Here is a 57,671-nt window from a genome sequence, read left to right on the forward strand (position 1 = left end):
GAACAATCGGGCGCCGTCGTCCGCCGCGCGGTCGAGGCCATGGCCGGGATCGAACGCGCGTCGAGCGAAATCTCCGAGATCATCAGCGTCATCGACGGCATCGCCTTCCAGACCAACCTGCTGGCGCTGAACGCCGGGGTCGAGGCCGCGCGCGCGGGCGACGCGGGCAAGGGCTTCGCGGTCGTCGCATCGGAAGTCCGCGCGCTGGCGCAGCGTTCGGCCGACGCGGCCAAGGACGTGAAGTCGCGCATCCTCGCCAGCTCCGAACAGGTCGAGGCGGGGGTCAGCCTGGTCAGCGAGACCGGCAAGGCGCTGGAGCGGATCATCGGCCAGATCGCCGAGATCAGCACGCTGGTCGAGAATATCGCCGGATCGGCGGAGAAACAGGCCAACGGGCTGCAGGAGGTCAACATCGCCGTGTCCGCGATGGACGGCGTGACCCAGCAAAATGCCGCGATGGTCGAACAGGCGACCGCCGCCGCCCGCTCGCTGGCGGTCGAGGCCGACAGCCTGGCCCGCGAGATCGCACGCTTCCGGGTCAATGCCCATTCGGGCGAAGGCTTTGCCGCCCCGGCGCCCGCACCCCGGCCGCAGCCGCAACCCCAGCCGGTCCACCAGATGCAGGAACGCGCCGCCGCCGCCGGACGCCGCATCGTCCAGACGGCGCGCACGTCCGCCCCGTCCACCGGCAATGCCGCGCTGGCGGTCAACGAGGACGACTGGACCGAGTTCTGACCGGCGCGCGCCTGAATATGGCGCAACCCACGCTTTTTTAACGACCTCTGATCCATTCTGTCATCGAACCCCGCGTCTGGAGTCTTCCCGTGACCGCTCTGTCCCTCGCCCCCGTGCTCGACACCACCGCCGCAGCCCCGTTGCGCCAGGCGCTGCTCGATCTGATCGCATCGGGCGATGCCATCGCGCTCGACGGCGCACAGGTGACCCAGGCGGGGCAGGCCTGCCTCCAGGTGCTGGCCAGCGCGCAGGCGATGGCGGCCTCGATCCGGACCGACTTCGAACTCCAGAACCCCTCCGAAGCGCTGGCTTCGATGATCGCACTGGCGGGGCTCGACACCCTCGTCGCCGCTGCCTGAAAGGCCCGACTCGATGAATCTCGATGAGATCCAGCAGATCTTCTTCCAGGAATGCGAAGAAGGCCTCGGCGCGCTGGAAACCGCCTTTGCCGATCTGAAGCGCGGCCGTCACGACGACGAGACGATCAACACCGTCTTTCGCGCGGTCCACTCGATCAAGGGCGGCGCGGGCGCCTTTGGGCATGAACGGCTCCAGCATTTCTCGCACCATTACGAAACGGTGCTCGACCTGATCCGCAACGGCACCCTGCCGCTGGGCGAGTCGCTGATCGACCTGATCGTCGCCGCGTTCGACACGCTGGCCGACCATGTCGCCGCCGCGCGCGGCGAGGGCGGCGTGCCTGCCGACGAGGCGATGCTGGAACGGCTGGACGCCGCCGCGAAGGGCGAGATCGCCAGCAGCACGGCCGAACCGGTCGTCGAGCCGGCCGCCGCCCCCGAGTCGCCCGCCGCCGCCGCCGCGCTGGACGATTTCGACGCGCTGTTCGCGATGCTGGAGGAGCCCGTCGCCCCGGTCGAGGCGGCCGCCCCCGAGTGGATCGTCACCGTCTATCCCGGCCCGCGCGCCTTCGATCACGGGGCCGAGCCGATGCTCGCGCTGCGCGAACTGGCGCGCATGGGCGGCCGCACCCTGTCCGCCGACCTGTCCGAGCTGCCGCTGCTCGACGGAATGGATGCCGAGCGCGCCTATATCGGCGTCACCATGGCGCTGCCCGGCGCGATCGACGAGGACGACATCCGCGCGGTGTTCGACTTCGCCGATCCGCAATGCCGCCTGACCGTCACCCGCAGCGACGCCGTATCGGCCGAGCCCGAAGCGGTCGCCGAACCCGTGGCCGAGCCCGAACCGCTCCCCATCGCCCCGGTCGAGGCCGCCCCCGCAAAGCCGGTCGTGATCGAACCCGCCGCGCCGGTGGTGGTCGCCGCCCCCGCCGCCCCGCCGCCGCCCGAGGCCGCCCCCGTCGTGTCGGTGACCGAGGCCGCCAACAGCCCGCGCGTCGCCGCCGCCGCCGCGCAGACGATCCGCGTCGATCTCGACAAGCTGGACCGGCTGGTCAATCTGGTCGGCGAGCTGGTCATCACCCAGGCGATGCTGGCGCAGCGCCTGTCCGAGAACGACATGGGTTCGATCTCCGAGCTGTCCGATCTCGACCACCTGACACGCGAGCTTCAGGATTCGACCATGGCGATCCGCGCGCAGCCGATGAAGACGGTGTTCAGCCGCGTGCCGCGCATCATCCGCGAACTGGAGGTCGAAACCGGCAAGCGCGTCCGCCTGGAGGTAGAGGGCGAGATGACCGAGGTCGACAAGACCGTGGTCGAGCGCATCGGCGAGCCGCTGACCCATCTGATCCGCAACGCCGTCGACCATGGCCTGGAAACCCCGGCGGACCGCAAGGCGCTGGGCAAGGACAGCGAGGGCGTGGTCACGCTGTCGGCCGCGCACCAGTCGGGCCGGATCGTCATCACGGTGGCCGATGACGGGCGCGGCATCGACCGCGCGCGCGTCAAGGCCAAGGCGATCGAGCGCGGCATCATCGCCCCCGACGCGCAGCTTTCCGAGGAAGAGATCGACAATCTGATCTTCGCCCCCGGCTTTTCGACCGCCGCCGTCGTCTCCAATATTTCCGGGCGCGGCGTCGGCATGGACGTGGTGCGCAAGAACATCCAGGCGCTGGGCGGCCGCATCGGCATCCAGTCCGAACTGGGCAAGGGGTCGAGCTTCTCGCTCAGCCTGCCGCTGACGCTGGCGGTGCTGGACGGCATGATCGTCACGGTCGGCGATCAGACCTTCGTCATCCCGCTGACCCATATCGTCGAGAGCCTGCGTCCCGGTGTGGACGAGGTGCATTTCGTCGGCGGCCAGTCGCCGCTGCTCGACGTGCGCGGCACCTATGTCCCGGTCCACCGCGTCGGCGAACAGCTGGGCGTGGGCGGCGCGACGCGGCAGCCCGAGGATGCGGTGCTGATCGTGGTCGAAAGCGACCAGGGCCAGGCCGTGCTGATGGTCGATTCGATCCAGGACCAGCGCCAGGTCGTCGTGAAGAGCCTGGAGGCCAATTACCGCGCCATCCATGGCCTGGCGGGCGCCACCATCCTGGGCGACGGCCGGGTCGCGCTGATCCTCGACGTCGATGCGCTGATCGGCCGCTGGCGGCGCGACGGGCGCAGCTCGGGCGCCTTCATCGAAGACCTGGCCGCGTGAACGCCTTCGCCGCCCTTCCCGAACGCGAGATGGAGTTCGCCTTCTCGGCGGCCGACCATCGCGCGATCGCGGATCTGATCTATGCCGAATCGGGCATCCTGCTGCCCGATACCAAGGCCAAGCTGATCTATGGGCGGCTGGCGCGGCGGTTGCGCGCCTGCGGGCTGTCGACCTTTCCCGATTATCTGGCGCTGGTCGCCAGCGATGCCGGGGAACGCGCCCGCGCGGTCGATGCGCTGACCACCAACCACACCGCCTTCTTTCGCGAAAACCATCATTTCGAACATTTTCGGGAATCGCTCTGGCCGGGCTTCGCCGAACGGCTGGCCTCGGGCGGGCGCGTGCGCGTCTGGTCGGCCGCCTGTTCCAGCGGCGAGGAACCCTATTCGCTGATGATGACGATCCTGGGCACCGACACCCGCGCCGCCGACAAGCTGGCGCGGCAGGATTTCCGGGTGCTGGCGACCGACCTGTCGCCCAGCGTCATCGCGACCGCGCGCGCGGGCCGCTATCCGCTCGACACCACGCGCGCCATGCCCGCCGCGATGCGATCGGCCTGGTGCCGCCGGGTCGGCGAGATGGACGAATTGTCGCCCGCACTGCGCGAACCGATCGCGTTCCGCGAGCTCAACCTGCTCCGCAAATGGCCGATGCGGCGGCCATTCGATGTGATCTTCTGCCGCAACGTCATGATTTACTTCGACGAACCGACCAAGGCCCAACTGCTTGCCCGCTTTGCCGACCAGCTGGTCGACGGCGGCATCCTCTACATTGGTCACGCCGAACGCATCCCGCCGGAAGTAGCGGCGCGCTTTCACTGCATCGGTCGCACCGCTTTCCAGAAAGTATCCTGATGGCCGTACGTACATTGATTGTCGACGACTCCCCCACCATGCGCGCCTTGATCGCGGGGATGCTCAGCCGCGACCCCGATATCGAAGTGGTCGGCGCGGCCAACGGACCGCACCAGGCGCGCGAGATGATCAAGGCGCTGGACCCGGACGTCATCACGCTGGACGTCGAGATGCCCGACATGAACGGGCTCGACTTCCTCGAGCGGGTCATGCGGCTGCGTCCGATGCCGGTGGTCATGCTCTCGACGCTGACCCAGGCGGGCGCGGACACCACCATCCGCGCGCTGGAGCTGGGCGCGGTCGAATGCTGCGCCAAGCCCGCGACCAACTGCGTCGATCCGCGCATCGCCGAGAGCGTCAAGGCCGCCGCGAGCAGCCGCCGCATCCGCGTGCGCGACATGACGCCCGCCGCGCCGGTGCCGATGGCCGATTTCAAGCCGATCCCCGGCTCGCTGATCGCGATCGGCGCGTCGACCGGCGGGGTCGAGGCGCTGATCCAGGTGCTGAGCGGCTTTCCCGCCAACTGCCCGCCGACCGTCATCGTGCAGCATATGCCCGCGACCTTCACGACCAGCTTCGCCGCCCGGCTCGACCGGCTGTCCAAGCCGACCGTGGCCGAGGCGCGCCATGGCCAGCCGCTGCTGCCCGGCCATGTCTATCTCGCGCCCGGCGGCACCCATCACATGGAGGTCGGCGGCACCGAGGGCCAGTATCGCGCCCGCCTGATCCCCGACGATCCGACCAGCGGCCACCGCCCCTCGGTCGACCGCCTGTTCCACAGCGTCGCCAAGAATGTCGGCACCAAGGCGGTCGGCGCGATCCTGACCGGCATGGGCCGCGACGGCGCCGACGGCCTGCTCGCGATGCGCGGCAAGGGCTGCTTCACCGTCGGCCAGGACCGTGACAGCTGCGTCGTCTATGGCATGCCCGGCGTCGCGCAGGAGGTGGGTGCGGTGACCAAGCAATTGACGCTGACGCGTATCGCGCCCGCGCTGATCGACCGGTGCCGGGCGTGATCGTCGCCATGGCCCAGTCCTTTCCGCCGCCGCCGTCGTTCACCCGGCTGGCGCATCGCGACGGTCTTCGCCGGATCAACGTGATCCAGGGGGAAACCCGCGTCAGCCAGGACAAGGAGGTCGTGCTGACCACCGTGCTGGGCAGCTGCATCTCGGCCTGCCTGTACGATCCGGTTGCGGGAATCGGCGGTCTGAACCATTTTTTGCTCGCCGAACCGGGTGCCGCGGAAACCGATCCTAAATCCATGCAGCGCTATGGCGTCTATGCGATGGAAGTTCTGATCAACGCGATGATGGCGCTCGGCGCCCAGCGGCACAGCCTGAAGGCCCGGCTGTTCGGCGGGGCGATGATGCGCGACGGGTTCCGCGACATCGGCACCGCCAATGCGCAGTTCGCCCGCCGTTTCCTGGCGGACGAGCGGATCGCGCTGGTCGGCGAGGATGTCGGCGGGATCAGCGCGCGTCGCGTCGAGTTCCGCCCCGCGCTGGGCCTGGCCCGGTGCCGCCATGTGACGGATACGGCGGTTCCGGCACCGCGCGCCGCACGCCCCGCTCCACCACCCCCACCCGCCGCGACCGGCGACGTGGAATTCTTCTGATGACTCTCGATACCTCCATGAAAGGCCCATTCGTGTCCCAACTCATCATGACCGTGGACGATTCGCCCAGCATGAGAATGCTTCTGCGCGCCGCGCTCACCGATATGGGATATCGGGTGCTCGAGGCCGAGGACGGCGTTCATGCGCTCGACACGCTGGACGGAGTCACCGCCGACACCGCGCCCGATCTGGTCATCACCGACATCAACATGCCCCGCATGGACGGTTTCGGCCTGATCGAGGCGCTGCGCCGCCAGCCCGGCCACCGCAACCTGCCGATCCTGGTGCTGACCACCGAAAGCTCCGACGAGAAGAAGGCGCGCGCGCGCGAGGCGGGGGCGACCGGCTGGATCGTCAAGCCCTTCAACCCCGAAAAGCTCGCCGCGGCCATCCGCCGCGTGCTGCACTGATCCCCTGATCCCGAGGAACCCGACCATGTCGCGTCAGCTCATCACCTTCCAGCTCGGCGACCAGATACTGGGCGTCGACATCATGGCCATCCGCGAGATCCGCGCCTGGTCGCCCGCGACCCCGCTGCCAAACGTGCCCGCGCATGTGCGCGGCGTGGTGAACCTGCGCGGCGTGGTCCTGCCGGTCCTCGACCTGCGGCACCGGCTGGGCTGGGGCGTGACCGATCCGAGCGCCCGGCACGTCATCATCGTGGTGCGGATCGGCGAGCAGCTCCAGGGCCTGATCGTCGATGCGGTCAACGACATCGTGACCATCCCGCCCGAGGCGATGCAGCCCCTGCCCGACATGGGCGAGGCGACGGCGGCGCATTATCTGGAAGGGCTGGCCACGATCGAACAGCGGCTGATCCTGATCCTGGCGCTCGACCGCCTGTCCGATAGCGTTTCGTTAACCGCCGAAGCCGCATAAATCCCTGGTTTCTGTGTGATAGCGGCGGATCCGTTGGAAGGTATTGGGTAATGGCGGACGTTAAGGTTCTTGTCGTCGACGACTCGCTGACGATGCGGGTTCTGATCTCGGGCGCGCTGGAGCGGATCAAGGGCGTGACCGTGGTCGGTGCGGCCGACGGTGCGCAGGAAGCGCGCAAGATGGTCGACCAGTATCGACCCGAGGTGATGACCCTCGACGTCGAGATGCCGGGCATGAGCGGGCTGGACTATCTGGCCGAGATCATGACGGAACGGCCGATGCCGGTCATCATGTTCTCGACCCGGACCGCCGCGGGCGCCGCCGAATCGGTCGAGGCGCTGCGGCTGGGTGCGATCGACTGTTTCCCCAAGCCCAAGGTCGCGGTGCAGGCCGAGCTGGACGACATCATCGGCAAGCTGGGCAAGCGGATCAAGTCGGCGCGCAACGCCGATCTGAAGCGCGCCAAGGCGGGCAAGCTGGCCGCCGCGCGCAAGGCGCCCGCCGCCGACATGAACTGGAACGGCCGCCTGCTGGCGATCGGCGCGGATGCGGCGAACACCCAGGCGCTGTTCGACCTGTTCCAGACCTTCCCCGCCAACTGCCCGCCGACCCTGGTCGTGCAGCAGATGAGCCCCGGCCTGCTCGGTCCGATGATCGAGCAACTGCGCGAACAGATCGCGCCCAAGGTCGTCGAGGCGACCGACGGCATGAAGGTGGAACAGGGCACCATCTATTTCGCGCCGCAGGGCGAGACGCACATGGTCGTGGACAGCTGGCCCGAAGGCTCCATCCGCCTGCTCGCACGCGAGCCGGTGGCGGGCGAGCGTCCCTCCATCTCGCTGCTGTTCGCCTCGGTCGCCAAGGCGGCGGGGAGCAACAGCCTGGGCGTGCTGGTCGCGCTGGACGACGAGGACGGCGCGGCGGGCCTGCGCGCGATGATGGCGGGCGGGGCCTATGCCATCGGGCGCAACGGCACCGACTTCACCTTGTCCAAGGGCATGGCGTCGCAGCCGATCGCGGGCGACGCGATCGCCGCCAACATCCTCAAGCTCTGTAGCAAGTGACCATGGTCGCGCACGATCCCATGCCGGGAATGGAGCGCGAGCTGGCGCTGGCGCTGGCCGAGGAGCTGGTCGACCTGACCCGCTCCCTGGCCGAGCTGGCCTATGACCTGGGCAGCGACAGCGATACGCTGCGCCGCCACATGGTCAGCATCCAGTCGGTCGACCGGATCACCCAGACCCAGCTCGCCATCGCCGACATCCTGCGATCCGACGCGCCGGTGGCCGCGCGGATCGAGGGGGTCACGCTGGAAACGCTGGCGGATCGCCTGCGCGAACGGACCGCGCGCGCCGCCTGACCCCTTAGTCGACCCGCCGAGCGATCAGCGCGCGGCCATACGCTCGATCAGCGGGCGCATGGTGCCCAGCCATTGGCGCATCCCGGTGCGGGCCTGCTCGCTCAGACTCAACAGCGTCAGCCGACGATCGGTCGGATGCGGCGCATTCTCGAACATCCCCATCGACAACAGCATGTTGATCCAGCGGACCGCCGTGGTGCGCGGCACGCCCGAAGCGCGATAGCAGGCGCTGGTCTCCACCTGTCGCCCCTCCTCTTCCTCCAGAAAGACGAAGAGCAGCATGTCGAACGCCGGATCGGCGAACAGCGACGAATCGAAGAAGCGCCCGATCCCCTCGCGCGCGGAGCGGACCACCCGCCCGATCTCGACCGGCGTGATGCGCGCCTCCGCCTCGGAGCGGACCAGGGTTTCCACCGCCTCCAGCTCGGCACGGATCCGCCGCAGCCTGTCGTCGATCCCCTCGGACACAGGTTCCGCCCCGATATCGAAGCGGTCGCTCATGACCTGCATTCCCCAGCCCATTCCATCGATCCCCCAAACCGTCCTTGCGGCGCGTCGCGACATATTCCGGTTATGCCGCAGCGCCGCAATTCATGAACGGGAAGATGTCAGCTAATCTGTCCTAAGTTAATCAGAAACTTGTCCGCAAAGGCGCCAATTTGCTCCCGCTTCGGAGCGATCGGCACGGGAGAGTCCGTCGGAAACGCGCTGGAGGCGCGTCTGGGCGGTACCGGCCCGCTCCCCCGCCCGGCCTCCCACAGAATATCCTGGATGGGAGGCCGGGCGGGGAGCGGGCCGGTGCCGCTGAAACGTCAGAAGAACAGCTTGCGCACCGACAGGCGGACGGTGCGACCGAGCGGATCGAGATAGCCCGGCTGATAGCCGATCGGCACCGTGCCGGTCGAATCGGTCACTCGCTGGCGCTGGTTGAACAGATTGTCGACCGACAGGCTGACCCGCATGCCCCGGACCCAGGGATGCGCGCGGACCAGATCGAGCCGCTGGCCCAGATCGGCGAACAGGCGGAAATCGACCGTCGCCAGGCTGCCGAAGTCGAGCGCCTGCGGATTGGCCGCCGTGCCGCCATTGACCCGCGTCGCGCTGCGCCAGTTGCCCGAGAAACGCAGGCCCAGCCCGTTATTGTTATAGCCCGCCTGCGCCTCCAGCTGGTGGCGCGAGCTGCCGCCGCTCGACCCGACCGCGTCGCCGCGCAACAGGTCGAGGACGGGGCCGCCATCGGCGACGGTGACACGGTCGGCGAAGGTCCAGGTGTGATAGAGCGCGAATTGCACGCGGCCACCGCCACGACCGCCGCCAAAGCCGCCGCCGCCGCCGCGAAAACCGCCACCGCCGCCCGGCCCGCGATCCGGTCCGGCACCACCGGGGCCGCCGGGGCCGCCGGGACCACCGGGGCCGCCGCCCGGTCCACCGCCGGGCCCCTCGCCACGTGGACCGTCCGGTCCGCCGGGGCCACCGCGCGCGCCGGGGAAAGTCATCCCCGCAAAGGGATTGGGGCCGGTCCCGGCGCGGAACGCCTCCAGTTCCTTCTGGATCTTGGACTTGATCGGCCTGGAGAAGTTGATCCCCCAGCGCAGCTGCGACCGCTCGGTCCGCGCGAAGTTGATCGGGCGCGAATCGACGCGCAGCAGATTGCCCGCCGCATCGCGGGTGAACCGGTCGGGAAAGGCCGCCTCGATCGCGGCGGTGGGCGTCGGGAAGGACGCGATCGGATCGTCGGTCGAGATGCGGAAATAATTGGCGGTCAGGTTGATGTCGCGGTCGTTCCACGGCTTCACCGTCGCGCCCAGCTTCATGACATGGCGATTGTCCGCGACCAGCGCGGGGTTGCCGCCGCTGACCGACGTCACCGTCGCGGTCGTGCCGCTGACATAGTCGAACAGCCGGACATTGGGGGTGGTGATCGTCGGATTGCCCAGCTGCTGCGGGGTGGGCGCATCCTCCTGATCGGTCCAGGACGCGATGAAGCGCACCCCCTCCAGCGGCGACCAGTTCGCGCCGTAACCGACCGTGGTCAGCGTGCCGAAGTCCGACAGATGATCCGCCCCGCCATTGACGTTCAGCGACAGGTCGCCGATCGCGCTCAGGATGCCGCGATCGCGATTGGCGATGGGGAAGTCGAGATTGACCTGCCCGTTGACGATGTCGCGCGACACCTCGCCGGTCTGGACGGTGCCGAACCGGGTCGAGCGGCTGGAGAAATCATTGGTCTCGCCGCCCAGCTTGACGCTGGCCTGCACGTCGCCCGCAGGCAGTGCGAAGACCCGGCCGTTGAGCAGCGCGTCGATCTCGCCGGTCGAGGAGGTCGACCGCGCATAGTTGCGCGCCGCCAGCCCCAGCCCGTCGAGCGGCCCGAAGGGGTTGGCGGTCGGATCGCCCGCGTTCAACCGCGCCTGAAGCCCCGTCACGTCCAGCCCGGTGTCGGTGGCGACACGGCTTTCGGTCCGGTCATAGGCGCCGGTCAGCGACCAGCGCCACCGGCCCAGATCGCCGTTGAACACGGTGCCCAGATGCGCGGTCAGCCCGGTATTGTCCTGGACCAGCGGGCCATAGGCATCGCTCAACCGACTGATCGTCGCATTGGTCGACAGCGGGGAGTAGGGATTGCCCGCCGGCAGCGTCAGGCTGGCCGAGGGCAAGCCGTTCCAGCTGTTGCTCTGCGTCGTCTCCAGCTGTGCGTTGAACGAGGCCGCGACCTTGTCGAAGATGTTGCGCGCATAGACGATGTTCGCGCCGAACTGGCGCTGCGCCGATTGCAGCGTGCGATAGGGGGTGACGTCGGTGCTGTTGGTCGGGCTTGCCGCGAGTTGCGTCAGCGTCGGCGCGCCGCTCAGCCCGGTGGGAATGCCGACCACGCTGGGCGTCCGGCCGGTCAGCGCGACCAGCGCCGGATCGCTGCTGACCAGATTGCCGCCCAGCGCGGCGTTGCTGGCGGGGGCGGTGATATCGCGCTCGGCCTCGGTCAGCCGCGACGTTTCCTGATAATCGGCATGGATGCTCAGCCGCTTGTCGCGCCGGATGGCCAGCCAGTCGAGCCGCCCCTGCCCCTGTGCCGAGCCGCCCTCGGTCGGGGCCAGCGCGATCGCCTCGGTCGCCAGCGAGCGGAAGCGCGGGCGCAGGACGAAGTTCACGACCTTCTGGTCGGGGCGATAGCCGAATTTGAGCGATACTTCCTCGGGCAGGATGTCGACGCGCAGGATCGCCTCGGTCGGCAGGTCGCGAATCTCCTGGAAGCCCGCGATGCGCCGCCCGTTGAGCAGGATCACCGGCGACCCGCCGCGCCCGCTGGTCGTCTGCGGCGCGAGTTCGGTCAGCAGGTCGGCGACGCTCGACACGCCATAGCTGCGGATGTCGGCGGGGCTCAGCTGCTGGTCGGGCGGGATGTCGCCCGGCACGGTGCCCGGCGGACGGCGGCCGTTGACGACGACGTCGCCCTCGCCGCCTTCCTCCTCTTCGGCCTCGGCCTGCGGGGCCTGGGCGCCCGAGGTCCGGCCCTGGGGCTTCTCCGCCTGCGGAGCGGTGGCGGCCGGGGCGGCGGCCGCATTTCCGGTAACCGCATTTCCGGTAGCCGGGGCGGGTGTCGCGGCGGTCGGACCTTGCGGCGTCGCGGCCTCCTGCGCCTGTGCGATCGCCGGCATGGCACTCGCCAGCATCAAACCCGCCCAAAGCCGCATCGTTCGCCCTTTTCCCAAATCCTGTCGTTGGGCGTTAGGACGCAAATGTCGCACAAATGTGCCGCCCGCGACGACAAATGTCGCAGGGATGCGGAGCGGTGGTCATTCCTCCCCTCGCGGGGAGGAACGGGTCAGCCCGCGAACGCCTTTTCGATCACATAAGCGCCCGGCTGCGCGTTCGAGCCTTCGGGGAAGCCCATGGCCTCGAACCTGGCGCCCAGCGACTTGATCATCTCCATGCTGCCGCACATCATGATCCGGTCGGTCTCGGGATTGAAGCCGTGCGCGCTGGGGAGCCCGGCGAACAAGCGGCCATCGTCGATCAGCGCGTCGATGCGGCCGGTGGTGTGGAACGGCTCGCGCGTGACGGTCGGGACGTAATGGAACTTCTCCGCCGCGACCTCGCCCACCAGGGGATCCTCGGCCAGCTTGCCCGCCAGCTCGTCATGGAAGGCCAAGTCGCTGACCCGGCGGACCGAGTGGACGATCACCACCTCGTCGAACATGTCATAGATGTCCGGATCGCGCGCGACCGACAGGAAGGGGGCCAGCCCCGTGCCGGTCGACAGCATGAACAGCCGCTTGCCGGGCAGCAGCGCATCGGCGACCAGCGTGCCGGTGGGCTTGCGGCCCAGATAGATATGGTCGCCCGGCTGCACCTTTTGCAGCTTGCTGGTCAGGGGGCCGTCCTCGACCTTGATCGACAGGAAGTCGAGCTTCTCGTCATAGGAGGGGCTGGCGACCGAATAGGCGCGGAGCAGCGGCTTGCCGTTGTCGCCCTGCAACCCGATCATCACGAATTCGCCCGAGCGGAAGCGGAAGCTGTCGGGGCGCGAGATCGCGAAGGAGAAGAGATGCTCGTTCCAGTGATGGACGCTCTGAACCGTCTCGACGCTCAGCGCCGCGGTCGGGGTCAGTTCGGGCAGAACAGTATCGGTCGACAAACCACGCACTCCTTGGGGCCCGCCCCGCGCCGCCGGTCGATCGGCGGGCGGGCGAACAGTCAGTTTCGATGAATCGGATGCGCCCTTACCAAGAATAGCGCAGGCTGCCTACAAAGGTCCGCGATGCCCCGTAATAGCAGCCATTGTTGAAGAAACAGCTGGTGATGTGGCGCTTGTCGAACAGATTGGCGACATTGGCGGTCAGGCTCAGCCCCTCCATCGCCGGGCTGACCCGGCCCAGGTCATAGCCCAGCATCAAGTCGGCCAGCCAGTAATCGGGCGACTGGAAACGGCGGACGACCGTCTTCCCGGCCGCGACGGTGGTCGCCGTCCCGTCCGATTCCCCGACATAGCGCAGGCCCGCCCCGATGCTCAGCCCGCCCGGCGCGCCCGCGATACCCGCCTTGCCCAGATCATAGGACAGGAAGCTCGACGCGCTCCATTGCGGCACGCCGAGCGGCCGGGTGCCGGTGACACCGCTCAGCTGGTCGCCGGTGCCGACCACCCGCGTCCCCTGCGTCACGCGCGGATCGGTATAGGTCGCCGCCACCGTCACGTCGAAACCGGGGGCCAGCGTGCCGCGCCCGTCCAGCTCGATCCCGCGGATCGCGACCTCGCCGATCTGCACCTGCGAATTGGTCGGGATATTTCCGGTGCCCGCGTTCGGATCGGCGACGGGCACGTTGCGGCGACGCAGGTCGAAGGCCGACAGGGTGAACAGCGCGGTCGTGCCGCGTGGCTGGTATTTCAGCCCCGCCTCATATTGGCGGCCCGTGACGGGGGTGAAGTTCCGCCCGTCCCAGGTGCTGCCCGTCTGCGGCTCGAAACTCTCCGAATAGCTGGCGAAGGGGGCCAGCCCGAACCGGGTCTCGTACAGCGCGCCCAACCGGGTGGTGAAGGCGGTCTGGTTCAGGCGCGAGACCGCGTTGGTGTTCAGATTCTGCGTCGTCTGGTTGTAGCTGTCCCAGCGTCCGCTGGCGATCAGTTGCAGCCCGCCGATCGCGATCTGGTCCTGTAGATACAGGCCGACCTGATCGCGCTTGGTGTAATTGTGCGTCTGGGTGAGCGGGAAGCTGGGCAGCGGCACGCCGTAGACCGGGGCGAACAGGCTGAGGTTCGGGATGTTGAACACCGGGTTCGCGTTGGTGCCGGTGTAGAAGGCCTGATAATTCTCGCCGCGATTATGCTGCCAGTCGACGCCGCCCAGAATGGTGTGCCGGACCGGCCCCGTATCGAGCTTGCCGACCAGGTGATTGTCGACGGTGAAGGTCTGGAACGCCTCGTCCGATCCGCCGCCGCCGCGTTGCAGGGTGGAGAGGTCGCTGTTCGCATTGGCGCCGGTGCCGCGCGTCAGGAAGCCCGATCCATAGATTTGCCGATAATGCAGCCCGATCGCCAGATAGCGCGCGTTCGTCGTCCAGCTCAGCCGGTCGTTCAGGTCGTGGCGGAACAGGATCGTCGCCGATTTCTGCGTCCGGTCGAACGCCTCATAGGACGGCTCCGACGTGTTGAAATCGACCGGCAGCACCCCGAACGGATTGGGCAGCGCCGAGCCATAGACGGGCACGCCGCTATACGACCCCGATTCGGGATCGCGCTGATAGTTGAGGATCAGCGTAACGCTGGTCGCCTTGTCGGGCGCGAAGGTCAGCATCGGCCGCGCATAGTAACGGCGATTGGCGGTGGATCGGATGAAGCCGTCCGACTCTTCGGCCCCCGCGATCATCCGGAACAGCCAGCGATTGTCGGCGTCGAGCGGCTGGTTCACGTCGATGCTGGAGCGCAGCAGCGCGTAATTGCCCCCCGCCAGCTCGATCCGGCCGCCCGCCCCGGCATAGGGCAGCTTGCTGGTCAGGTTGATCAGCCCGCCCGGCGTGCCCGAGCCATAGGTAACGCCCGCCGGGCCCTTCACCACATCGACCGATTCGACCAGGTGGAAGTCGACCTGCGGAATGGCATAGACGCCGCCCAGCAGGCGCATCCCGTCCATGAACACGCCCGGCGAAAAGCCGCGCAGATAGAGCTGGTCGTAGCGGGTCGCGACATTGCCGCGCTGGTTGGGCGCGACCCCCGCGACATAGCCCAGCGCCTGGTTGATCGACAGCGCGTTGCGCCGGGTCAGTTCCCCCTGGTCGATAACCGTGATGCTCTGCGCCGTGGCAATCAGCGGAATGTCGGTCTTGGTGCCCGAGACCGCGCTCTTCTTCTCGCGCTGTCCCTCGACCACAATCTCCTCGTTGCGCAGCCGCTGGGGATCGTCGTCCCCCGGACTGGGCGCGGCGATGGCCGGTGTGGCCATGGCGGGCGTGGCGACGCCGACAAGGGCGCCCGTGGCGCAGGCCGCCAGCCATGCCGCACGAAATCCCCGCATGATATTTTCCTTAACCGCTATTGATAGTGACTCTCAAATGCTGCTAAAGCGATGACATCGAGATGACAAGGGGAAAGCGCGGGTGGCGTCACGCCAGGCCATGGACGGACAGGCTCCTTCGGGGTGGCGCGGTGGCGTCGCCATGGGCTGTCGCTGGCTGACCGCTGCGGTCGGCGGCTATGGATTCGCGGTGGCCGCCGCGATGCTGACCGCGCGCATCCTGCCGGTGTCGGACGCGCAATCGCGGGTCGAGGCGACCGGATGGCCGATGATCCTGTCCTTCCTGGTCTATGCGGGCATCGGGCTGTGGGCGCTGCACGAGATAAGGCTGGCGCGCGTTGCCGCGGTGGTCTGGGGCGGCGCGCTGGTCATGGCGGCGCTGCTCTGGTGGCTGGGGGTCCGCGCGTGAGCGAGGCGGCGGCCCCGGTGCAGCGCGGCTGGCGGCAGACCATGGCCTGGGCGCATGGCTGGCTGGGCCTGATCGCCGGGTGGATTCTGTTCACCATGTTCCTGACCGGGACCTCGGCCTATTTCCGCCCCGAAATCACCCAGTGGATGCAGCCCGAGATCCGCCCCGCCGTCGCGACCCCGGCACAGGCGGCGACCTCGGCGGTCCGCCATCTCGCGCGGGTCGGCGGCGACGACCTGCAATGGTATATCTATCTGCCCGACGCGCGGACGATCGCCACCCGCGTCTTCCGCATCCCCGCCAAGCCCGATCCCAAGGAACGCGGCACCGAGCTGGACCTCGATCCGGTCAGCGGCGCCCCCCTGACCGCACGCGAGACGCGCGGGGGCGAGCATTTCTATCGCTTCCACTTCCAGCTGCAATTGCCGTACCCCTGGGGCCGCTGGCTGGCGGGGCTGTGCGCGATGGCGATGCTGGGCGCGATCATCTCGGGCGTGATCACCCACAAGCGGATCTTCGCCGACTTCTTCACACTGCGCTGGAACAAGGGGCAGCGCAGCTGGCTCGACGCGCACAACGTCACCGCCGTGCTCGGCCTGCCCTATCACGCGATGATCACCTATACCGGGCTGATCACCCTGATCACCATGTACATGCCGTACCCGATCGTGATGAACTACGCCAAGCCCGCGCAGTTCGTCCAGACCGCCTATGGCCAGCCCGACGACGTGCCTGCCAGCGGCGTGCGCCGTCCGCTCGTCGCGATCGCGCCGCTGATCCAGGATGCCGAGCGCCGTCTGGGCGGCCCCGCCACCCGCGTCATCGTGACCAATCCGGGCGACGCCGCCGCGCGCGTGACGATCGCGCAGGCCAAGCATGGCGCGATCAGCGCGCAAACCCCGATCGTCGTCTATGAGGGCGCGACCGGCCGGTTCCTCAGCCGGAGCGGCGCGCCCGCCTCGGCGATCCAGACGGCGGGCGTCCTGCTGGGCCTGCACCTGGCGCAATTCGCCGGGCCCGCGCTGCGCTGGGCCTATTTCGTGATGGGGCTGACCGGCGCGGCGATGGTCGGCACCGGGCTGCTGCTCTGGACCGCCAAGCGGCGCAAGCCGGGCGCGGCGCCCTTTTTCGGGCTTCGGCTGGCCGAGCGGCTGAACATCGCGGTCATCGCCGCCTTCCCGTGCGGCATGGCGGCCTATCTCCTCGCCAACCGGCTGATCCCGGCGGGGATGGCGGGCCGCGCCGATATGGAAGTGTCGGCGATGTTCTGGACCTGGGGCCTGCTCGCGCTCGCCCAACTCGGCCTGCCCGCGCGGCGCGCCTGGACGATCCTGTTCGGTGTCGCGGGTCTGTTCTGGACCGCGATCCCGGTCGTCAACGCGCTGACCGACACACGCTGGCTGATCCCCTCGCTGCTCGACGGGGATCAGGTGTTCCTCGCCTTCGATCTCGCCTGTCTCGCCATCGGTGCCGGTTTCGCCGTCGCCGCGCGGGTCAGCGCGCGTCCCGCCGCCCGTACTCCCACACGGACCCGCCGCTTTTCGGAGCCTGCCCATGCTTGATACGATCGCCCTGTGCCTTGTCGGCTTCTGGTTGCTTGCCGCCGGTTCCCATCGCCATGCACGCGACGCCGGGACGCTGCACGATGCCCGGCTTCGCACCGGGTTGAAGCTGCTCGGCGCGACGGTGCTACTGCTCGCCTTGTGGGGCAGCGGCACGGCGATCACGGGCGAGCGGATCGTGCGGCTGGCGGGGGCGGCCTCGATCGCGGGCGTCGCGCTCAACCTGATCCTGTCGGTGCGCGCGCATGCGGCCTTCGCCCCCTTGCGCGCGGTCAACCGGCTTGTGGGTCGAACACCGACCAGCCGGTCCGCTGCACCAGCCGTTCGAGCGCCAGCGTACCAAGCTGCGAATTCCCGCGCGCGTTGAGCCCCGGCGACCATACGGCGATCGAGGCCCGGCCGGGCACGATCGCCAATATGCCGCCCCCCACCCCCGACTTGCCCGGCAGGCCGACGCGAAAGGCGAACTCGCCCGATCCGTCATAATGGCCGCAGCTCATCATCAGCGCGTTGATCCGCCGCGCCCGCTGCGGTGACACCACCGAGCGCCCCGTCCCCGGATGGAGGCCCCGCGCCATCAGATAGCGCCCGGCGAGCGCCAGCTGCCGACAGCTCATGGCGAGCGCGCAGAAATGGAAATAGACGCCCAGCACCCGGTCGACCGGATGATGCAGGTTGCCGAAGGCGCGCATGTAATGCGCCAGCGCCTGGTTGCGGTGCCCCGTCTCCATCTCGGCCTGGGCCACGGCGGCGTCGATGACGATGTCGTCCTCTCCGGTCAGCGCGCGGACGAAGCGCAACATCTCGCCGATCGCCTCGCGCGGTTCGTAACCGCCCAGCAGCACGTCGGCGACGACGATCGCGCCCGCATTGATGAACGGGTTGCGCGGGATGCCCTGTTCGGTTTCCAGCTGCACGATCGAGTTGAACGCGGTGCCCGACGGCTCACGCCCCACCCGCCGCCAGAGCTGATCGCCGACCGCGCCCAGCGCCAGGGTCAGCGCGAAGACCTTGGAGATGCTCTGGATCGAGAAGCTCTCCTCGGCATCGCCCGCCAGATGGCATTGGCCGTCGGCCTCGACGATGGCGATGCCGAACCGGCGCGGATCGATGCCCGCCAGCGCGGGGATGTAATCGGCCGGTTTGCCCCGGTCGGGGGCCTCCGCCATCTCGGCGGCGATGTCGGCGACGATGGCGGACAGGTCCATGGCGCCGTCGTGCCGTGCGCGCGACACTTTGTCGAGCGCCGCGAACCCGTCACAAACCGCCGCTAGGGAGCCGTCGCTTCCTCCCCAAGCCCGACGACGGACCGACAGCAACGCCATGCGCGACAGGGACACGCCCCCGCCCGCCCCCGGATTCTGGACCCTTGCCGGGGTCGAGGCATGGGAGCGATTCGCGATTCAGGGCGCCAAGTCGCTCCTCACCCTGTTCCTGCTGACCGACCTGCTGCGCCCCTCGGGGCCGCCGGTCCTCGGCCTGGCCGGGTTGCGCGCCGCGATCGAGGGGGTGACGGGGACGCGAGGCGACATCGCCTTCGCCTCGCAGCTTTACGGGCTGTACGGCGCGCTGACCTATCTGGTCCTGCCGCTGGGCGGATGGCTGGCGGATCGCAGCGGGCGGCGGCGGGTCGCGATGTTCGTCGGCGCTGGGCTGATGGCGGCGGGGCTGGTCGCGCTGACCGGACGGCCCTTCGCGCTGGTCGGGCTGGGCCTGCTGGTCGGTGGGATCGGGCTGCTCAAGGGCAATCTGGCGGCGGAGGTCGGCGCGCTGCGCGGGTCGGCGGGGGGCGAGCGGCTGTTCGCGGCCTATCTGGCATTCCTCAACGGCGGCGCGCTGCTGGGGCCGCTGCTGTGCGGCTGGCTGGCCGAGCGGTACGGGTTCGACACCGCCTTTGCCGCAATGGCGGCGAGCATGGCGGTGGCGGTGCTGCTGCTGCGCGCCGCCCCCCGCGTCACGGTCCCAGCGGCGGCGCGGGACGAGGGAGCGGCCATCGCATGGCGACAGGTGGTGCCCGCCATCGTCGCCGTCACCTTATGCTTCTGCGCCTATGAGCAGCTGACCAACATCGTGCTGGTCTGGGCCGAGGCGCGGGTCGCGCTGTCGGTCGGCGGGTTCGCCGTGCCGCCCGGCTGGCTGGCGGCGGCGGACGGACTGTTCACCATCGCGCTGGCGCTGGGGGCGTATCGGCTCTGGCCCTGGCTCGCGCGGCGGCGGTGCGAGCCCGCTGCGGGGACCAAGCTGGCGCTGGGCGGGGTGGCGATCGCGCTCGGCTATGGCCTGATCGCGCTGCTGTCGATGCGGGTCGGCGCGGTGGGGCTGGCGGGTCCGCTGGCGGCGATCCTGCTGCTCGGCATCGGCGTTGTGCTGTCCTGGCCCTCGGCGCTGGCGATCGTCACCGCCGCCGCGCCGCCCGGCCGGCGGGGCATGATGACCGGGCTGTTCTATCTCCACGGCTTCGTCGCGCATCTGGTCGTGGGGCAGCTGGGCACGCTCTATCCGGTGATGAGCGTGCCCCGTTTCTGGATGATCCATGTCGCGCTGGCGCTGGCGGGCGCGGTCGTCGCGCTCGCCATTCCGCGCGATCAGGCCACCACCACCTCCACCGCCGACAGCGCCTCGGCATAAGCGGGCGACAGCGGCACGTCGGTCACGAGCATGGCGACGCCGTCGAGCGCGGCAACCTGGACGGTGCCGTGGCGATCGAACTTGCTGGCATCGGCGGCGATCACCGTGCGGCGCGCGCGCGCGATCATCATCCGGCACACCGCCGCCTCGCCCGCATGATAATCGGCAAAGCCATGGTCGAGATTGACCGATTCCACCGACAGGATCGCCAGCGAGGGCGTGAACATCGCCAGATAGTCGCGCGCCGTCGCGTCGAAACAGGCGCGATATTCGTAATCCAGCTCGCCCCCGGCCAGCAGCACCCGGTTGTCGTTGCGCCCGCCCAGCTCGGCGGCGACCCCCACCGCATTGGTGATGACGGTCAGCCGCTGGTGATCGCGCAGCGCGCGGGCGACATAATGGCCGGTGGTGCTGGCATCGATATACAGGGTCTGGCCGTCCGCGACGATCTGCGCCACTGCGGCCGCGATCCGCTGCTTGGCCTCGGCATGGCGTTGCAGGCGGGTGGCGAACGAGCCCTCCGTCTCCACCTTGGCCAGCCGCACCGCGCCGTGCGCGCGCACGACCGCGCCCGATGCCTCCAGCACGCGCAGTTCGCGCCGGATCGTCTCCTCGGACACCGACAGCGCCGCCGCCAGATCGCCGATCCCGCGGAAATTCCCCTCTCCGAGTAGCGCCACGATCTCGGTCTGGCGGCGCTGGCGTTTCATCATGGCTGTTCGGGCTCCTGCTATCGGGGTCATGCTAGACGGCGAGGCGTTTCGGTCAATCGGCCGTCGCATCCGGCCAGAAACGCCACAGGCCGCACACAAAGACGCCGATGGCTTTGCGGGCCATCGGCGTGAGGTGCGCTCCGATACCCGCGGGGGGCGCGTATCGGATCGGGGAGAAGGATCGGGTCAGAAGGCGTAGGTCAGGTTCAGCATGTAGATGCGCCCCGTCTCGACATAGCCGCCCTTGCGGTCGTTCGAGAGATAGGCCTTCCGCTCGCTGGTCGTCGCCCAGTAGCTGTGCTCGTTGAACAGGTTCTGCACCGACATGCCGACCGTCAGGCCCGAAGGCAGGACATAATTGACGATCAGGTTGGAGATCGTGGTCGGCTGGATATAGGTGTCCGGGCGGCTGGAGCGCAGATCGTACAGGCGGTCGCCGGTGTAGTTATAGTTCCACTCCGCCGACAGGCCGCCATGGCTGTAGAACAGCGCGGCGTTGTACATGATCTTGGGCGCCTGGGTCATACGCTGGTCGCGCATCTGGCCGTTGACGAAGACGCGCGCATTGGCGCGCTGCACCGTGACATTGGCCTGGAGGCCCAGCCCGTCGAGCAGCCCCGGCAGCCCCTTCAGCGCATAGCGGCCGAACAGCTCGACGCCATAGATCTTGCCGGTGGCGTTGGTGGTCAGGCTCGACACCTCGACCCCGCCCTGCTGTTCCGACTGCGGGTTGCCCCAGATGTTATAGTCGCCGGTCGCGTTGGTGGTGCCGGTCGCGAACAGGACGTGGTTCAGCTGCTTGTAGAAGGGGCTGATCGAGAAGAAGTCGGTGCCCTGCCCCTTATATTCGACCGAGGCGTCGTAATTCCACGAGGTCTGGGCATTCAGATTGGGGTTGGGGATGAACACCCCCGTCACCTCGCCCAGATCGTTGCGGGTCACCTGCGTCGGCCCGAGCAGCAGGTCGAATGCGGGCCGCGAATAGCTCTTCCGGATCGAGGCGCGGATGACCATGTCGTCGTTCGGCCGGTAATTGGCGATGACGCTGGGCAGCCACATGTCATAGTTGCGGCTGGAGGTCGCGAACTTGCCGGTGTCGTTGCCCTGGTCCTGCCAATAGGTGCCCTTGAACCGGTTATATTCGTAGCGCAGGCCCGGCACGACCTGAAGGTCGCCGAACTGCATCGTCGCCATGGCATAGCCGCTCAGCCGGTTCTCGCGACCGTCGAGGCGGTTTTCCTTCAGCTTGACCGGATCGAGATTGGCGAGCTTGGGCGTCGAGAGCTGGCGGACCTGATCCTCGATATAGCCGGTGTCGATCAGGAAGATCGGCACCTGCGCTGCATTGTTCATGAACCCGCCGAGCATCCGGCCGGGCAGCGAGGTCAGCGCGGGGCCGGTCGCGGCGTAACGCGGCGAGGCCGAGCCATTGGCGAGCGGGAAGGTATATTGCAGCGCGCCGTCATCGCCCAGCGCATTGGCGTAACGCTTGGCATCCTCGACCTTGGCGCCCGCCGAGATGGACACCAGACCCTGGTCGGCATGATGCCAGGTCGTGTCGAACTGCCCCTCCAGGCGGCGTTCCCAGGTGTTCTCAAACTGCTGGGTGACGTACCATTGCTTCAGCTTGGTCAGGTCGCTCAGATAGGCGCGCGCCGCGTCGGTCAGCACGACCTGCGGAAAGGTACGCTGGCCGATCGAGGTGACCATGCGGTAATTGGCGACGCCCGTATTGTCGGCGGTGCCGATATAGGGACGGCCCGCAAAGCCCGACTGGATGCGCAAGGGATAATCCTGAGACCCGCGCGAATAGGCGCCGTGATAGTCGAAGGTGAAGTCGCCCGAACGGGTCTGACCGCCCAGCTTGGTCGTCACCAGCTCCTGGTTGCTGTGCTCAGTGCGGAAATAATGCGTCGCGGTCAGGCCGTAATCGGCGCGATAGCCGGCGGCGTCGTACGAGCCCTTGTTGGGGTTCGGGTTGATCTGGTCGGGGGCTAGGCTGGTCTGGCGCAGCGCGGTCTGGTCCATCCAGCTCTTGAGATTGTACCGGCCATAGGTGGAATGCAGGTACAGGTCGGTGTTCTCGCCCTTCCAGTCGAGGTTCAGCGTCCCGCCCATCCGCTCGATCCGGTTGCGGAACGACTGCCACTGGACACCGCGCGCGAACAGATTGTCCAGATTGTCGCGGATCATGCCGGGGATGTTGTTGTTATACTTCTCCCAGTCGTGCTGGACCGCGGTCGACTCGCCCAGCACATGCTTCAGGCCGTAATAGGCCGAGGCATAGATGCCGAAATTGCCGAAGCGTTGCGCGGTCTCGACCTGCGCGGTGCCGCCCCAGGGGTCCTCGCCGCGCGCGACGGCACGGCCCGCCACCTGGCCCTGAAGACGGATCTGGCTGCGATGGTTGGGCAGGTCGAAGGCGGTGATCGGCACCATGTCGATGATGCCCGCGATCGCGTCGCCATCATATTTGGCGGTCGGCGCCTTGTCGACGCGCACGGTCTGGAGCGAGAAGGGCGACAACAGGTTCATCGAGATGGCGCGGGTGCGCGCATCGGTCTGCGCCAGCCGCACGCCGTCGAGCGAATAGGCGTTGTACGAGGTGTCGAGACCGCGGATCGAGACGTACTGCGCCTCGCCGGTCGCCGCCGCGTTGCGCGACTGGTCCACCGACGAGCTGATGCCCGGCAGGCGGGTCAGCAGGTCGGCCAGATTCTGCTGCGGCTGAAGGCGCAGTTCCTCGCCCGAGACGACGGTCGCCAGCGACTGGCTGCGCAGCTGTTCATCCTGCGCGTCGACCACCGCCTGGCGATGCCCCTTGACGACGACGTCCTCGCCGACCTGCGGATCGGTGTCGGTGCCGGTCGGCGCATTGGCCGTGGCGATCGGATCGGTCGGATCGGCGGCCAGCGCCGGAGCGGCCAGCATCAGCGTGGCGGCGGTGCCGCACAATAGGCGCACGACATGCGCCCGCTTGAACGAAGCGGTCATGGTTTTCCCCCTGGGACATCGTGATGGCGACGCCCCCCGGGCGCCTTCGACGGCCCCGCTAGAGACGGGCTGTGACAGTCCGATGACTTATTGACCGAATTTTGATGAATTTGAAAAAATGGCCGTGGGATAGGCGCTTCGGTACGATCCGCCCGGCCAATGTCACAGTCCTGACCCGGAAACGGTTCAAAGCTCCAACATGACTCCTATCTCCGCCACCCTTCGCCGCCACCTGCGATCCGCGCTTTTCCTGATCACCGCCTCAGCACTGGCCGCGCCGGTCGCGGCGCAGGCACCGGGCACCACGGGCCTGACCCTGGACCGGGTGGTCCTGCTGATGCGCCACGGCGTCCGCGCGCCGCTGGATGGGGAAGTGCCGCACGGCACCCGCACCGCCAGCCCCTGGCCGCACTGGACGACGCCCGAAAGCCAGCTGACCCCGCGCGGGGCCGAGGCGCTGGCGACCGAGGCGCGCGCCGACCGCGCCGACTGGGCGGCACGCGGCCTGCTCCCCGCGACCGGCTGTCCCGCATCCGACAGCATCCGCATCTGGACCAACAGTTCGCCGCGCACCATCGCCAGCGGACGGGCCTATGCCCAGGGCCTCGCCCCCGGCTGTACGCTGACCATCGGCCATCGCCCCATGGGCGAGGCCGATCCGCTGTTCGAACCGCTGCGCGCCCGTGCCACCCGCTTCGACGCGACGGCGGCGGTGGCGGACATCAACCGCTTCACCGGCGGCATGGACGCGCTGGCCGCGCGGCATCGCGACGCGTTGCGCCTGCTCGATTCGGTGCTGGGCTGCGGCGATCCCAAAGGGTGCGATCCGGCGGGCGCGCCGCGCCTGACGCCGTCGGCGGACGGCAAGGGCATCGACCTGTCGGGGCCGATCCGCACCGCCTCGGGCACCGCGCAGGTGCTGCTGCTGCAATATGCCGAGGGGCTGTCGCCCTCGGTCGGCGGCGTGCCGGTCGATGGCGCGGTGCTCGCCCGGCTGGGTGCGGTCCATGCCGCGCTGTTCGACGTCTATTCGCGCTCGCCCTATATGGCGGCGCACCAGTCGGCCGCGTTCGGCCGCCACATGATCGACGCGCTGACCGCCCGCGACGGGCGCAAGGTCGACATGCTGGTCGGGCACGACACCAACGTCACCGCGCTGGCCGGGCTGCTCGGCTTCGACCTCGTCGCGCCGGGCTATGCGACCAACGATGCCGCGCCGGGCGGGGCGGTGATGATCGAGCGCTGGCATGATCGCCGGGGTCGGCGCTTCGTCACCCTGTCCTATCGCACCCAGTCGCCCGATCGGCTGCGCCACCAGTCGGCGGACGTGACCGTCACGCCCATCCGCGTGCCCGGCTGTCCCGCCGCCGCGCCCTGCCCGCTCGACCGCTTCGTCGCGCTGTTCGGCCGCCGTCTGGCGCCGCTGGCCCGGTAAGCCCGGCCGGGTGTCGTAATCCGGGACGGAACGGATGGCGGATTAAAGGCTTCGCTTACCCTTTGGGGCCTATAGCGGCGATCATGTCGCCCCCCGATTCCGTCCCGTCCCACGGATCGCCGAGCCCCGGCCTGATGCCGGTGGTGCGCGGCTGTCGTCCGCACCTGATCGCGGCGGCGGGGTTTTCGGGGTTGATCAACCTCCTCAATCTCGCGCCGTCGATCTTCATGCTCCAGGTCTATGACCGGGTGGTGCCGACGCGCGGCGTGCCGACGCTGCTCCTCCTGACGCTGATCCTGACGATCGCGCTGGGCGTCTATGCGATTCTGGATGCGGTGCGGATGCGGCTGCTGCTGCGCGCCAGCATCCGGCTGGAGCGGCGGCTGGCGCCCGCCATCCTGCTGCGCATCCTGGGGTCGCCAAGCGGTACCGCGATGGAGCGCGCCCAGGCGATGCGCGATTTCGACACGGTCCGCTCCACCCTGACCGGCGCGCCCGTCATCGCGCTGTTCGATGCACCCTGGGCGCCGATCTACATCCTGATCGCCTTCCTGCTGCACCCCTGGATCGGCGTGCTGACCCTGGTCAGCGCACTGTTGCTGGGCGCGATCGCCATCGCCAGCGAGCGGATGACCGAATCCAGCGTCGTCGCGCTGCGCGGCCGCACCGCGCTGGCGCAGCGTGAGCAGGACGCCTCGATCCTCGCCTCCGACGTGGCGCAGGCGCTGGGGATGCGCGACGCGCTCGTCACCCGCCACCTGCTGGAACGCGCCGATCTGGCGCGGCGGCAGGCATCGCTGTCGCGCCGATCGGGGCAGTTCCTGGCGGTCACCAAATTCCTGCGCCAGCTGCTGCAATCGCTGGCGCTGGCGCTGGGCGCCTGGCTGGCGGTGAAGCAGGAGATTTCGGGCGGCGCGATCTTCGCCGCCTCGCTCCTCTTGGGCCGCGCGCTTCAGCCGGTCGAGCAGATCCTCGGCGCGATCAAGCCGCTGACCGCCGCGCGCGAAGCGTGGCGCTCGCTCGACGGTTTCTGCCGCCGCCCCGGCCCCGAGCGCACCACCACCATCCTGCCCGCCCCCATCGGCCGGATCGAGGTGCGCGGGCTGGAGGTGCGGGCCCCCGGCGGCGACCGCGCCATCCTGTCGGACATCAGCTTTGCGGTGAATCCCGGCGAGGTCGTCGCGCTGGTCGGCCCCAGCGGCGCGGGCAAGTCGACGCTACTGCGCGTGCTGGCGGGCGCGCAGGCCCCCGATGGCGGCGAGGTGCGGATCGACGGCGCGTCGCTGGCCGACTGGAATCGCGAGCAGCTGGGCCGCCATCTCGGCTTCATGCCGCAGGCGCCGACGCTGTTCCCCGCCTCCGTCCACACCAATATCGCGCGCTTCCGCGGCGTCCTCGACGGCGAGAGCGAGGCGCTGGATGCCGAGGTTGTCGCCGCCGCGCAGGAGGCAGGCGCGCATGACGTGATCCTGGGCCTGCCGCACGGCTATGCCACGATGCTGGAACGCGGCGAGGCGGGGCTGTCCGCCGGACAGGGGCAGGCGGTGGCGCTGGCCCGCGCGCTGTTCGGGCGGCCGACCCTGTTGTTCCTCGACGAACCCAATGCGCATCTGGATAGCGAGGGCGAGGCGCGGCTGGCGCGCTGCATCCTGTCCTTGCGCGAACGCAAGGCGACGGTGATCGTGTCGACCCACCGCACCGGGCTGCTCCAGATCGTCGACAAGGTGCTGCTGCTGCGCGACGGCAAGGTGCAGCTGTTCGACGACCGCGCCAAGGTGATCCGGTCGCAGGCGCCGGGCCGTCCTGACGAAGGCTTCGTGCATGCCGGGAGCGGCCGATGACCCCCGCCCGCGCCCAGCTGGCCGAACGGCTGCACCTCGACGATTCGCCGCGCGCCGCGATCCGGCTGGGCGGCATCATCGCCTTCCTGTTCTTCGTCGTCGGGCTGGGCTGGGCGGCGGTCGCGCGGCTCGACGCGGCGGCGGCGGGCGAAGGACAGGTCACGGTGTCCGGCAATCGCCGCACCGTGCAGCATCGCGACGGCGGCATCGTCAAGGCGATGGCAGTCCGCGACGGCCAGCATGTGACGGCGGGGCAGATCCTGTTCCGGCTGGAGGGGGCAGAGGTCGCCGCCAGCGAACGTGCGCTCGCCGCCAGCGTCATCGACCTCCAGGCGCAAAAGGCGCGGCTCGAAGCGGAGATTGCGGGCCGCGCCGTCGTCTGGCCCGCCGAATTCGCCACGGCATCGGCCGAGGACCGCCCGCTGATCGCCCGCGCCGAGGCGCTCCAGCTGGCGCAGCTGCGCAGCCGCAACGCCGCGCTTGCCGCCGGCGACCAGGTGCTGCGCCAGCAGGCCGCCGAGGTCGGCCGCCAGACATCGGGCTATAATGCCCAGGCGCAGGCCACCGCTCGCCAGCGCGAGAGCCTGGCCCAGCAGCTGGAGAGTACGCGCAAGCTGGCCGATGAGGGCTATGTCTCGCGCAACACGGTCCGCTCGATCGAACGCTCGATGCAGCAGCTGGAGGGGGCCGATGCCGATTACAGCTCGCGCTCCGCCGCCGCGCGCGAACAGATCGGCCAGACCCGCGCGCAGATGGTGCAGACCCGCCGCCGCCAGGTGGAGGAAGCCGCCGCCAGCCTGCGCGACACCCAGTTCCAGCTGAACGAGATGCAGCCCAAATGGGCCTCCGCCCGCGAACAGTTGGCGCGTACCGAGATCCGCGCGCCGGTTTCGGGCCGGGTCGTCGGCCTGCGCGTCTTTACCGTGGGTGGGGTGATCCAGGCGGGGCAGCCGATCCTCGACATCGTGCCCGATGCCGCGCCGCTGATCGTGCGCGCCAATTTCGCACCCGGCGACATCGACGGCGTCGTCGCGGGGCGGCCCGCCGAGGTGAAGTTCCTGTCGCTCCACGACCGGGGGCTGCCGATCCTGACCGGCACGGTCCATTCGGTGTCGGCCGACGCGCTGCGCGACGAAGCCTCGGGCCGCAGCTATTTCTCCGCCGAGGTCGCGGTGCCGCGCGACCAGATCGCCCGCATCGCGGCGGTGCGCGGCGGCGATACCGGCATCCGCGCGGGCGTGCCGGTCGCGGTCACCGTACCGCTGCGCAGGCGGACCGCGCTGCAATATCTCCTCGATCCGCTGACCGAGGCCTTTGCGAAGTCCTTCCATGAACGCTGACGCGCTGCGCCGCCTCGCCTGCCTGCCGCTGATGCTGGCCGCCGCCCCGGCCGCCGCGCAGGAGCTGTACGATCCCGACACGCTCGACCGCGCGATCGCCGACGCCTATCGCACCAACCCCACGCTGGAGGCGGGACGGGCGCAGCTGCGCGTGCTCGACGAACAGATCATCCAGGCGGGATCGCCTTACCGCCTGAGCGTCGGGGTGAACGTCAATTTCCAGTATCGCCAGCAGGACCAGCGCAACCTGCTCGACCAGTTCGGCACGGTGCGGTCGCGGACCATGGGGGCGACCATCTCCGCCTCGCAGATCCTGCTGAACGGTGGCCGGACCGCCGCGCAGGTGTCCGCCGCCGAGGCGACCGTGCTGGCGGGGCGCGAGCGGCTGCGCGAGACCGAGAACGAGATATTGCTCGCGGTGGTCGACGCCTATGCCTCGGTCCTGCGCGACCAGGCGCTGGTGGCGATCCAGACCCGCTCGCTCGACAGCTATGGCCGACAGGTGGACCAGGCGGTCGCGCGCGAACGCGGCGGCGACCTGACCCGCACCGACATCGCGCAGGCGCGCGCGCAGCGCGAGATCATCCGCGCGCAGCTGGCCCAGGCCGAGGCCAATCTGCAATCCAGCCGCGCGCGCTTTGCCGCTTTGGTCGGGCGCAATCCCGGCCGCCTCGCGCCGCCGCCGCGCCTGCCGGGCAGCCCCGCTTCGCTCGACAGTGCCTTCCAGATCGCCGAGAAGGAAAGCCCCGCCATCTGGCAGGCGATCATGGCCGCGCGCGCGGGCGACGCCCGGATCGCCGCGCAGCGCGCCGAACGCGCGCCGATCGTCGCGCTGACCGGCGGCTATGGCTATGCCAGCCCCTATTCCTATCAGGTCCGCGACCTGGGCGGACAGGCGACCGGGGGCGTCAGCGTCACCATGCCGCTGCTGGCGGGCGGGCTGATCGGGTCGCGCATCCGCGCCGCCGTTGCCGAGCGCCAGCAACTGGGCTTCGAGGCGGAAAGCACCCGGCGACAGGCGCTCGCCAATGTCCAGGACAGCTGGAACCAGTCGGTCGCGGCACAGACCCAACAGGATTCGGGCCAGCTGGCCACCCAGGCGGCCGAGGCCGCGCTGACCGGCGTGCGGCGCGGGTTCCAGGAAGGCTTCCGGTCCAATTTCGAGGTGCTCGATTCGGAACAGCGGCTGCTCAACGCCCAGATCGTCGAGACCAATGCGCGCTATTCGGGCTATGTCGCGCAGGCGCGACTGCTGGCGACGCTGGGCCGGTTGCAGGCGGGAGTGATCGAGGCGGGGGTGCCGACCTATGACGCCTCGGCCCATATCCGACAGGTGAAGAAGCAGGTCTTCGGCCCCTTCGACCCGATCCTCGCCCCGATCGACCGCGCCGCGCGCCCCTCGGTGGCGGCCAGGCCCGCGCCCGTGCTGGCGGCGGCGACCGATCCGATGCTCCGCCCCGCCACGGCCATACCCCCGGCGGGACTGGGCCAGTCGCTGCCGGTTACGCCGATGCCGGTGCTTCCGGCCCCCTCCTTCGGCGACCTCAGCGACACGGTGGTGACCGGCGGGGCACCCGGCCCTCGCTGACGCGACCAATCAAGCCCCTCCCCTTCAGGGGAGGGGTTGGGGTGGGGCCTTTCCACCACGGGGCCACGCTCGCGGAAGCGCCCCACCCCCGTCCCCTCCCCTGAAGGGGAGGGGCTTATTTCCTCGCCGCGAGCTCCCCGTACAACTGCCGATAGGCCCCGATGATCGCCGGATGGTCGTAATCGCGCACCACCCGCTCGCGCATCGTCTCGCCCATCCGGGTGCGCAGGTCGGGATCGTCCATGATCCGGCGGATCGCCTGCGCGGTGGCGGCCGGGTTGACCAGCGGAGTGACGATGCCGCCATGGCCGCTATCCGCGCCGCCGCGCCCCTCGATCATCTCGCGGCAGCTGCCGACATCGGGCGCGACGACCGGGATGCCGCACGCGCCCCCCTCCAGGATGACCAGCGGCTGCGCTTCGGACAGGCTGGTCAGGACGAGCAGGTCGATCCGCATCATCCAGTCCTCGATACGGACCCGCCCCTCGAAACTCAGCGCCTCGCCCAGCCCCAGTTCGGCGACCAGCGCGGTGCATTCGGCGGCATATTCGGGGTCCTCGTCCTCGGGGCCCAGCACGACGAAGCGGATGTCGGGGCGCGCGGCGTGGACGATGGCGGCGGCACGGATATAGGTCTTCACGTCCTTGATCGGCACCACCCGGCCGAGCAGCGCGACGACGGGCCGGGCGGGATCGCGCCGGTCGGGCAGATGCGCGAAGCGGCGCACGTCGACGCCGTTGGGGATCGCCCGCACCCGCTCCGCCGCCGCTCCCAGCCGCCGCTGCACCGCGTTATTCTCGCCATAGAGCGCGACGATCGGGTCGCAGGCGGCGTAGCAAGCCTCGGCATAGCTGGTGAAGGCGCGCACCCACAGGTCGCGCAGGTCGCGCACGCTGCGCTCCAGCTCCAGCCCGGTGTCGATCTGGTCGCCGATCCACTCGGCCATCATCACCTCGATCTGCCGTTCGAGCAGATAGATGCCATGTTCGGTGATGAAGGCGGGCCGCCCCGTCGCCTGCGCCGCGCGCGCCGCGAGCAAGCCCGCAAAGCCGGTCGAGATGGTGTGATAGACCCGCGCGCGCGGCAAGGGCGCGATCAGCACCGCGAGCAGCCCGCCCAGCAGCGTGCGCATCGCCCAGAAATAATGGTGGAAGGACGCGCGCGGCAGGATCGCGCGGTAATGGCGCTGCAACCGCTGGAAGGTCGCGGGATGCGCCAATATGTCGCCGGGCACGAGCATCGGGTCCAGCCCGGCGAACAGGTCGAGCAGGGTGGCGATCGCCGCCCGCTCGCCGGTCGCGACAAAGGCCATCAGCGCCTCGGCGATCCGGGTCGCGACCCGGTTGGGGATGGGGCGCGGCGCGGCGGCGGCGGGGGCGAGGCCGATCTCGCGGACCATCACGACATTGGGCGGTGGGGCGATCCGGAACGGCAGCGCGGCGGGCCCCGCCTTGATCGCGGCCACGGCGAAGCGGATCTCGGGCAAATGGGTGATCAGGTCCTGAAGCCAGCCCGACACGCCGCCGATGACGTAGGGATAGGCGCCCTCGACGATCAGGCAGACATCGGCGTCTAGGTCGTCGGCCTCGCCCATGCGGGTCATCGCGCCGCCTCCATCCGCCACCACAGGGCATCGTCGTCCGATTCGCATGCCAGCGCGTGAAGCCGGTCGATCGCGGCATAGTCCTGCGCCGCCCATGCCGCCTCGATCGCAAGCGCGTCAGCCTCCGCACCCAGGCCATGCGCGCGCAGCAGCCTGGCCGCATCCGCGCACAGATGCTGGCGCTGGGTATCCGACAACAGGCGGTTGGCGCGACCATGCTCGGCCAGCAACCGGGCGAGCGTCACCGCTGCCTGGCTATCGCCCCCCGCCACCCGCGCCTCCAGCACGGCGCGCTGCTCGATCAGATTCTGGACGATCCGCGCCGAGGCGGCGGCGGCGAGCGCGCGGATGGTCTGGTCGGGATCGTTAAGCATCTGCGCGACCAGCGGCGACAGACCCGGCTCGAAGGCCCGGACCACCGTCTCCAGCGCGCGGCGACGTGCGGCAACCGGACCATGGCGCAGGACGCCGTGCAGCGAATCGAGCCGTTCGGGGGCGGGATGATAGACCCGCCCGTCGAGCAGCCGCGCCATTTCCAACGCCGCGCCGCGCCGCCGCGCGGGCACCGCACGCGCGCCGAACATGCGGTCGAGCCGGTCATGCCACGCGCTGCCCGTCGCCCAGCGCTCGCCCATCCGGCCCAGCCCCTGCCCCAGCATCAGCCCGACCGGCCCGCCCAGCCCCAATATCGCCGCCGCATAGCCGCCATGTGGATCGGACCGCAGCCAGACGGCATAGGTGACCAGGCTCAGCGCGGCATGCCCGAGCAGCGCGATCGTCACCGCCGCCCCGCCCGCCGGGACAAAGGCCATGACGAGGACGACCCACGCCAGGTCCAGAATGGCGAGCGCGGCGTAACGCCGGGTCACGCCGATCCGTCCATCAGCGGGGCCAGCCAGGCGCCGATCTCGGTCAGCTCGGCCATACGATGCGCGTTGAACGCCTCGATCGGGATGGTGTGGAACAGCAGCACGCCGATGGCGCCGCGTTCGCCCGTCAACGGCACCGCCGCAACGCCCAAACCGGCCAGCCGGGTGCGATCGGCGCGGCGCGCGACATGGCGGATGCGGTCGTCCCCGGCCAGCGCCTCCACCATGGCGGGGGACAGGCTGTCGGGGCGACCCGGGCTGTGCCCCTGCACCGCCGCGCCACGCAGCCAGACCAGCGCCCCGTCGCCGACGATCCGATAGACGGTGAAATCCTCGCTGCGCGCCGCCAGCGCGATCAGCTGCGCGATCGCCGCGCACCGCTCTGCCGCGTCCTTCGCCGCCAGCCGGGTGGCGACCGCGACGACATGGCCCATGGTGCGCGGGTCGGAGGCGACCCGGCGTTGCAGCGCGCGATTGGTGCGCGTCAGCCGCTCATGCGCGTCGGTCAGCCGCCCGATGTCGCGCGTCGCCTGCGCCGCGCGCCGCTCCGCCCGGCTATAGCGCCGCTTGCGGACCAGCGTCGCCTCACCCACCGCGACCGCGACGATCCCCCAGAGCAGGGGCGGCAGCGACAGGTGCAACAGCATGTCGAGATAGTCGCGCTCGGTCCCGTCGCCATGCGCCGCGACCAGCCAGAACGCCGAGGCCGTCGCCGCCGCGACGACCCCCGCCCCGGTGCCATAGACCAGCGCCATGACCAGCACCGGGATCCAATAGGGGCTGGGCCGCACATCGGCAAAGCCCGTCCCCCCGGTCAGCAGATGGTCGAGTAATACGAGCGCGCCGAATGCCAGCGCGATCTCGCCCAGGATGCGCAGCCCCCGTCGCCAGCCGGGTCGGCGGACAGGATCGCGCGCCTCTTCGGTCGTCGCCGCGCTCACCGGGGCCGTCCCAGGCTGCGCGTCAGGACGGCGCGGCCGAACAGCTGCTGCCCCGAAAAGCCCGGTCGGCTGATCGAGGTCAGCCCGCCCGACGCCTCCACCCGCCAGACCAGCCCGATCGGCGCGGCGAGCGCCAGGCTGGCATTGGGGCCATCGCCGCCGAAGCGGTCGACCGTCCAGCCCGCCAGCCCAGTCAGCTGCACCGCGCCCAGCGCCTCGCCCAGCATCGCCTGCACCGTGTGATTCTCGCGATCCGCCAGCGGGATCGCCATCGCACCGCCCGCGTCCAGCAGCGCGCGGCGGACATATTCGGCCTCCACCCGGTAACTGAGGCCGAGCAGCGGATAGCGGCGGCGGATCAGATACTCGAGCCCGGCGGCCAGCGTCACCGTGTCGCTCGCCGCGTGTTCACCGGCCAGGCCGTAGCGGTTGAGCCCCACCTCGCCCTGCGCCACCAGCCCCGAGCCGAGGCGATAGGTCGCCCCCAGCGCCGCGCGCGAGAGATAGCCGCCCGCCAGCACCTGCGCGGGGGTGGCATAGTCGGGCATGTGGCGGGTCAGGGTCAGCCGCCATTGCGCCTCGGCCGGGCCATAGGTGACCCGCGCGCCGCCGCCGGTCACACCGTCGTCGAGCGCGGCGGAGGCCAGAAGCTGCAACCGCGCCGCATCGCCCAGCGCGACCGCCAGGCTGGCATCCGCCACCGTCGCCGCCCGGTCCCGCCGCTCCTCGGGCGTATCGACCCGGCTTTGCAAGTGCCGCAGGCCGCCGCCCATCGCGACCGCATCGGCGACGGGGACATCGGCGCGCAGGCTGGCCTCGACCTGTCCCAGATCGCCGCCCTCGCGCGCGACCAGCCCCATGGCGGCGGTGCCGCCCCCCGCCGCGATGGTCCGCCGGGCGCTCCTGTCATCGGCAGCCAGGGCGCGATAGCCGCGCGCCGCGCCTGCCGTGTCGCCATCGATCGCGCGCGCATCGGCCAATAGGCGCGCGGCGCGGCCATCGTCGGGATCGCGGGCGAGCAGCGCCTGGGCCTGACGCCGCCCGCGCCCCGGATAGCCCGCCGCCAGATCGGCCTCGATCGCGGCATGGGCCAGCTCGCGCGCCGGGTCGGCGGGCGCGGCCTGGGTGTCGTCGCTGTCGGCGGCGACCAGCGCGAAGCCGACGATCAGCGCCGGGCCGACGACCCGCGCATCCATCCGCCATCCCGCCGCCGGGCGCAACACCAGCGTGACGTCGTTCCAGCGCAGATCGCCCAGCATGTCGCCCGCCGCCTCGCGAAAGTCCCGGATCGCCTGTTCGCTCGGCGGGCGGTCATAGCGGACGACCAGTTCGCCCCCGCTCCGCTCCAGCGACAGGGCGGCCCCGGCGGGCCAGACCAGATGCGGTTCGCCCGGCGCGACGATGCGGCGATCGACAAAGACCGTGTCGGGCACCACCAGCTGGGGCACGGGCGCGCCGCCGCTCGCCGCGAGGTCGTCCAGGGTCACGGCGTCAGCACCGCCCGCGCGCGCCCCGGCTGGCCCGAGGCGATCAGCAGCCGCGCCTGAAGCGCCGCCAGTTCGGTGTCGCGCGGCGCGGCACGGCGCAAATCCGTCACCAGCGCCAGCGCCTCGCCACGACGGCCCAGCCGGTCGAGCAGTTCGGCCCGCACCCGCCCGGCCGGGGCCTGCGCCAGCGCCCGTTCCAGCCAGGGCCGCGCCGCCGCCGCGCCGCCCAGCCGGGCCTGCGCGTCCGCCATCAGCCGCAGGGCCGACAGATCGCCCGGCGTCTCGGCCAGATGGTCGCGCAGCAGGTCGCGGGTGCGTGCCGCATCCCCCGCATTCCACGCCGCCCAGGCCAGATCGAGCCGGTCGCGCGGCCCCGCCATCCCGGCAGCGACCCGCCGCTCGGCAAGCACCCGTGCCTGGGTCGGCTCCAGCCCCCCGGCCCATGCCGAAACCCGCCGCAGCGTGGCCGGGTCGAGCGTCCGTCCGTCGAGCAGCGTCGCCATCGCCGCACGCGCCGCGCCGCGCTCCCCCGCCGCCTGCGCCAGACCCAGCCGCAGCATCGCAATATCGGTCCGCGCCGCCAGCGGATGCCGCTGGACAAAGGCCAGCGCGGCGGCGGGCGCGTCGCGCTCGGCATAGGCGGCCAGCCAGCGGCCCTGCTCGTCGGCCGGGCCGGACAGCGCCTGTTGGCGCAACCACTCACGATCCGCCGGGGCGGGGCGCGGTCCCATCAGATAGAGCAGCCGCTGCCCCTCGGGCGCGGCGGGCGACTGCCCGGCGGCGGCGCGGCGCAGCAGCGCGATCGCGTCGTCGCGCGCGCCCAGCGCCAGCAACCGCTCGGCCAGGTCGGGCAGGACGGCACCGGGCTGCGCCGCCCGCGCCAGCAGCATCCGGTGCAGCCCTGCCCGGTCGCCGGTGCGGGTCAGCCAGTCGGCACGCGCGCCTTCACGCTCGGCGGCGGGCAGGGCCGCGATGGCCCGCTCGGTGGCGGCGCGGTCGCCGATACGCTGGGCGACCCGCAACGCCAGCCAGGGATCGGCCGCGCGCCAATCGGCCGCCCCCGCCTGGTCGAGCTGCACGATCCAGTCGCCATGCCCCTGCGCCTCGGCGCGCTGGGCGAGATCATGCGCCAGCCGGACATCGGGCGGCGGGATCGCGCCCGAACGGACGGCGGCGACCAGCAGGTCGGGACGGTCTAGCGCATAGCCCGCCGCGACAATCGCAGGGGGCGCGACCCCGATGGGCCTGCGCACCGCCTCGGCCAGCAGCGCCTCCGCCTCGGCGCGGCGGCCGAGCCTGCGCAGCGTCTCGACCCGGAAGGCCCAGGTCGCAGGGGTCGCGCCATCGGGCCGTGCCGCCAGATAGGCGATGGCGACCGCCGGACGCCCGGCGGCGACCAGGTCATAGCCGACCTGCAGGCTGCTGGTCGCCACGCCCGCCGCGATCAGCGTCCGGGTCAGCCGCGCGAGCGTCGGGACATCGGCGGTCGGCAGCATGGCGGCCAGTTCGGGATGGGGCGGCGGTGCGGCGCGGCGTGCGGTCTGCTCCACCTCGCGCGCGCTGGGCATCAGGAACAGGCCGAGCGCCAGGACCGACACACCCGCCCCGACGGGCAGCGCGACCGCCATCCAGCGCTGCGACGACTGGCGCCTCATCCCGCCGGCTCCGCCACCAGATGGTCGAGCGCCAGCGTCGCGACATAGGGGCTGAAGCCCGCCGCCCGCTCCCGCGCATAGAGCGCCGCGACGGTGCGCGTGTCCGCCGGGTCCCAATAGTCCAGCGTGGTCAGAACCAGGTCGGGATGGCGCGCCTTGGCGGCGCGGAGCCGCGCGGCCTGCCAGGCCCAGTCGCTGTCCGACAGCATCTCGTACCGCTTGTCCGCGAAGCTCCAGCGCGAGGCCATGGATTCGCCCAGCAGATAGTCGATATGCGGCGCGACCTCGGGCAAGGCGGCATAGCCCCGGTTCAGCATCAGCCGGATCCCCGGAAAGCGCGCGCGCAGCGCCGCGACCAGCGCCGCGCCCGCCGCCACCATGCCCTTGCCGCCTATCGGGTCCGCCCGTTCCATCGCCTCGGCATTGTCGAGCGTATCCATGAAGATTCCGTCATAGCCGCGCGCCAGAATCGCCGGGACGACGGTATCGAGCAGCGCGGCACGCCAGGCGGGATGGCGCAGATCGGCATGCCGCGCCTCCGGCCAATGCGGGTTGGGCGCGCGCAGTGCCCCGGCACGGTCGAGCGCGGCGAAATAGGGGCGTGCCTTCTGCACCTCGCCCAGGCTGACATAGCCCAGCAACAGGCCGCCGGGGCCGCGCAGCCGGTCGATCGCGCGGGGGTGATCCGGCTCGAGCACCAGCAGGTCGAGCTGCCGGGCCAGCACCGGATCGGTCGCAGGCCCGTAATCGACGCCCCAGCGCCAGGGCACGCCGCCCTCGCCCCGACCGGCCTGCCGCCCGGCGACCGTCAGCCCCAGCGCGCCCGCCCCCAGCACGAGCATCGCGCGCCGACCCACCATCGCCGCCATTCCGTCCATCACGCCCACCGTCCCTCGCACCCGACCACGGCGGGGTTGTTACCGACGAACAGCAGATACACCAGGCGGATCGTGGCATCGGCGACCAGCGCGATTCCGACCGACGCCGCGACGATCGCCCCGGCCATATAGCCCCAGCCGAAAGCGGCATAGCCCGCATCCCATTGCAGCCAGACCGCCAGCGCGCTCGCCAGCGCGAAGCTGGTCCAGATCAGCACCACCCGCGCGAACAGGTCGTAATAGGACAGGACGATGGTCGCGCCGATCGCGACCAGATGGAACACCGCCCCCGCCGCGCTGTGGCGAAAGGCGAAGATGCCGCGCGGGTCCGCACCGATCAGTTCGAACAGCGGCACCGCCAGCACCCAGGCCAGCGCGGCGACCAGCGCCTGGATCAGCACCAGCAGGCGCAGGCCGTCGAACAGCGTCCCGATCAGCTCGGCCCGCGCCTCCTCGATCCGCGCCAGAGTCGAGGTGCCGGTGCACCGCGCCATCAGATTGCCGAACGCCTGGTCGAACCGCGTCTCGCTGACGATCAGCAACAGGGTCAGGCCGGGCACCAGCGTCAGCAGGCCCAGGAAGCTGCCTGCATCGTTGATCGGGTTCAGCCGCAACCGCCCCAGCATCGCGACGCTGGCCGGTCCGCCCCAGAGCAGCCATTTGTCGATCCACAGCGCCACTGCTCCCGCCAGCCCCGCCGCCGCGACGATCAGCGCCAGCCGCCACGCGATCAGCCCGCGCGAGGGCATGACCGGCGGCGCGGTGAAATAGCGGCGGAGGAGCAGCATGATCGCGCCCAGCGTCACCCCCGTGCCCCCGGTGACCCCGGCCAGCACGATCGTCCCGTTCGGCGCGGGCCAGGCGGCCAGCAGGAGCGCGACGACGCCGATCCCGATCAGATAGGCGACCGGCACCGCGCGATAATGGCGCAGCGCGGTCAGCATCGGCGCGGCGATCCAGATCTGGGTCAGCCAGGCGAGCAGCAGGCTGGCCAGCGCCGCCTGGCCGAGCGGCAGCCCGGCCAGCCCGCCAAAGACCAGCGCGCCCATGACCATCGCCGCCCCGCCCCCGGCCGCCAGCGCAACCAGCAGGATGCCCGGCACGCCCCCGGCATCGCGCGCGAACAGCCGGTCGGCGACCAGCCGCGTCGCCAGGATCGCGATCGGCCCGGCGGTCAGCGCCGACAGGCTGAAGCCATAGATCAGGACGGTGCGCACCATGCGCGCATCGGCCGCCCCGATCGCCTGCGGCGCCCAATGCTGGAGCAGCGCCACCGCGATCGCGGTGATCAGCCATGGCCCCGCGCTGATGACGGCACCGTGAAGCGCGGCGCCGGCGATACCGCCGACCCCGCCCTCGCGCGCCATCCTGGCCAGTTGGAAACCTATGCCCGCCATGATGGCGGCTTTAGTCTTCAATTATAAATAAAAGTCGTTCGCGGTCAGGCTGTGATGGCCAAGCAGCGCGATCGAGAAATCGGCCAGCGCGAGCGCGTCGGTATTGCCCTCGACGATGGTATATTCCTTGCCGTCGATCATCTGGTAGCTGAAGCGAAGCTGGGCCGCGCCGGTGAACCTGGCCCCCGGCGTGGTCAGCAGGGTGAAGGCCTGATCCCCCCTGGCGAACAGCGAGGTGTTGGCATCGATCGCCGACAGGTCGATCTTGTCCTCGCCCGAACGAAAATCGGTGATGACGTCGCGCTGTGACAAGGCCAGGCTGTCCATCATCGATTCGAAGCGGAACACGTCCTTGCCCGCACCGCCGGTCAGGACGTCCTTGCCCCAGCCGCCGATCAGCAGGTCGTCGCCATCGCCGCCGTTGAGCCTGTCATTGCCCAGCCCGCCGACCAGCTTGTCGTTCCCGCCCAGCCCGTTGAGCACGTCATTGCCCCAGCCGCCGTCCAGCACGTCCTGTTCGCCCGTGCCGTTGATCGTGTCGTTGAAGATCGTGCCCGTCCTGGTGATGCCCACCACGTCGGTAACGCCGACCGACAGCGTCTGGGTGTCGACCGCGCCCTTCGAATCGATCGCCAGCACGGTGACGTCATAGACATTGTCGTGGTTCGCATCGGTCGGATTCTCGTAATCCGGCGCGTTCACGAACTTCAGCACGCCGGTCGTCGCGTCGATGGTGAAGGCCGCGCCGTCGCCGCCCTGCGCGATGGCATAATGCACGCTGTCGCCCAGCGGGATGTCGGCATCGGTCGCGGTGATCGTCGCGACCGCGGTGCCGTTCTCGGCGATCGACAGCCTGGCCGTATCGGCGCCGCCGAACGCGGTGATGGTCGGGCCGCTATTGGCGACATGGCCGATGGTCACGTCATGCTGGCCGATCGACCCGATATCGAGGGTCAGGATCTCGCCGACCAGGCTGGTCACGGTCGCGCCATTGACCGTGGTCCAGTCGGTGCCCGGCGCCTTCAGGTCGATTACGACCTTGCCCTCGCCCTCGACCGAGAAGCTCAGGTCGTGCCCGTCGCCGCTCAGCGAGATCAGCGAGGCGCGCATCGGCAGGTCGGTGATGTGGGTCACATCGTCCGCCGCCTGGCCCATGGTGATGGTATAGGTGCCGCCCGACTTGGGCAGGAACACCTTGTCGGCGTCATAGGCGTACCAGCCCGCCACGCCCTTGATGACCTGCCCCGCCTTCTGCCCGTCGACGTCGAGCGCGAAGGTGCCCAGCCCCTCGGTCGAGGAGACGTTGGCGGTGATCGTGTCGCCCGACACGCTGGTCGTGATCGACGCCTTGTGGAAGGCCGAGATGCGGCTCGCCAGATCGGCCAGCGTCACGAACTCGACCCCGGCGGCGGCCGCCTTGGCGATGAAGTTGGTGAACATCGAGGTGACATAGGGGCTCGCCTGCGCGGCATCGCCGGTCCACATGGCGGGGCCGTAATCATGCCACGGCCACACGATGACGGGCGCATCGGCATGCGAGGTCAGCGAGGCCAGCTCCCTGGCCCACTCCGCCTCCGCCTCGGCGACCGTCTTCTTCTGGAATTCGATCAGCGAGAAGTCGAACATGGTGTTCGGCGCCAGATAGACCTTGCCATCCGCCGCATTGCCCGGCGTCTGATAGCCAAAGGCGTTGGGATAGCCCGCGCCCACGCCGGTATAGCCGCCCGACAGATAGGAGACATGCTTCATGATCTCCTGGCTGGTCGCGATCGTCTCGGGCGCGCCGGGCACCGCCGCGCCGCCCAGCGAGACCTGGCGGCCCAGATAGGCGCTCATCTGCTTTTCCAGCTCGGCGCGCTCGGCCCCGAACTCATAGGCGATCTGTTCGGCGGTCAGGACATTGGTGTCCTCGGGATGGGTATAGCTGTGCAGCCCGATCTCGTTGCCCGCCGCCATCATCCTGGCATAGATCGGCGCGGAGACCGACCAGTCGGTCGAACGCTGCTGCGCCGGGTCGTTGCCGATATTGACGTAATAGCTGCCGACGAAATTATAGAGCGACTTCCACTGGTCGAGGATGGGCAGCAGCTTGGTATAGATGCCGGCCGATCCGTCCTCGGGCTTCACCTCGTCCGAATATTGGCTTTGGTCCATGTCGACACGGGCCGCGAACAGCCCGGCGTCGCGGGTCATCTGGAGCCCGACCTTCAGCCCGCCGGTGCTGGCCGAGCCGTTCACCGAATAGCTGATCGCCTTTTGCAGCAGATTGTCGTCGGCCATCGCCGCTTCGGTCGAGAAGATGACGTTGCGGCCGCCGGTCCTGGTCGCGATGGCGGCGGCATAGTCCTGGCCGTTCACGGTCTGGGTCGCGATCGTCTCGCCGGTGCCGCTGACGCTGGTGAAGGCGTTCCAGCCGACGCCCTTATAGTCGCGGATCGTCTCGCCGGTGGCATAGCCGTCGAGGACGCTGTGGTTCGCGTCGGCCGCCTTGATCGTCACGTCGGCGGGCCAGCCGCCGGTCACGCGGGTCGCGTCGAACAACAGCTTCATCCGCGCATAGCTGTCACCCGCCAGCGCGCTTCCGTCCGCCGCATTGGTCATGAACTCGCCCGCCGCGATCAGGCCGATGCCGAACTGCCTGGTCGCCTGTTCCAGCGTGTGGGCGATGGCGTCCACCTTGTCCGCCTGGACGTTGCGGAAGGACGGGAAGACGATCGAGTCGTACTTGGCCAGCGTCGACAGGTTGGTCAGGTCGTCTTCGGTGATGATGTCGAAGGGGGTGCCCGCCTGCATCGCCTGGCTCTGCGCGGCCATGAACAGCTGCGAATAGGCGGTCTTGCTGAAATAGGCGTTGGCGGTCGTCTCGGACCAGACGATGGCGATGCGGTGCGAGGGGTCGGCGACGATGCCGGTGTCGTTGAAGACGGTGAAGGGCTTGGCCGAATAATTGCCGGGCAGGAAGACCTGGTCGTTCACGTCATAGAGCGTGTCGATCGCCTGCGGATCGCCGATCGCGGCCTTGGGCACGCGGAACTCGACCGTCTTGCGGTCCGCCGACCACGCCGCCTGCAACCCCGCCATCACCAGCGTCTCGCCCGCCCCGCCCTGATAGAGCGAGACGGTGCCGTCGGCGTTGAAGTTGACGTTATATTCGGCGCCGCCCGCAAAGCCGAACACCTGATATCCGGTCGCGGCGTTGCGATCGGTGTTCAGCCACGCGGTGGTGTTGGCCCCGATCGCCATCGGCGCGGTCATCGCGAATACGAAGTCGCTGCCGTCGCTCCTGGCATAGATGGAATAGCCCTCGCCCAGCCCGGTATCGATGCGGTCGGCCGCGTTCCAGTCGGACAGGTCGCCATCCACGTTGATCGGTGTCGTCGCCATGATTTCCCCGTTGTCCCCCGCGGCCCCATGACGCCCCGTCCGGCGGGCATGGTTCGCCTGTGTTAGTCCGGCTCGTACGCGCGGGGGACGCGCGGCGATATGACGGAGTCCGCATCGCCTTTGTCCCGCCTGTTCCACAGCGATACGGACGGGACGATCTTGCCAGCACAATTTTGCTCGATAGGGCAAAAGCCCGTCTGGTTTTTGGAAAGACTCGAATGAGCCTGCACCTGCTCCTCGTCGAGGACGATGTCGAATATGCGGACCATCTGGTCCGGGCGCTGCATGCGCTGGATCACCGGGTCGAGCATGTCGGCGACGGGCGACAGGCGCTCGCCGCGCTCGACCGCGAACAATATGACGCGGTGATCCTCGACCGGATGATGCCCCGGCTCGACGGGCTGTCGGTGGTGGAGACGATGCGCGCGCGCGGGATCACCGTGCCGGTCATCATGCTGACCGCCTTGTCGATGGCCTCGGACAAGGTCGAGGGGCTGGAGGCCGGCGCGGACGATTATGTCGTCAAGCCGGTCGATGCGCAGGAGCTGAACGCCCGGCTGGGCGCGGTGCTGCGCGGCCGTCGCTGGACGACGAGCGAAAGCGACACGATCCGCGCCGGGGACATCGTGGTCAGCCCGACCAGCTTTCGCGCCTGGCGCGGCGGACAGCCGGTGACGCTGGCCAATCTGGAGCTGAAGCTGCTGGCCGAACTGGCGCGCCATGCGGGCGAGGTGCTGACCCGCGCGATGCTGATCGAGCGGGTCTGGGGCTATGATTTCGAGCCGGAGACGAACATCGTCGACGTCTATATCCGCCGCCTGCGCATCAAGCTGACCGAACAGGGCGGCAGCGACCCGATCGAGACGGTGCGCGGGATCGGCTATTCGATGCGGCCATGATCGAACGCGCGATCCGGCGGCTGTCGCTGCGTGGGCTGACCATCGGCGTCCTGCTGCTGTTCCTGGTCGCGACGCTGGGCACCGGCGTGTCGATCTTCGCGGCCAGCCGGGTCGCGGTGGCGGAACTGGTCGACCGCCGGATCGACATCGCGGGCGATCTGGTGCTGGAGCGCGATCCGGGCGAAGGGGTGATCCCCACCCCCATATTGCTGGCGCGCATCGCCGCCCTGTCGCGGCAGCGGGATACGGGCGATATCGGCCTGTCGCTGATCGCCCCCGACGGCCATATGCTGGGCGGCAACATCACGCTCAGCCGCGCGCTGCCGATCGGGCGGTCCAACCTGCGCCAGCATGACGGCATCGCCGGGCTGTCGCATGGCCGCGCGCTGGTCCGCGATGCGGGCGACGGACGCCGCCTGGTCGTGGCGGTCGAGACCGAGCCGTTCGACAGCTATCGCGCGACGCGGACGCGCATCTATCTGGTCGGGTTCGGCTCGATCGTGCTGATCGTGCTGGGCGGGGGGCTGGCCTTTTCGCTGCTGGTCGGGCGGCGGATCCGCGATCTGCGCCGCACCGTCGATGCGATCATCGCAGGGAATGTCCGCCACCGCGTCCCGGTGACCGGATCGGCGGACGAGTTCGACCGGCAGGCCGACGCCTTCAACCGGATGCTCGACCGGATCGGCGAGCTGATGGAGGGGTTGCGCGGCGTGTCCAACGACATCGCCCACGACCTGCGCACCCCGTTGTCGCGGCTGCGCGCGCAACTGGCGGAGATGGTCGAGGACGCCGCCGACCCCGTCCAGGCCGGGCGGGCGACCGCCGCGCTGGCGCAATGCGACGCGCTGCTCGCCATGTTCGCCGCGCTGCTGCGCATCGCCGAGATCGAGGCGGGGCACCGCCAGGCGGGCTTCGCCGCGATCGACCTGGCCGCGCTGGTCGAGGATAGCGCGACGATGATGATCCCGGTCGCCGAAGAAGCCGGGCACAGGCTGACGGTCGAGATCGCCGCGCGCCCGGCGGGCTTCGTCGGCGACCGGCAGCTGCTGATCCAGGCGATGGTCAACCTGATCGGCAATGCGATCAAATATGGCGCACCCCATGGCACGATCCGCGTCCGGCTGGACCCCGGCCCGGTGCTGCGCATCGCCGATGACGGCCCCGGCATCCGCCCCGAGGACCGGGCGCTGGCGCTGCGGCGGTTCGGGCGGCTGGACGGTTCGCGGACGCAGGCGGGTCATGGCCTGGGCCTGCCGCTGGTCGATGCCATTGCGCGGCTGCATCGCGGGCGGCTGGAGTTGGGCGATGCGGAGCCTGGGCTGGTCGTGTCGATGTGGTTGCCCATCGGCTGAGGGGCCGCCTGGAAACTCGCGGGCCGACGCCGCTAGGGCGGATCGACATTCGAGATTGCCTCTTCTTCCCCTCTCCCCTGGACAGGGGAGAGGGTTAGCGAAGCTTGCCAGCCTGCTGGCTAGCGCAGCTTGGGTGAGGGGTTGAGCGAGCCCAAAGGCTCGCGCGCTCGCTTGGCGAGCGCCCACCCCTCACCCAGCTCCGACTAAGCCTTTGCTCTCGCAAAGGCCAAGTCTGCGCAACCCTCTCCCCTCTGCGAGGGGCGAGGGAAGGAAAGGTGTCGCTGAATGTCGATCGGCCTTGCCGTACTTCCAAAAAAAGGGCCGCCCCGAAGGACGGCCCCATAGTCGAGGGTAAGGGTATCGAACGGATCAGAAGCGAACCGTGCCCTCCAGGCCGATGGTGCGCGGCGGGTTGAAGTTGGCATAGTCGCCCAGCGTCGCCGCATTCGCGGCCGAACGGCGATAGATATAGGTGTTGTTGAGGAGGTTGCGGCTCCACAGCGACACGGTCATCTTGGTGCCGTTCTCGGTCAGCGGCAGATCGGCCAGCGCGATGCGGCCGTTCATGACGAAGCTCTTGTCGGTGCGCGTCGTCTCGTTCTGGAAGCTGTAGACCGGGTCGGCATAGTTGCCGTCCAGGTGGAAGCGGACCTTGGCCTCCGAACCCGCCAGCGGCACCTCGTAATCGACATAGGCCGAGGCGGCGTTGCGCGGCGTGAACACCACGAAGACTTGGGTCAGCGCATTGTTCAGGAACGGGTTCGGCGTCGCCGGTACCTTGGTGTAGGTGTACGCATAGGACGCGCCGAGCGTCATGCCCTCGACCGGGTTGGTGGTCAGGTCCGCCTCGATCCCGCGAATCTTGGAGGTGCCCGGCGCGTTGCGAGTCTCCTCGGTGTGCAGATTGTAGGTCGGGCTCGACGGGTTGGTGTCGACATTGTCGAAGTCGATCTGCGTGCCCGTGCGGTCCATGATGTAACCGGCCAGGTTCAGGCGGACGCGGTGCTGGAACAGGTCCATCTTCGACCCGATCTCATAGGACTTCACGGCTTCGGGACCGAAGGCGGTGAAGGTCTGCGAACGCGCATTCGCGCCGCCCGCGCGGTAGCCGGTCGAGTATTTGGCATAGAGATGGATCGTGTCGCTGGCGTCGAACGCCGCCGTCACCATCGGATCGAACCGGTTGTTGTCGAAGGTGAAGGGGAAGTTGGTCGACTTGCCCTGCACCAGATACAGCGTGCCGTTGCGCTTGTCGTGGGTGTAGCGACCGCCGACCGTCAGGTGGAACGCATCGAAGCCCGCCGGGGTATAGGTGCCCTGCGCGAAGGCGGCATAGCTATAGGCGCGCGCGAAGCTGCCACGCTGGAGGAAGAACGAACCCGGCGCCCAGCCCTGGTTGCCCGAGGTGATGGTGCCCAGCGCGGTCTGCGACAGGATGGTGTAGCCCGAGCCGTCGGCATTCCACTGGTTGGTCGACGGGGTCGCGGCGACTTCACGCGCATTCTCGGTGAAGTAATAGAGGCCCGCGACGTAATCGAACTGCGGCAGGCTGCCCACCGCCTGGAATTCCTGGCTGAACTGGTGCTGCTGCATGAACGACAGGCTGTAGCGGCTGAACTTGCCGTTCGGCAGGAAGACGGTGCGGTGCGCGCCGCCCGAATTGTCCCACTGATCGGTGTCGACGCCGCGCCATGCGGTGATCGAGCGCAGCTCCAGCCCCGGCATGACGTCATAGTTCAGCTTGGCCGAGAAGCCGTGCGTGCGGTCGGTGCTCAGCGCCTGCGGCACGCCGATATCGGCGGCCTTCATGCGGTTGTCGCCCGACACGACGACCAGCGGCGACAGCGGCGCGATGGTGCCCGAGGGTAGCTTGCCGCCATTGGCGTTGATCTGCGCGATCGTCGCGACCGGCAGGCCCTTGGGGTTGTAGTTGACCAGCTGGCTGTAGAAGGGCGTGTTCTGGTCCTTGGCCTGGTCATAGGACAGCTCGACCGAGAAGCCGTCGACCGGCTTCCACAGCGCGGCGGCATGACCGCCGACGCGGTTGAAATAGCCCCAGCCGGCGGCGCCGGGCAGCGGGTTGGTCACGAACGCGTTCTGGTGCTGGAGCACGCCGTCCAGCTTGATCGAGATGTTGTGCCACTCGGGCAGGTTCAGGTGCACCGCGCTGTTATAGGCGCCGTAATTGCCGATGCCGGCGGTCACCGCGCCGCCGAACTTGCCGGTCGGCTTGGCGGTGACGATCGACAGCGCGCCGCCCTCGGTGTTGCGGCCGAACAGCGTGCCCTGCGGCCCGCGCAGCACCTCGACGCGCTCGATGTCGAACAGCGCGGCGTTCAGGCCCTGCGAACGGCCCAGATACACGCCGTCGATATAGACGCCGACGCCGGTGTCGCGCGCGGTCTGGTTCTGGTCGAAGGGCACGATGCCACGGATGCCGACGGTCAGCGCCGACTGGCGCGCCTCGAAGGTGGCGACGCGGAGCGAAGGCACGGTGCCGTCGGCCAGGTCGAGCAGGCTCTGGACGTGACGGTCCTTCAGGACGGTCGGGTCGAGGACCGAGATCGCGATCGGCGTCTTCTGGAGGCTGGTCTCGCGCTTGGTGGCGGTGACCACGATTTCCTTCAGCTGGCCCGGCTCGTCCGCCGGATCAGCCGCCGCCGCGGGGGCGGGATCGGCGGGCTTGGCCGCGGGCGCCGGATCGGCGGGCTTGGTGTCGGCGGCAAAGGCGGGTGCGGCCGCCATCGCCAGGAACGCGGTGCCGCCCAGCAGCGTCGCGCGAATGAAATCGGTCTTCATGCTATCTTATCCCTATCCCCCGACCGACCTTCCGGTCGTCGCTGGCCGCGCGGATAGGGATGCTCCGCGAAGCTGGTGTTACCTTTTCATGACCAGCCCATACTTCCTCAATTCATTTTCGCTTCATCTGGACCGGGCCGTGACGGCGTGGGCGGGGCGGGCGGGGCCGCCGTTCCGCCATGGCGGACCAGTTCCATCTTCTGCGGCAGGGTGCCGATCTCGATCCCCCGAGCCCGGAGCGCCGCCAGCAGCGCGAAGAGCACCGCGCTGCGCGTGCCATAGGCCGCACGCGGACTGTCGACATGGGCGAAGCAGTTGAAATGGATGCGTCCGTCGACGATCGAATCGATAAAGGCCTTGGGCGCCGGGTCGGCCAGCACCGCCGCCTCGGCCGCGAAACAGTCGAGCACGATGGCGCGGACCGCATCCGCATCCTCCTCGATCGGGACCGAGAACTGGATCTGGATCCGCCCCAGCGGCCCGGCCAGCGTCTTGTTGAGCACCGACTTGGTGATCAGCTCGGAATTGGGGACGATCAGGGTGGAATGGTCGGCCAGCTCGATCTCGGTCGACCGCACGCTGATCCGCTTGACGTCGCCCTCGTCGGTGCCGACGCGGATCAGGTCGCCGATCTTGATCGGCCGCTCGGCGAGCAGGATCAGGCCCGAGACGAAATTCTGGGTGATCGCCTGAAGGCCGAAACCGATGCCGACCGACAGCGCGGACAGCAGCAGCGCGATCCGCTCCACCCCGATGCCCAGCGACGCCAGCGCCCAGATCACCGCCAGCGCGATGCCGATATAGCGCGCGACCAGGCTGACCGAATTGCGCCCCGATCCGTCGAGGTCGGTCGCGGGCAGGTAACGATGCTCCAGCCAACGCATGAAGACGCGCACCAGCCCCAGCCCGATGAACAGCACCGCCAGCCCGCGCAGGATCGCCCCCGGCGAGATCCAGACATTGCCGACCTTGATCCCGTCGGTGAACAGCGCCAGCTGGTCGAAGATCGCCCCCGGATCGCCGCTCGCCCCGAACGGCCGCAGCAGCACGCCCAGCGCGACCAGCACCAGCACCAGCCGCAGGATGCCTGACAGGGCCAGGCCGAACTGGTCGACCATGCTGCCGCGCACGCCCAGCGCACGGGTCAGGGTGACGCCGACCTTGCTGTCGCGCACGAACACGCTGGTGGCGATGTCGTCGGCGGCGACCAGCATCAGGTACAAGGCCGAGCCGAGCAGCACCGTCCAGCCGATCATCACCGCGACGAACCAGCTGAACCAGATATAGCCGATGGCCAGCGCCAGCCCGGCGACCGCCACCGCGATCCAGGCGAGCAGCGTGACGACGCTGAGCCCCGCGCTGACCCCGGCGCTGGTGCTGTCCTCGCGTTCGGCACGCGCGGCGCGCAGCCGTCCCAGCACCACCAGCGTCGCCGCGATCAGCATCAGGTGGAGCAGCGCCTCGACCGCCTGGGTCGCGATCACCGCGCTGCGGCTGCTGCCGATCGCGCCCTCGAACGACGCGACCATCGCGGTGGTGAAGGTCATCAGCGTCAGCAACCAGGACAGCGGACGCAGGCGGTTGGCGGTCTCGTCGTCGATCGGCGCGATCCGCCAGGACGGCTGGCTGCGCATCAGGATCGCCCCCGTCACCGCCGCGGTGAACCCCGCCACGCCCGAGGCGAAGACGAACCCGTCGAGCAGCCCGGTCCAGCGTTCCGGCAACAGCCCCGACCAGCGCAGCCCCTGCACGAACACGAATGCCGCCATCAGCGGGCACAGCGTCCCCACCGCGACCCGCCAGAAGGTGTTGGCCGAACGCCGCACCCGGCTGGGCGGGGCCTCCGCGATCAGCCGCCGCTGCGCCAGCCGGTGGGCGCCCAGCCGAACGGGGCCGAGCAGGATGACGGCGAGCGCGAAGCCCAGCATCGCATGCCAAGGGATGCCGCCGCGCCACTGGCGCGCAATCTGTTCATGCCCCTGTTGCAGGAACAGCGCGACCCGGCGCAGGTCGCGCGGCGTCTGGTCCAGCACGACCTTCCAGAAGCTGGGGCTGAGCGGCGACGGCACCTTGGAGGACAGTTTCTGGCTGAACTGTTCGGCCTTGCTGCGGTCGATCTCGTCGATCAGCTGCCCCGCCTCGACCCCGGCCAGCCGCCCGCGCTTGATCGCGGCATCCAGGGTCGAGCGCAGCGCGTTCAGGCTCTTGCGCTGGGCGCGCAGCTCGGGCGCCTCGACCTCGCCCGGCGTCACCGCGCCCAGCCCGGTGATCCGCGCATTGACCAGCGCCAGCTGCTCGGTCAACGCGTTCACCGCCTGGGTCGTCGCGTCCTGTGCGCCCTGCGCCTTGTCGCGCAGGTCCTGGCGGGCGTCGTCGTCGAGCTGCGCGTCGAGCCCCTGGTCGACCGCGCGGACATCCTGTTCGGCCTGGACGATGCGCGCCGTCGCCACCGTCATCGGGTCGCCCTGCGCGGCGACCGGCGCCGCCAGCGCCGGCATGGCGATCATCGTCAGCATCGCCGCGAGGATCGCGACGGGCCGGATGACGAGGCGAAGGGACAGCATCGGACGGGACATGGACAGGGCCAGCAGTTGCAGACGCGCCGGGTCATAGCTCCCCCTCCCCGCATTTGCCACTTGCTCCGAAATCGTGTGTACCGGGGAGCCCAGCCCGGCCGGGATCGTTCGGGACATTCAGGATTTTTTGGACGATGACCGATCTGGCCCCTCTCGACGGACATGCATGGCCACCGGCCTCGCCGCCGGGATCGATGTCGCGTGACGCGCATGTGCTGGCCGGGATCAACCGCATCCTTCAGGAAGCGCTGCGCGCCTCGACCGAGGAGGAACTGGGCCGCCTGTGCCTGGAGGTGGCCGAGGACCTGACCGGCGCGGCGTTCAGCTTCTTCGGCGAGCGTCGCACCTCGCACGACCGGCTGGACCATATCGCGATCAGCGAACGCGGCTGGCGCTCCTATACCGGCGACGATCCCGATTTCAGCCAGCGGCAACTGCCCAACGGCATGAAGATCCACGGCATTTTCGGACAGGTCATTCTTCAGGACCGCAGCCTGATCGTGAACGACCCGACCAGCCATCCGTCGCGGGTCGGCCTGCCCGACGGGCATCCGGCGCTGCACAATTTCCTGGGGGTGCCGCTGCGCCGCGACGGCGAGACCTTCGCGATGTTCGCGCTGGGCAACCACCCGACCGGCTTTACCGAGCGCGAGCGCGCCATCGCCGAGGAACTGGCCCCCGCCATCGTCCAGGCGCTGCTGCGCAAGCGGGCCGAGGTTGCCTCGCGCGCCAGCCAGCGGCGGCTGCTGACCCTGATCGGCGGGATTCCGCAACTGGTCTGGACCGCGACGCGCGACGGGCAATGGACCTGGGCCAGCCCGCAATGGGTCGCGATGACCGGTCTGTCGGTCGAGGAGAGCCTGGGCCATGGCTGGCTGGTCGCGGTCCATCCCGACGACCGCGAGGCGGCGCGGCGCTTCTGGGCCGAGGCCAGCGATCGCGGCGACCTGGCGATGGAGGGGCGGCTGCGCCAGGGACAGAGCGGGCGCTATCGCTGGTTCAAGACGCGCGCGACCCCGGTCCATGACGATCATGGCGCGGTCGTCGAATGGTTCGGCACCTCGACCGATATCGACGACCTGCGCCGCCTGCGCGAACGGCAGGAGACGCTGGTCGCCGAGTTGCAGCACCGGGTGCGCAACATCCTGACCATCGTCCGTTCGATCTTCACCCGCACGGTCGAGAGCGGCGGCCCGATCGACGAGATTTCGGACCATTTCCGCGGCCGCCTCGACTCGCTGGCGCGCACCCAGGTGGTGGCGACGCAGACGCGGTCGGGCCGGGTCGACCTGGAAAACCTGATCCGTGACGAGCTGCTGGGGGTGGGCGCGATCGAGGACGAGCGGCTCTCGATCGGGGGGCCGGACGTGGCGCTGGCCGCCGATACCGCCGAGTCGATCGGGCTCGCGATTCACGAATTGACGACCAACGCGCTGAAATACGGGGCGCTGCGCCATGCGGGCGGGCGGCTGTCAATTACATGGAAAATTGAACCCAAATCAGATTGTAAATGCGAACTGATTGTAAAATGGGATGAAACAGGTGTACCAGCGATGCCGGTCCCGCCTGTACGCCAGGGATTCGGGACCGAGCTGATCCGCGAGGCGCTGCCCTATGGGCTGGGCGCGCGGACCAGTCTGGAATTTCGCGGCGGCGGCGTCCTGTGTGTGATGTCGCTGCCTTTGCCGGGCGACGATGCCGGGCTATCGAACCGGAGCGCCGAGGGATGAGCCATTCGCCACTCGCCGAGAAACGGATCCTCGTGGTCGAGGACGAATATTTCATCGCCCGCGACCTGGAGCGGGCGTTGCGTGCGGCGGATGCAATCGTGATCGGCCCGGTCGCGACCCTCGAACAGGGGCTGGCGCTCGCCGAGAACGAGGCGCTCGACGCCGCCGTGCTCGACGTCAACCTGGCCGGATCGCGCGCCTTCGCCATCGCCGACCGGCTGTCGGCGCGCGACGTGCCCTGGGCCTTTCTCACCGGCTATGACGAATGGGCGCTCCCCGCCCCCTATCGGTCCGCGTCGATCGTCGCCAAGCCGTTCCACGCCGATCGCGTCATTCGCGCGATCGGGGCGCTGATACCCGACAAAGGATGCGCATGACTTCGACCTCCCTTCGCGCCGAAGCGATGATCCCGACCGCCGAAGACACGCTGTCGACGGCGGCGCTCCGCCGATTGTCGGCGCTCACCCCACTGGATGAAGCCGATCTGGCGCTGCTCCGCCGCGCTGCCGCCGATCCGACCAGCTATCCGGTCCGCCACACCTTCCTGACGATCGGGCGCCCGGTCGCCGAGCCGATGCTGCTGCTCCAGGGCTGGGCGGCGCGGGTTCGCATCCTGCCCGACGGGCGGCGGCAGTTCATGAGCTTCTATCTGCCCGGCGACGTGATCGGGCGCGCGCATCATCCCATGCCCCTCGCCTCGGCCACCGTCGTCGCGATCACCGAATGCGTGGTCTGCCCCGCCCCCGCCGCGCCGCCCGGATCGGGACTGGCCCAGGCCTATGCCATCGGCGAGGCGCTGGAGGAGGCCTATCTGCTCGGCCATGTCGTCCAGCTCGGCCGCCTGAACGCGCAGGAGCGGATCGGCGACTTCCTCCTCGAAATCTACGAACGGCTGTCGCTGGCGGGGCTGACCGTGGGCGGCAGTTTCGAGATGCCGCTGACCCAGGAGATGCTGGCCGATGCGCTCGGCCTGACCCCGGTCCATGTCAACCGCATGATCCAGCAGGCGCGGCGCGACGGCGAGCTGATGTGGAAATCGGGCCGCATCCTGCTGCGCGATCCCGACCGCACCGCGCGCACCATCGGCCGGATCTCGCCGCAGGTCAGCGGAGCCCCCCATCCCGCCCAGAAGCCGGCGCCATAGGGCGGATCGCCACTGCGCCGGACTGCGGCGAAATGACCGGGAAGTGATCGCTTGGTGATCCACTCACCGCGTTTCACCGGAATGTCATCAACCTTTCGTCAAGCTGACATGCACGCCTCCTAACGCCGCCGCCGAACCGGCAGCAAGGCCGATGGGGGAATCATATCATGCTTACGTTGCGCAGCCTGCTGAAGGCTTCGGCCTCGCTCATCCTCGTGACCGGCCCGCTGACCGCCGCCGCGCAGGAAACCGCCGCGACCACCGCCGCCGCGCCGCAGGCCGCGCAGGACGGCGATGCCGCCGGTCAGAATGACGAGATCGTCGTCAACGGCACCTATGCGCGCAGCCTGGCGGCGGGCATCGAGACCAAGCGCCGCGCCGCCTACGGCGTCGACTCGATCAGCTCGACCGATATCGGCAAGTTCCCGACCCAGAATGTCGCCGAGGCGCTTCAGCTGGTCCCCGGCGTCGCCATCACCCGCCCGCGCGGCGAGGGCCTGTATGTCAGCGTCCGTGGCCTGGGGCCGCAGTTCCAGAACACGCTGATGAACGGCCGCACCATCGCGCTCAACGACCTGATCGAGAATGGCGGCGCGGCCGGTCGCCAGTTCCGCTTCGAGATGCTGCCTGCCGAGTTCACCTCCAGCATCGACGTGGTGAAGACCCCGACCGCCGACATGAGCGAGGGCGCGCTGGGCGGCAATATCGACGTCAAGACCTTCCGCCCGCTGGAAGTCGGTAACAAGACGACCATCAACATGCGCGGCACCTATACCAGCCAGACCAAGGAGGTCCGCCCCAACGTCACCGTGCTGACCAGCGCGAAGAACAGCGACGGCACCTTCGGCATCCTGGCGGGCGCGCAATATTGGGCCAAGACGGTCCGCAACGACCGCTTCATGAATTTTGGCTGGCTGCTCAACCGCTATACCGATGCGGCGCGCGGCGGCGCCCCGGCGGGGCTCTATTCGCCGACCCGCACCCGCCCCACCGTCGAGATCGAGGATCGCAAGCGTATCTCAGGTATCGTCTCGGCGCAGTGGCAGCCCACGCCCGAGCTTCAGACGACGCTCGACGTCGTCGCGACGCGGCTCGACGTCGCCTATGACGAGTTCGGCCTCGACATCTATCCGGACGACGCCAACGTCACGATCGGCGGCCTGAAGCAGCCCTCGACCGTGCTCCAGCCCGGCTATACCGTCGTCGGCGACACGATCACCAAGGCGACCATCGCCAATGCCCGCTTCATGGCGTCGCGCGAATACAGCCTGAACCGCCACGACCTGATCACCATCGGGCTGAAGCAGGCTTGGAACCCCGATCGCTGGCACGTCACCGCCAACGTCAACTGGTCGGCCGCGCACAGCTATCACCCCGACTACAAGACCGGCACGGTGCGCAGCCGCGCCTATTTCATCGCGCCGCTGAGCTATGACGCCAGTGGCGGCTATCAGAACATGCCGACCTTCACCACGCCGGTCGACGTCACCAACCCCGCCAATTACAAGCTGTACCAGTTCAACATCGCGCCCAAGGACAGCAAGGACTGGGATTTCTATTCCCGCCTCGATGTCGGCCATGATTTCGACGGCTTCCTGTCGAAGCTGCAGGCGGGCGGCGAATATCACTGGCGCAAGCGCGACTATTTCCGCCGCGATTACCTGATCGACACCGCGACCAACCAGCCGCTGACCAGCCTGGGCGCGGGAGCGTATCAGCAGCTGCCGTACGGCGATTTCCTGTCGGGCGTGTCGGGCAATGCCTTCCGCAACTGGCTGGTGCCGGTGACCGACGCCTATGTCGGCAATTTCTTCACCCCCGCCATCCAGGGCCAGCCGCTGACCAATGGCGACCTGCGCTCGTCCTTCGTCGTCTCGGAAAAGATCGCCGCCGCCTATGTCCGCGCCGATTACCAGTTCGATGCGGGCGCGGTGCCCGTCACCGGCAATCTGGGCGTCCGCTATGTCCACACCGACCAGGTGGCGAGCGGCACGCTGACCAGCGGCAACACCGCCACGCCGGTCAGCTATCCCAAGACGTTCAACAACGTCCTGCCCAGCTTCAACCTGCGCGCCGACCTGACGCCGAAGCTGGTCGGTCGCCTGGCCGCCAGCCGGGTGCTGACCCGTCCCAACGTCACCGACACCGCGCCGCGCATCACCGTGTCGACCGACGCCGCCACCGCCAGCGGCGGCAACCCGCAGCTGGTGCCCTTCCTCGCGACCCAGTTCGACGGCTCGCTGGAATGGTATTTCGCACCGTCGGGAATGCTGTCGGGCGCGGTCTTCTACAAGGCGATGGACGATTACATCACCCAGTCGAATACCGAGATCAATATTCCGGGTCGCGGCACCGTCCGCCTGTCCAGCTCGGTCAATGGCGGCAATGCCAAGGTGTACGGCGCGGAAGCCGCGTACAGCCAGGTCTTCACCTTCCTGCCCCAGCCCTTCGACGGCTTCGGCGTGCAGGGCTCCTACACCCATACCGAGGTAAAGGCCGACTACACCGCCGGTTCGCGCACCATCAAGGACCAGTTGATCGGCCTGTCGAAGAACAGCTTCAACTTGGTCGGCTTCTACGACAAGGGGCCGCTGTCGGCGCGCCTCTCCTATGTCTGGCGCGACAAGTACCTGTCGAGCACGGGCAGCACGGTGCAGGCGCCTACCTATGTCGCGGCCTTCGGTTCGCTCGACGGCCAGCTCTCGGTGCGCGCCGCCGACAATCTGACGCTCAGCCTGGAGGGCATCAACATCGCGGGCGCGCATCAGGATACCTATAACGACAACAGCCTGCGCTTCGGCGAGATCAACTATTATGGCCGGACGATCCTGTTCGGCATTCGGGCGGAGTTCTGATGAAGCGCATCCTCACCCTGGCGGCGGTCCTCGCGACCGCCGCCGCCCCGGCGCCGCAGCGGCCGCTTCGGATGAACGACATCCAGGTCGTCGGATCGCACAACAGCTACAAGCAGCGGATCGCGCCCGCCGTCTTCGCCGAACTCGAACGCCGCGACCCCAAACTCGCCGCCGCGCTCGACTATGACCATCTGACGCTGGCGCAGCAGCTCGACCGGGGGGTGCGCCAGCTGGAGATCGACATTTTCGCCGATCCCGAAGGGGGTCGCTTCGCGCATCCGGCGGGCGAGAAACTGGCGCGTGCGGCGGGCGAGCGGACCGGCTTCGACATGCCTGCGATGATGAAGCCGGGCTTCAAGGTCTTCCATATTCCGGAAGTCGATTATCGCTCCTGCGGCACCTTCAAGCAGTGCATCGGCCAGATCGACGCCTGGTCGCGCGCGCATCCGCGTCACCTGCCGATCATGGTGACGATCAACGCCGCCGACCGGCCGATCAACAAGCCCGGCGTCACCGATCCCCTCCCGCTGACCGCGCCGCTGCTCGATGCGCTGGACGGCGAGATTCGCGACGTGCTCAAGCCGAACCGGATCATCACGCCGGACGATGTCCGTGGGAACGCGGCCACGCTGCGCGAGGCGGTGACTACCAGGGGCTGGCCGACGCTGGAGCAGGCACGCGGCAAGATCTATTTCGTGCTCGACACCCCCAGCGACGTGTCCGACCGCTATCGCGCCGGGCATCCCTCGCTGAAGGGGCGGGCGATCTTCGGCTGGTACGACACCGACCAGCCCGAGGCTTCGGTCGAGATCGTCGGCGATCCGCGCACCGACGGCGCGAAGATCCGCGAATGGGTGAAACAGGGCTTCATCGTCCGCACCCGTACCGATGCCGACACGGTCGAGGCGCGGTCGAACGATCATGGTCGCCAGCAGGCCGCGATCGACAGCGGCGCGCAGGCGGTGTCGACCGACTATTATCCCGGCGCGCCGATGCGGGGGTGGAGCAAGGGCTTCACCGTGACCCTGCCGGGCGGCGTGATGGAACGCTGCAACCCGGTGACGCAGCCGGCGGACTGCAAGCTGCCGAAGTAAAAATCCTCCCCGGCACGGGGAGGTGGCAGCGCAAAGCGCTGACGGAGGGGGGTTTGCCGCACGGGATGTCCCGTGTGGCGCGCCCCCTCCACCGGCTTCGCCGGTCCCCCTCCCCGTGCCGGGGAGGATAGATGGCCGGCCGCTGACGCCCTTTTCATCTCGGGGCAAGGCGGGGTTCAGCCATCATCCGCCACTTTACCCTCCGATGAAGCCTGCGCCGCGTCGGCGTGTGGCGGGAACGGAAGAAGCGGTGCATGACGCGAACCGCGAGCCTGTTGATGATAGCCCCGGTCCTGATGACCGCGATCCCGGCCCATGCCGCCGATCCGGCGCGCGACGCAGCCTGGGCCGAGCGGCTCGGCTGGGGTCCGTCGGCCGCGCCCGATACGGGCCCGGCGCCGGGCAGCGTCGCCTGGCTGCGGCACCAGCTGGACGACCGGCCCGCCCCCCTCCCCCCGGCGGTGCAGGCGCGGATCGACGCCATGCGTATCTCGAAGGAACCCGTCGCCGCGCTGGTCGTCGAGACCGACGCGCTACAACGCGACGCCAATCTGCTGACCGATCCCGACCGCAAAAAGGCCGCGCGCGAGGTCTATCAAAAGACGATGAATGCGCTGGCCGACGAGGCGCGGCAGCGTTTCGTGCTGCGCGCCCTCTATGCGCCCGACCCGTTGCGCGAGCGGATGACCTGGTTCTGGTTCAACCATTTCAACGTCCAGGCGGGCAAGCGCGATATTCGGGCGATGGTCGGCGATTATGAGGACACGATCCGCACCCATGCGCTGGGCCGGTTCCGCGACCTGCTGGAGGCGACGCTGCGCCATCCGGCGATGCTGCGCTATCTGGACAATGACCAGAATGCGCGTGGCAAGATCAACGAGAATTACGCGCGCGAGATCATGGAGTTGCACTCCATGGGCGTCGGCTCGGGCTATACCCAGGCCGATGTGCAGGAACTGGCGCGCATCCTGACCGGGGTCGGCGTTAACCAGAAACCCGATGCCCCCAGGCTGAAGCCCGAGCTCCAGCCGCTCTATCTCCGGGCCGGGCTGTTCGAGTTCAACCCGGCCCGCCACGATTTCGGGACCAAGCATTTCCTGGGCCATGAGATCAAAGGATCGGGCTTTGCCGAGGTGGAGCAGGCGCTCGACCTGATCGCCGACAGCCCGGCGACCGCGCATCACATCGCGCAGAAGATGGCGACCTATTTCACCGGCGACACGCCCCCGCCCGCTTTGGTCGAGCGGATGGCGGCGACCTTTCGCCGGACGCATGGCGACATTGCCGCCGTCCTGAAGACGATGATCCGGTCGCGCGAATTCGCGGCGTCGGCGGGCCGGGGGTTCAAGGATCCGGTCGACTATACGCTGTCGGCCGTCCGGCTGGCCTATGGCGACCGGGTGATCGCCAATCCCCAGCCGGTCGTCGGCTGGATCCGCCAGATGGGCGAAGGGCTGTACGATCATGAGACCCCCGACGGCTA

Annotated in this window: 43 protein-coding genes (2 of these 43 cut by a window edge); 26 read left to right on the top strand and 17 right to left on the bottom strand. The window is 69.3% G+C overall.

The window, feature by feature from the left end:
• From QE363_RS18625 to QE363_RS18670, 10 genes are all read left to right on the top strand, one after another.
• Positions 1-735: the 3' portion of a methyl-accepting chemotaxis protein gene (locus QE363_RS18625; RefSeq protein WP_309697686.1), read on the top strand. 726 nt of this gene lie to the left of the window's left edge; 735 of the gene's 1,461 nt are visible here — the last part of the coding sequence; its start codon lies off the left edge, out of view; it ends in the stop codon at positions 733-735.
• An 89-nt stretch (positions 736-824) separates the two neighbouring features.
• Entirely contained in the window at positions 825-1,094 is a 270-nt protein-coding gene (locus QE363_RS18630) for a lipid asymmetry maintenance protein MlaB (protein WP_307101010.1), read from the top strand.
• A gap of 13 nt (positions 1,095-1,107) precedes the next feature.
• Complete coding sequence (locus tag QE363_RS18635; protein ID WP_309697689.1) at positions 1,108-3,300, top strand: chemotaxis protein CheA; 2,193 nt, start codon at positions 1,108-1,110, stop codon at positions 3,298-3,300.
• The gene (locus QE363_RS18640) at positions 3,297-4,154 is read left to right on the top strand and encodes a CheR family methyltransferase (protein WP_309697691.1); all 858 of its coding nucleotides are present in this window, start codon (positions 3,297-3,299) and stop codon (positions 4,152-4,154) included. Before QE363_RS18635 ends, QE363_RS18640 begins: the two co-directional genes overlap by 4 nt.
• The gene (locus QE363_RS18645; protein ID WP_307101016.1) at positions 4,154-5,170 is read left to right on the top strand and encodes a chemotaxis response regulator protein-glutamate methylesterase; all 1,017 of its coding nucleotides are present in this window, start codon (positions 4,154-4,156) and stop codon (positions 5,168-5,170) included. Before QE363_RS18640 ends, QE363_RS18645 begins: the two co-directional genes overlap by 1 nt.
• 8 nt (positions 5,171-5,178) lie before the next feature.
• Entirely contained in the window at positions 5,179-5,769 is a 591-nt protein-coding gene (locus tag QE363_RS18650) for a chemotaxis protein CheD (RefSeq protein ID WP_309698244.1), read from the top strand.
• Between the two features lie 32 nt (positions 5,770-5,801).
• Positions 5,802-6,179: a response regulator gene (locus QE363_RS18655; protein ID WP_056436364.1), complete on the top strand. Its 378-nt coding sequence runs from the start codon at positions 5,802-5,804 to the stop codon at positions 6,177-6,179.
• 25 nt (positions 6,180-6,204) lie between these two features.
• On the top strand, positions 6,205-6,648 hold the full coding sequence (locus QE363_RS18660) for a chemotaxis protein CheW (RefSeq protein ID WP_307101021.1): 444 nt from the start codon (positions 6,205-6,207) through the stop codon (positions 6,646-6,648).
• A 50-nt stretch (positions 6,649-6,698) separates the two neighbouring features.
• Positions 6,699-7,712 carry a chemotaxis protein CheB gene (locus QE363_RS18665; RefSeq protein WP_307101024.1) on the top strand — a complete coding sequence of 338 codons (1,014 nt, stop codon included), beginning with the start codon at positions 6,699-6,701 and terminating at the stop codon, positions 7,710-7,712.
• A 2-nt stretch (positions 7,713-7,714) separates the two neighbouring features.
• Positions 7,715-8,008 (top strand): hypothetical protein, encoded by a 294-nt coding sequence (locus tag QE363_RS18670; protein ID WP_307104648.1) that lies wholly within the window; start codon positions 7,715-7,717, stop codon positions 8,006-8,008.
• A 24-nt stretch (positions 8,009-8,032) separates the two neighbouring features.
• Here QE363_RS18670 and QE363_RS18675 read toward each other — a convergent pair whose 3' ends face one another.
• From QE363_RS18675 to QE363_RS18690, 4 genes are all read right to left on the bottom strand, one after another.
• Positions 8,033-8,509, bottom strand: coding sequence for a hypothetical protein (locus QE363_RS18675; protein ID WP_309697695.1), 477 nt, complete (start codon positions 8,507-8,509; stop codon positions 8,033-8,035).
• Positions 8,510-8,820: 311 nt separating this feature from the next.
• The gene (locus tag QE363_RS18680) at positions 8,821-11,700 is read right to left on the bottom strand and encodes a TonB-dependent receptor (protein ID WP_309697697.1); all 2,880 of its coding nucleotides are present in this window, start codon (positions 11,698-11,700) and stop codon (positions 8,821-8,823) included.
• Between the two features lie 131 nt (positions 11,701-11,831).
• Positions 11,832-12,644 carry a ferredoxin--NADP reductase gene (locus QE363_RS18685; protein WP_309697699.1) on the bottom strand — a complete coding sequence of 271 codons (813 nt, stop codon included), beginning with the start codon at positions 12,642-12,644 and terminating at the stop codon, positions 11,832-11,834.
• A gap of 85 nt (positions 12,645-12,729) precedes the next feature.
• Positions 12,730-15,015: a TonB-dependent siderophore receptor gene (locus tag QE363_RS18690; RefSeq protein WP_309697701.1), complete on the bottom strand. Its 2,286-nt coding sequence runs from the start codon at positions 15,013-15,015 to the stop codon at positions 12,730-12,732.
• An 82-nt stretch (positions 15,016-15,097) separates the two neighbouring features.
• Here QE363_RS18690 and QE363_RS18695 point away from each other — a divergent pair, with 82 nt between their 5' ends.
• The 3 genes from QE363_RS18695 to QE363_RS18705 are packed head-to-tail and all read left to right on the top strand — an operon-like array spanning position 15,098 to position 17,353.
• A complete protein-coding gene (locus QE363_RS18695) occupies positions 15,098-15,424 on the top strand; it encodes a hypothetical protein (protein WP_309697706.1) in 327 nt (108 codons plus the stop codon).
• Positions 15,421-16,986 (top strand): PepSY-associated TM helix domain-containing protein, encoded by a 1,566-nt coding sequence (locus QE363_RS18700; protein WP_309697710.1) that lies wholly within the window; start codon positions 15,421-15,423, stop codon positions 16,984-16,986. The genes QE363_RS18695 and QE363_RS18700 overlap by 4 nt, the downstream gene beginning before the upstream one ends.
• Positions 16,979-17,353, top strand: coding sequence for a hypothetical protein (locus QE363_RS18705; protein ID WP_307101038.1), 375 nt, complete (start codon positions 16,979-16,981; stop codon positions 17,351-17,353). Before QE363_RS18700 ends, QE363_RS18705 begins: the two co-directional genes overlap by 8 nt.
• Here QE363_RS18705 and QE363_RS18710 read toward each other — a convergent pair.
• Complete coding sequence (locus QE363_RS18710) at positions 17,259-18,194, bottom strand: glutaminase (protein WP_307101040.1); 936 nt, start codon at positions 18,192-18,194, stop codon at positions 17,259-17,261. The two genes, QE363_RS18705 and QE363_RS18710, sit on opposite strands and share 95 nt — an antisense overlap.
• A 115-nt stretch (positions 18,195-18,309) precedes the next feature.
• On the opposite strand from QE363_RS18710, the gene QE363_RS18715 reads away from it, so the two are divergent.
• Complete coding sequence (locus QE363_RS18715) at positions 18,310-19,614, top strand: MFS transporter (protein ID WP_309697714.1); 1,305 nt, start codon at positions 18,310-18,312, stop codon at positions 19,612-19,614.
• Here QE363_RS18715 and QE363_RS18720 read toward each other — a convergent pair.
• Together QE363_RS18720 and QE363_RS18725 are read right to left on the bottom strand one after the other, a co-directional pair.
• Positions 19,572-20,327 (bottom strand): DeoR/GlpR family DNA-binding transcription regulator, encoded by a 756-nt coding sequence (locus QE363_RS18720; protein ID WP_307101044.1) that lies wholly within the window; start codon positions 20,325-20,327, stop codon positions 19,572-19,574. The genes QE363_RS18715 and QE363_RS18720 overlap by 43 nt on opposite strands.
• 186 nt (positions 20,328-20,513) lie before the next feature.
• Positions 20,514-23,321, bottom strand: coding sequence for a TonB-dependent receptor (locus QE363_RS18725; protein WP_309697717.1), 2,808 nt, complete (start codon positions 23,319-23,321; stop codon positions 20,514-20,516).
• A 199-nt stretch (positions 23,322-23,520) separates the two neighbouring features.
• Here QE363_RS18725 and QE363_RS18730 point away from each other — a divergent pair, with 199 nt between their 5' ends.
• The 4 genes from QE363_RS18730 (at position 23,521) to QE363_RS18745 (ending at position 29,525) form a co-directional block, all read left to right on the top strand.
• Positions 23,521-24,756, top strand: a complete 1,236-nt coding sequence (locus QE363_RS18730; protein ID WP_309697719.1) for a histidine-type phosphatase — start codon at positions 23,521-23,523, stop codon at positions 24,754-24,756.
• A 134-nt stretch (positions 24,757-24,890) separates the two neighbouring features.
• Positions 24,891-26,597 carry a type I secretion system permease/ATPase gene (locus QE363_RS18735; protein WP_405053226.1) on the top strand — a complete coding sequence of 569 codons (1,707 nt, stop codon included), beginning with the start codon at positions 24,891-24,893 and terminating at the stop codon, positions 26,595-26,597.
• Entirely contained in the window at positions 26,594-27,937 is a 1,344-nt protein-coding gene (locus tag QE363_RS18740; RefSeq protein WP_309697723.1) for an HlyD family type I secretion periplasmic adaptor subunit, read from the top strand. Before QE363_RS18735 ends, QE363_RS18740 begins: the two co-directional genes overlap by 4 nt.
• The gene (locus QE363_RS18745; protein WP_309697724.1) at positions 27,927-29,525 is read left to right on the top strand and encodes a TolC family outer membrane protein; all 1,599 of its coding nucleotides are present in this window, start codon (positions 27,927-27,929) and stop codon (positions 29,523-29,525) included. Before QE363_RS18740 ends, QE363_RS18745 begins: the two co-directional genes overlap by 11 nt.
• 115 nt (positions 29,526-29,640) lie before the next feature.
• On the opposite strand, the gene pelF is transcribed toward QE363_RS18745, so the two are convergent.
• From pelF to QE363_RS18785, 8 genes are read right to left on the bottom strand one after another with little or no spacing between them, the layout of a single operon-like run.
• Positions 29,641-31,128, bottom strand: coding sequence for a GT4 family glycosyltransferase PelF (gene pelF / locus QE363_RS18750; RefSeq protein WP_309697726.1), 1,488 nt, complete (start codon positions 31,126-31,128; stop codon positions 29,641-29,643).
• Positions 31,125-31,997 (bottom strand): hypothetical protein, encoded by an 873-nt coding sequence (locus QE363_RS18755; RefSeq protein WP_309697728.1) that lies wholly within the window; start codon positions 31,995-31,997, stop codon positions 31,125-31,127. Before QE363_RS18755 ends, pelF begins: the two co-directional genes overlap by 4 nt.
• Positions 31,994-32,938 (bottom strand): hypothetical protein, encoded by a 945-nt coding sequence (locus QE363_RS18760; RefSeq protein ID WP_309697730.1) that lies wholly within the window; start codon positions 32,936-32,938, stop codon positions 31,994-31,996. The genes QE363_RS18755 and QE363_RS18760 overlap by 4 nt, the downstream gene beginning before the upstream one ends.
• Complete coding sequence (locus tag QE363_RS18765) at positions 32,935-34,425, bottom strand: hypothetical protein (protein ID WP_309697732.1); 1,491 nt, start codon at positions 34,423-34,425, stop codon at positions 32,935-32,937. The genes QE363_RS18760 and QE363_RS18765 overlap by 4 nt, the downstream gene beginning before the upstream one ends.
• Positions 34,422-36,080: a hypothetical protein gene (locus QE363_RS18770; RefSeq protein WP_309697734.1), complete on the bottom strand. Its 1,659-nt coding sequence runs from the start codon at positions 36,078-36,080 to the stop codon at positions 34,422-34,424. Before QE363_RS18770 ends, QE363_RS18765 begins: the two co-directional genes overlap by 4 nt.
• On the bottom strand, positions 36,077-36,958 hold the full coding sequence (locus QE363_RS18775) for an endo alpha-1,4 polygalactosaminidase (protein ID WP_309698245.1): 882 nt from the start codon (positions 36,956-36,958) through the stop codon (positions 36,077-36,079). The genes QE363_RS18770 and QE363_RS18775 overlap by 4 nt, the downstream gene beginning before the upstream one ends.
• Positions 36,958-38,355 carry an exopolysaccharide Pel transporter PelG gene (pelG, locus tag QE363_RS18780; RefSeq protein ID WP_309697736.1) on the bottom strand — a complete coding sequence of 466 codons (1,398 nt, stop codon included), beginning with the start codon at positions 38,353-38,355 and terminating at the stop codon, positions 36,958-36,960. Before pelG ends, QE363_RS18775 begins: the two co-directional genes overlap by 1 nt.
• Before the next feature lie 21 nt (positions 38,356-38,376).
• Positions 38,377-41,739 carry a M10 family metallopeptidase C-terminal domain-containing protein gene (locus QE363_RS18785; RefSeq protein ID WP_309697738.1) on the bottom strand — a complete coding sequence of 1,121 codons (3,363 nt, stop codon included), beginning with the start codon at positions 41,737-41,739 and terminating at the stop codon, positions 38,377-38,379.
• Between the two features lie 218 nt (positions 41,740-41,957).
• On the opposite strand from QE363_RS18785, the gene QE363_RS18790 reads away from it, so the two are divergent.
• Positions 41,958-42,638 (top strand): response regulator transcription factor, encoded by a 681-nt coding sequence (locus QE363_RS18790; protein ID WP_307101071.1) that lies wholly within the window; start codon positions 41,958-41,960, stop codon positions 42,636-42,638.
• Positions 42,635-43,990, top strand: coding sequence for a HAMP domain-containing sensor histidine kinase (locus QE363_RS18795; protein ID WP_309697741.1), 1,356 nt, complete (start codon positions 42,635-42,637; stop codon positions 43,988-43,990). The genes QE363_RS18790 and QE363_RS18795 overlap by 4 nt, the downstream gene beginning before the upstream one ends.
• A gap of 369 nt (positions 43,991-44,359) precedes the next feature.
• Here the strand turns inward: QE363_RS18795 and QE363_RS18800 are convergent, their stop codons facing one another.
• Both QE363_RS18800 and QE363_RS18805 read right to left on the bottom strand, forming a co-directional pair.
• Complete coding sequence (locus QE363_RS18800) at positions 44,360-46,789, bottom strand: TonB-dependent receptor (protein ID WP_309697742.1); 2,430 nt, start codon at positions 46,787-46,789, stop codon at positions 44,360-44,362.
• A gap of 107 nt (positions 46,790-46,896) precedes the next feature.
• Positions 46,897-49,482 carry a DUF3772 domain-containing protein gene (locus QE363_RS18805; protein WP_309697745.1) on the bottom strand — a complete coding sequence of 862 codons (2,586 nt, stop codon included), beginning with the start codon at positions 49,480-49,482 and terminating at the stop codon, positions 46,897-46,899.
• Between the two features lie 17 nt (positions 49,483-49,499).
• Between QE363_RS18805 and QE363_RS18810 the strand changes: the two genes are divergently transcribed.
• The 6 genes from QE363_RS18810 to QE363_RS18835 form a co-directional block, all read left to right on the top strand.
• The gene (locus tag QE363_RS18810; RefSeq protein ID WP_309697747.1) at positions 49,500-51,095 is read left to right on the top strand and encodes a GAF domain-containing protein; all 1,596 of its coding nucleotides are present in this window, start codon (positions 49,500-49,502) and stop codon (positions 51,093-51,095) included.
• Positions 51,092-51,472 (top strand): response regulator, encoded by a 381-nt coding sequence (locus tag QE363_RS18815; RefSeq protein ID WP_307101080.1) that lies wholly within the window; start codon positions 51,092-51,094, stop codon positions 51,470-51,472. The genes QE363_RS18810 and QE363_RS18815 overlap by 4 nt, the downstream gene beginning before the upstream one ends.
• Entirely contained in the window at positions 51,469-52,239 is a 771-nt protein-coding gene (locus tag QE363_RS18820) for a Crp/Fnr family transcriptional regulator (RefSeq protein ID WP_309697750.1), read from the top strand. Before QE363_RS18815 ends, QE363_RS18820 begins: the two co-directional genes overlap by 4 nt.
• Positions 52,240-52,406: 167 nt before the next feature.
• Positions 52,407-55,094 (top strand): TonB-dependent receptor, encoded by a 2,688-nt coding sequence (locus QE363_RS18825; protein ID WP_309697752.1) that lies wholly within the window; start codon positions 52,407-52,409, stop codon positions 55,092-55,094.
• Complete coding sequence (locus QE363_RS18830) at positions 55,094-56,188, top strand: phosphatidylinositol-specific phospholipase C1-like protein (protein ID WP_309697754.1); 1,095 nt, start codon at positions 55,094-55,096, stop codon at positions 56,186-56,188. Before QE363_RS18825 ends, QE363_RS18830 begins: the two co-directional genes overlap by 1 nt.
• A 254-nt stretch (positions 56,189-56,442) precedes the next feature.
• Positions 56,443-57,671, top strand: the 5' portion of a protein-coding gene (locus tag QE363_RS18835; RefSeq protein WP_309697756.1) for a DUF1800 domain-containing protein. It continues 283 nt past the right edge of the window; 1,229 of the gene's 1,512 nt are visible here — the first part of the coding sequence; its start codon is at positions 56,443-56,445; the stop codon falls past the right edge of the window.

Source organism: Sphingomonas sp. SORGH_AS_0870, assembly GCF_031453175.1.
GTDB lineage: Bacteria > Pseudomonadota > Alphaproteobacteria > Sphingomonadales > Sphingomonadaceae > Sphingomonas.

What these genes read in the sequence shown, in the direction of transcription:
- QE363_RS18635 (WP_309697689.1), top strand. Translation starts at nt 1,108, where the DNA reads ATGAATCTCGATGAGATCCAGCAGATCTTCTTCCAGGAATGCGAAGAA.
- QE363_RS18645 (WP_307101016.1), top strand. Translation starts at nt 4,154, where the DNA reads ATGGCCGTACGTACATTGATTGTCGACGACTCCCCCACCATGCGCGCC.
- QE363_RS18650 (WP_309698244.1), top strand. Translation starts at nt 5,179, where the DNA reads ATGGCCCAGTCCTTTCCGCCGCCGCCGTCGTTCACCCGGCTGGCGCAT.
- QE363_RS18660 (WP_307101021.1), top strand. Translation starts at nt 6,205, where the DNA reads ATGTCGCGTCAGCTCATCACCTTCCAGCTCGGCGACCAGATACTGGGC.
- QE363_RS18665 (WP_307101024.1), top strand. Translation starts at nt 6,699, where the DNA reads ATGGCGGACGTTAAGGTTCTTGTCGTCGACGACTCGCTGACGATGCGG.
- QE363_RS18670 (WP_307104648.1), top strand. Translation starts at nt 7,715, where the DNA reads ATGGTCGCGCACGATCCCATGCCGGGAATGGAGCGCGAGCTGGCGCTG.
- QE363_RS18675 (WP_309697695.1), bottom strand. Translation starts at nt 8,509, where the DNA reads ATGAGCGACCGCTTCGATATCGGGGCGGAACCTGTGTCCGAGGGGATC.
- QE363_RS18680 (WP_309697697.1), bottom strand. Translation starts at nt 11,700, where the DNA reads ATGCGGCTTTGGGCGGGTTTGATGCTGGCGAGTGCCATGCCGGCGATC.
- QE363_RS18690 (WP_309697701.1), bottom strand. Translation starts at nt 15,015, where the DNA reads ATGCGGGGATTTCGTGCGGCATGGCTGGCGGCCTGCGCCACGGGCGCC.
- QE363_RS18705 (WP_307101038.1), top strand. Translation starts at nt 16,979, where the DNA reads ATGCTTGATACGATCGCCCTGTGCCTTGTCGGCTTCTGGTTGCTTGCC.
- QE363_RS18710 (WP_307101040.1), bottom strand. Translation starts at nt 18,194, where the DNA reads ATGGACCTGTCCGCCATCGTCGCCGACATCGCCGCCGAGATGGCGGAG.
- QE363_RS18715 (WP_309697714.1), top strand. Translation starts at nt 18,310, where the DNA reads ATGCGCGACAGGGACACGCCCCCGCCCGCCCCCGGATTCTGGACCCTT.
- QE363_RS18720 (WP_307101044.1), bottom strand. Translation starts at nt 20,327, where the DNA reads ATGATGAAACGCCAGCGCCGCCAGACCGAGATCGTGGCGCTACTCGGA.
- QE363_RS18725 (WP_309697717.1), bottom strand. Translation starts at nt 23,321, where the DNA reads ATGACCGCTTCGTTCAAGCGGGCGCATGTCGTGCGCCTATTGTGCGGC.
- QE363_RS18730 (WP_309697719.1), top strand. Translation starts at nt 23,521, where the DNA reads ATGACTCCTATCTCCGCCACCCTTCGCCGCCACCTGCGATCCGCGCTT.
- QE363_RS18735 (WP_405053226.1), top strand. Translation starts at nt 24,891, where the DNA reads ATGCCGGTGGTGCGCGGCTGTCGTCCGCACCTGATCGCGGCGGCGGGG.
- QE363_RS18740 (WP_309697723.1), top strand. Translation starts at nt 26,594, where the DNA reads ATGACCCCCGCCCGCGCCCAGCTGGCCGAACGGCTGCACCTCGACGAT.
- QE363_RS18745 (WP_309697724.1), top strand. Translation starts at nt 27,927, where the DNA reads ATGAACGCTGACGCGCTGCGCCGCCTCGCCTGCCTGCCGCTGATGCTG.
- pelF (WP_309697726.1), bottom strand. Translation starts at nt 31,128, where the DNA reads ATGACCCGCATGGGCGAGGCCGACGACCTAGACGCCGATGTCTGCCTG.
- QE363_RS18770 (WP_309697734.1), bottom strand. Translation starts at nt 36,080, where the DNA reads ATGAGGCGCCAGTCGTCGCAGCGCTGGATGGCGGTCGCGCTGCCCGTC.
- QE363_RS18775 (WP_309698245.1), bottom strand. Translation starts at nt 36,958, where the DNA reads ATGGACGGAATGGCGGCGATGGTGGGTCGGCGCGCGATGCTCGTGCTG.
- pelG (WP_309697736.1), bottom strand. Translation starts at nt 38,355, where the DNA reads ATGGCGGGCATAGGTTTCCAACTGGCCAGGATGGCGCGCGAGGGCGGG.
- QE363_RS18785 (WP_309697738.1), bottom strand. Translation starts at nt 41,739, where the DNA reads ATGGCGACGACACCGATCAACGTGGATGGCGACCTGTCCGACTGGAAC.
- QE363_RS18790 (WP_307101071.1), top strand. Translation starts at nt 41,958, where the DNA reads ATGAGCCTGCACCTGCTCCTCGTCGAGGACGATGTCGAATATGCGGAC.
- QE363_RS18795 (WP_309697741.1), top strand. Translation starts at nt 42,635, where the DNA reads ATGATCGAACGCGCGATCCGGCGGCTGTCGCTGCGTGGGCTGACCATC.
- QE363_RS18800 (WP_309697742.1), bottom strand. Translation starts at nt 46,789, where the DNA reads ATGAAGACCGATTTCATTCGCGCGACGCTGCTGGGCGGCACCGCGTTC.
- QE363_RS18805 (WP_309697745.1), bottom strand. Translation starts at nt 49,482, where the DNA reads ATGTCCCGAACGATCCCGGCCGGGCTGGGCTCCCCGGTACACACGATT.
- QE363_RS18810 (WP_309697747.1), top strand. Translation starts at nt 49,500, where the DNA reads ATGACCGATCTGGCCCCTCTCGACGGACATGCATGGCCACCGGCCTCG.
- QE363_RS18815 (WP_307101080.1), top strand. Translation starts at nt 51,092, where the DNA reads ATGAGCCATTCGCCACTCGCCGAGAAACGGATCCTCGTGGTCGAGGAC.
- QE363_RS18820 (WP_309697750.1), top strand. Translation starts at nt 51,469, where the DNA reads ATGACTTCGACCTCCCTTCGCGCCGAAGCGATGATCCCGACCGCCGAA.
- QE363_RS18825 (WP_309697752.1), top strand. Translation starts at nt 52,407, where the DNA reads ATGCTTACGTTGCGCAGCCTGCTGAAGGCTTCGGCCTCGCTCATCCTC.
- QE363_RS18830 (WP_309697754.1), top strand. Translation starts at nt 55,094, where the DNA reads ATGAAGCGCATCCTCACCCTGGCGGCGGTCCTCGCGACCGCCGCCGCC.